The 57,671-nt window shown below is 67.7% G+C and carries 46 protein-coding genes and 1 tRNA gene (1 of these 47 running past the window's edge); 24 read left to right on the top strand and 23 right to left on the bottom strand.

Features of this window, described 5'->3' with window-relative positions; translation table 11 throughout:
• On the bottom strand, positions 1-1,167 hold the 5' portion of the coding sequence (gorA, locus tag NED98_RS20485) for a glutathione-disulfide reductase (protein ID WP_179512631.1). 183 nt of this gene lie to the left of the window's left edge; 1,167 of the gene's 1,350 nt are visible here — the first part of the coding sequence; its start codon is at positions 1,165-1,167; the stop codon falls past the left edge of the window.
• Positions 1,168-1,379: 212 nt separating this feature from the next.
• Positions 1,380-2,873: a glucose-6-phosphate isomerase gene (gene pgi / locus NED98_RS20480; protein WP_179512632.1), complete on the bottom strand. Its 1,494-nt coding sequence runs from the start codon at positions 2,871-2,873 to the stop codon at positions 1,380-1,382.
• Between the two features lie 101 nt (positions 2,874-2,974).
• Here pgi and lepB point away from each other — a divergent pair, with 101 nt between their 5' ends.
• From lepB to era, 4 genes are all read left to right on the top strand, one after another.
• Positions 2,975-3,832 (top strand): signal peptidase I, encoded by an 858-nt coding sequence (gene lepB, locus NED98_RS20475; protein WP_265271342.1) that lies wholly within the window; start codon positions 2,975-2,977, stop codon positions 3,830-3,832.
• Positions 3,787-4,500, top strand: coding sequence for a ribonuclease III (rnc, locus tag NED98_RS20470; RefSeq protein WP_179513747.1), 714 nt, complete (start codon positions 3,787-3,789; stop codon positions 4,498-4,500). Before lepB ends, rnc begins: the two co-directional genes overlap by 46 nt.
• 118 nt (positions 4,501-4,618) lie before the next feature.
• Complete coding sequence (locus NED98_RS20465) at positions 4,619-4,981, top strand: GIY-YIG nuclease family protein (RefSeq protein WP_265314265.1); 363 nt, start codon at positions 4,619-4,621, stop codon at positions 4,979-4,981.
• Positions 4,978-5,871 carry a GTPase Era gene (gene era, locus NED98_RS20460; RefSeq protein WP_265314263.1) on the top strand — a complete coding sequence of 298 codons (894 nt, stop codon included), beginning with the start codon at positions 4,978-4,980 and terminating at the stop codon, positions 5,869-5,871. The genes NED98_RS20465 and era overlap by 4 nt, the downstream gene beginning before the upstream one ends.
• Here the strand turns inward: era and NED98_RS20455 are convergent.
• On the bottom strand, positions 5,868-6,569 hold the full coding sequence (locus NED98_RS20455) for an NAD-dependent deacylase (RefSeq protein ID WP_265314262.1): 702 nt from the start codon (positions 6,567-6,569) through the stop codon (positions 5,868-5,870). The genes era and NED98_RS20455 overlap by 4 nt on opposite strands.
• Before the next feature lie 83 nt (positions 6,570-6,652).
• Here NED98_RS20455 and NED98_RS20450 point away from each other — a divergent pair, with 83 nt between their 5' ends.
• Positions 6,653-8,626: an alpha/beta hydrolase family protein gene (locus tag NED98_RS20450; protein WP_265314260.1), complete on the top strand. Its 1,974-nt coding sequence runs from the start codon at positions 6,653-6,655 to the stop codon at positions 8,624-8,626.
• A 60-nt stretch (positions 8,627-8,686) separates the two neighbouring features.
• On the opposite strand, the gene rpsD is transcribed toward NED98_RS20450, so the two are convergent.
• Positions 8,687-9,301, bottom strand: coding sequence for a 30S ribosomal protein S4 (gene rpsD, locus NED98_RS20445; protein WP_179512637.1), 615 nt, complete (start codon positions 9,299-9,301; stop codon positions 8,687-8,689).
• Between the two features lie 159 nt (positions 9,302-9,460).
• Entirely contained in the window at positions 9,461-9,688 is a 228-nt protein-coding gene (locus NED98_RS20440) for a hypothetical protein (RefSeq protein ID WP_179512638.1), read from the bottom strand.
• A 114-nt stretch (positions 9,689-9,802) separates the two neighbouring features.
• Here NED98_RS20440 and NED98_RS20435 point away from each other — a divergent pair, with 114 nt between their 5' ends.
• From NED98_RS20435 to NED98_RS20425, 3 genes are all read left to right on the top strand, one after another.
• Positions 9,803-10,102: a chorismate mutase gene (locus NED98_RS20435; protein WP_179512639.1), complete on the top strand. Its 300-nt coding sequence runs from the start codon at positions 9,803-9,805 to the stop codon at positions 10,100-10,102.
• Between the two features lie 217 nt (positions 10,103-10,319).
• Positions 10,320-12,785, top strand: coding sequence for a DegT/DnrJ/EryC1/StrS family aminotransferase (locus tag NED98_RS20430; RefSeq protein WP_265314258.1), 2,466 nt, complete (start codon positions 10,320-10,322; stop codon positions 12,783-12,785).
• Positions 12,782-13,882, top strand: coding sequence for a glycosyltransferase family 2 protein (locus NED98_RS20425; RefSeq protein ID WP_265314257.1), 1,101 nt, complete (start codon positions 12,782-12,784; stop codon positions 13,880-13,882). Before NED98_RS20430 ends, NED98_RS20425 begins: the two co-directional genes overlap by 4 nt.
• Here the strand turns inward: NED98_RS20425 and NED98_RS20420 are convergent.
• The 5 genes from NED98_RS20420 to NED98_RS20400 all read right to left on the bottom strand — a co-directional run bounded on the left by NED98_RS20420 (position 13,846) and on the right by NED98_RS20400 (position 19,129).
• Positions 13,846-14,418, bottom strand: coding sequence for a NifU family protein (locus NED98_RS20420; RefSeq protein ID WP_265314297.1), 573 nt, complete (start codon positions 14,416-14,418; stop codon positions 13,846-13,848). The two genes, NED98_RS20425 and NED98_RS20420, sit on opposite strands and share 37 nt — an antisense overlap.
• A gap of 58 nt (positions 14,419-14,476) precedes the next feature.
• Positions 14,477-15,880, bottom strand: a complete 1,404-nt coding sequence (locus tag NED98_RS20415) for an efflux transporter outer membrane subunit (protein WP_265314295.1) — start codon at positions 15,878-15,880, stop codon at positions 14,477-14,479.
• 116 nt (positions 15,881-15,996) lie between these two features.
• Positions 15,997-16,878, bottom strand: a complete 882-nt coding sequence (locus NED98_RS20410) for an efflux RND transporter periplasmic adaptor subunit (protein WP_265314256.1) — start codon at positions 16,876-16,878, stop codon at positions 15,997-15,999.
• A complete protein-coding gene (locus NED98_RS20405) occupies positions 16,875-17,090 on the bottom strand; it encodes a DUF1656 domain-containing protein (RefSeq protein ID WP_179512642.1) in 216 nt (71 codons plus the stop codon). Before NED98_RS20405 ends, NED98_RS20410 begins: the two co-directional genes overlap by 4 nt.
• Positions 17,087-19,129, bottom strand: a complete 2,043-nt coding sequence (locus NED98_RS20400) for an FUSC family protein (RefSeq protein WP_265271355.1) — start codon at positions 19,127-19,129, stop codon at positions 17,087-17,089. Before NED98_RS20400 ends, NED98_RS20405 begins: the two co-directional genes overlap by 4 nt.
• A 404-nt stretch (positions 19,130-19,533) precedes the next feature.
• Between NED98_RS20400 and dcp the strand changes: the two genes are divergently transcribed.
• The 10 genes from dcp to NED98_RS20350 all read left to right on the top strand — a co-directional run bounded on the left by dcp (position 19,534) and on the right by NED98_RS20350 (position 33,604).
• Positions 19,534-21,672 carry a peptidyl-dipeptidase Dcp gene (gene dcp, locus NED98_RS20395; RefSeq protein WP_265314255.1) on the top strand — a complete coding sequence of 713 codons (2,139 nt, stop codon included), beginning with the start codon at positions 19,534-19,536 and terminating at the stop codon, positions 21,670-21,672.
• 358 nt (positions 21,673-22,030) lie between these two features.
• Positions 22,031-24,277 carry a TonB-dependent receptor gene (locus tag NED98_RS20390; protein ID WP_265314253.1) on the top strand — a complete coding sequence of 749 codons (2,247 nt, stop codon included), beginning with the start codon at positions 22,031-22,033 and terminating at the stop codon, positions 24,275-24,277.
• Positions 24,278-24,461: 184 nt separating this feature from the next.
• The gene (locus tag NED98_RS20385; RefSeq protein ID WP_179512645.1) at positions 24,462-25,640 is read left to right on the top strand and encodes an MFS transporter; all 1,179 of its coding nucleotides are present in this window, start codon (positions 24,462-24,464) and stop codon (positions 25,638-25,640) included.
• Positions 25,637-26,308, top strand: a complete 672-nt coding sequence (locus NED98_RS20380) for a TetR/AcrR family transcriptional regulator (protein WP_265314252.1) — start codon at positions 25,637-25,639, stop codon at positions 26,306-26,308. The genes NED98_RS20385 and NED98_RS20380 overlap by 4 nt, the downstream gene beginning before the upstream one ends.
• Before the next feature lie 25 nt (positions 26,309-26,333).
• The gene (locus NED98_RS20375) at positions 26,334-27,605 is read left to right on the top strand and encodes a D-arabinono-1,4-lactone oxidase (RefSeq protein ID WP_265314251.1); all 1,272 of its coding nucleotides are present in this window, start codon (positions 26,334-26,336) and stop codon (positions 27,603-27,605) included.
• Between the two features lie 4 nt (positions 27,606-27,609).
• A complete protein-coding gene (locus tag NED98_RS20370) occupies positions 27,610-28,755 on the top strand; it encodes a DSD1 family PLP-dependent enzyme (RefSeq protein WP_265314250.1) in 1,146 nt (381 codons plus the stop codon).
• A 202-nt stretch (positions 28,756-28,957) separates the two neighbouring features.
• Complete coding sequence (locus NED98_RS20365; RefSeq protein WP_265314249.1) at positions 28,958-30,322, top strand: TolC family protein; 1,365 nt, start codon at positions 28,958-28,960, stop codon at positions 30,320-30,322.
• Positions 30,319-31,332: an HlyD family secretion protein gene (locus tag NED98_RS20360; protein ID WP_179512650.1), complete on the top strand. Its 1,014-nt coding sequence runs from the start codon at positions 30,319-30,321 to the stop codon at positions 31,330-31,332. The genes NED98_RS20365 and NED98_RS20360 overlap by 4 nt, the downstream gene beginning before the upstream one ends.
• A gap of 5 nt (positions 31,333-31,337) precedes the next feature.
• Positions 31,338-32,504 (top strand): ABC transporter permease, encoded by a 1,167-nt coding sequence (locus NED98_RS20355; RefSeq protein ID WP_265314248.1) that lies wholly within the window; start codon positions 31,338-31,340, stop codon positions 32,502-32,504.
• Positions 32,501-33,604 carry an ABC transporter permease gene (locus NED98_RS20350; protein ID WP_265314247.1) on the top strand — a complete coding sequence of 368 codons (1,104 nt, stop codon included), beginning with the start codon at positions 32,501-32,503 and terminating at the stop codon, positions 33,602-33,604. Before NED98_RS20355 ends, NED98_RS20350 begins: the two co-directional genes overlap by 4 nt.
• Position 33,605: 1 nt before the next feature.
• On the opposite strand, the gene NED98_RS20345 is transcribed toward NED98_RS20350, so the two are convergent.
• From NED98_RS20345 to NED98_RS20315, 7 genes are all read right to left on the bottom strand, one after another.
• Entirely contained in the window at positions 33,606-34,886 is a 1,281-nt protein-coding gene (locus NED98_RS20345; protein ID WP_265314246.1) for a M20/M25/M40 family metallo-hydrolase, read from the bottom strand.
• 141 nt (positions 34,887-35,027) lie between these two features.
• The gene (locus NED98_RS20340) at positions 35,028-36,434 is read right to left on the bottom strand and encodes a CapA family protein (protein ID WP_265314245.1); all 1,407 of its coding nucleotides are present in this window, start codon (positions 36,432-36,434) and stop codon (positions 35,028-35,030) included.
• A 170-nt stretch (positions 36,435-36,604) separates the two neighbouring features.
• A complete protein-coding gene (locus NED98_RS20335; RefSeq protein WP_265271377.1) occupies positions 36,605-38,119 on the bottom strand; it encodes an ATP-binding protein in 1,515 nt (504 codons plus the stop codon).
• 3 nt (positions 38,120-38,122) lie between these two features.
• Positions 38,123-38,788: a response regulator gene (locus NED98_RS20330; RefSeq protein WP_179512655.1), complete on the bottom strand. Its 666-nt coding sequence runs from the start codon at positions 38,786-38,788 to the stop codon at positions 38,123-38,125.
• Between the two features lie 306 nt (positions 38,789-39,094).
• Positions 39,095-41,800: a TonB-dependent receptor domain-containing protein gene (locus NED98_RS20325; protein WP_265314244.1), complete on the bottom strand. Its 2,706-nt coding sequence runs from the start codon at positions 41,798-41,800 to the stop codon at positions 39,095-39,097.
• Between the two features lie 89 nt (positions 41,801-41,889).
• Positions 41,890-43,479, bottom strand: coding sequence for a serine hydrolase domain-containing protein (locus tag NED98_RS20320; protein ID WP_265314243.1), 1,590 nt, complete (start codon positions 43,477-43,479; stop codon positions 41,890-41,892).
• 234 nt (positions 43,480-43,713) lie between these two features.
• The gene (locus NED98_RS20315) at positions 43,714-44,133 is read right to left on the bottom strand and encodes a hypothetical protein (RefSeq protein ID WP_179512658.1); all 420 of its coding nucleotides are present in this window, start codon (positions 44,131-44,133) and stop codon (positions 43,714-43,716) included.
• Between the two features lie 380 nt (positions 44,134-44,513).
• On the opposite strand from NED98_RS20315, the gene NED98_RS20310 reads away from it, so the two are divergent.
• Entirely contained in the window at positions 44,514-45,716 is a 1,203-nt protein-coding gene (locus NED98_RS20310; RefSeq protein WP_265314242.1) for a M24 family metallopeptidase, read from the top strand.
• Positions 45,717-45,834: 118 nt separating this feature from the next.
• Here the strand turns inward: NED98_RS20310 and NED98_RS20305 are convergent, their stop codons facing one another.
• The 3 genes from NED98_RS20305 to NED98_RS20295 are packed head-to-tail and all read right to left on the bottom strand — an operon-like array spanning position 45,835 to position 48,444.
• A complete protein-coding gene (locus tag NED98_RS20305) occupies positions 45,835-46,488 on the bottom strand; it encodes a GntR family transcriptional regulator (protein ID WP_179512660.1) in 654 nt (217 codons plus the stop codon).
• A gap of 36 nt (positions 46,489-46,524) precedes the next feature.
• Positions 46,525-47,523: a 4-hydroxyproline epimerase gene (locus tag NED98_RS20300; protein WP_265314240.1), complete on the bottom strand. Its 999-nt coding sequence runs from the start codon at positions 47,521-47,523 to the stop codon at positions 46,525-46,527.
• Between the two features lie 6 nt (positions 47,524-47,529).
• Positions 47,530-48,444, bottom strand: a complete 915-nt coding sequence (locus tag NED98_RS20295) for a dihydrodipicolinate synthase family protein (RefSeq protein ID WP_265314239.1) — start codon at positions 48,442-48,444, stop codon at positions 47,530-47,532.
• A gap of 141 nt (positions 48,445-48,585) precedes the next feature.
• On the opposite strand from NED98_RS20295, the gene NED98_RS20290 reads away from it, so the two are divergent.
• Complete coding sequence (locus NED98_RS20290) at positions 48,586-49,620, top strand: proline racemase family protein (protein WP_265314238.1); 1,035 nt, start codon at positions 48,586-48,588, stop codon at positions 49,618-49,620.
• Here the strand turns inward: NED98_RS20290 and NED98_RS20285 are convergent.
• Positions 49,583-51,073, bottom strand: coding sequence for a peptide MFS transporter (locus NED98_RS20285; RefSeq protein ID WP_265314237.1), 1,491 nt, complete (start codon positions 51,071-51,073; stop codon positions 49,583-49,585). The genes NED98_RS20290 and NED98_RS20285 overlap by 38 nt on opposite strands.
• A 78-nt stretch (positions 51,074-51,151) precedes the next feature.
• On the opposite strand from NED98_RS20285, the gene NED98_RS20280 reads away from it, so the two are divergent.
• Positions 51,152-52,165 carry an Ldh family oxidoreductase gene (locus tag NED98_RS20280; RefSeq protein WP_265314235.1) on the top strand — a complete coding sequence of 338 codons (1,014 nt, stop codon included), beginning with the start codon at positions 51,152-51,154 and terminating at the stop codon, positions 52,163-52,165.
• Between the two features lie 132 nt (positions 52,166-52,297).
• Here NED98_RS20280 and NED98_RS20275 read toward each other — a convergent pair whose 3' ends face one another.
• Entirely contained in the window at positions 52,298-53,560 is a 1,263-nt protein-coding gene (locus tag NED98_RS20275) for an NAD(P)/FAD-dependent oxidoreductase (protein ID WP_179512665.1), read from the bottom strand.
• A 61-nt stretch (positions 53,561-53,621) separates the two neighbouring features.
• Between NED98_RS20275 and NED98_RS20270 the strand changes: the two genes are divergently transcribed.
• From NED98_RS20270 to NED98_RS20260, 3 genes are all read left to right on the top strand, one after another.
• On the top strand, positions 53,622-55,055 hold the full coding sequence (locus tag NED98_RS20270) for an amino acid permease (RefSeq protein ID WP_265314234.1): 1,434 nt from the start codon (positions 53,622-53,624) through the stop codon (positions 55,053-55,055).
• A gap of 112 nt (positions 55,056-55,167) precedes the next feature.
• Positions 55,168-56,859, top strand: coding sequence for an amidohydrolase family protein (locus NED98_RS20265; protein WP_265314233.1), 1,692 nt, complete (start codon positions 55,168-55,170; stop codon positions 56,857-56,859).
• A 40-nt stretch (positions 56,860-56,899) separates the two neighbouring features.
• On the top strand, positions 56,900-57,532 hold the full coding sequence (locus NED98_RS20260) for a glutathione S-transferase family protein (protein ID WP_265314232.1): 633 nt from the start codon (positions 56,900-56,902) through the stop codon (positions 57,530-57,532).
• Positions 57,533-57,593: 61 nt separating this feature from the next.
• Here NED98_RS20260 and NED98_RS20255 read toward each other — a convergent pair.
• Positions 57,594-57,670 (bottom strand) — tRNA-Met (locus tag NED98_RS20255).
• Position 57,671: the final 1 nt, after the last annotated feature.

Below are 57,671 nucleotides of genomic sequence, written 5' to 3'. Positions count from 1 at the left end.
TAGCGCCCGCTCGTCGCGCCCGGCGAGGACGTTCTTCATCGGGCGGAAATCGGACGAATAGACCTTCACCGACCCGAGCTTCTGCCGCGCCTCCGACTCGGTCATCCCGACCCCCGCGATCGGCGGGTGGCTGAAACAGGCGTTGGGGACATTGTCGTAATCGACCGTCACATTGCCGCCGCCGAACATATTCTCGGCGAACGCCTGCCCTTCGCGGATCGCGACCGGGGTGAGCTGGATGCGGTTGGTGACGTCGCCCACCGCATAGATCGACGGACAGGTGGTGCGATTGTGCGCGTCGACCTTCACCGCGCCCTTCTCGTCGAGCTCGACCCCGGCATTCTCCAGCCCCAGCCCCTTGGTATTGGGCAGGCGGCCGGTGGCGTACATCACGCAATCGACCGTCGCGGGCTCGTGCCCCGACATATGGACGGTGAGCGAGCCGTCGTCGTTCCTGTCGATCTTCTCGAAAGTCGCGTCGAAGCGGAATTCGAGCCCCTTCATCATGCTGATCTGGAGCAGCCGGTCGCGGATCTGCAGATCGTAGCCGCGCAGGATTTCCTTGGTGCGGTTCATCACGATGACGTGCGCGCCGAGCTGGTGGAAGATGCCGGCGAATTCGTTGGCGATATAGCCCGCGCCGGCGATCAGCACGCGCTTCGGGATCGCCTCGAGATGGAACGCCTCGTTGGAGGTGATGCCATGTTCGTGCCCAGGGAATTGCGGGATGTGCGGATGCGCGCCGGTCGCGACAAGGATCGTCTTGGCGGTCTTCTTGGTCCCGTCGGCGAGCGTCAGCTCGTTGGGGCCGGTGACCGTGACGCGCTGGTGGATGATCTCCGCGCCGTTGGTTTCGAGCGTATGCGTATAAGCGAGGTTGATCCGGTCGACCTCGGCCAGCACATTGGCCTGGAGCGTCTTCCAGTCGAACGCGCATTCGTCGGGCACCTGCCAGCCGAAGCGCTTGGCGTCTTTCAGATCCTCGGCGAAATGCGCGCCATAGACGAGCAGTTTCTTGGGCACGCAGCCGCGGATGACGCAGGTGCCGCCGACGCGATATTCCTCCGCGACCGCCACCCGCGCGCCATGCGCCGCCGCCACCCGGCTCGCACGCGTCCCGCCCGAGCCGGCGCCGATGGTGAACAGGTCATAATCGTATTCGGCCATTCAACTGTCTCCGCGAGCGCTGTCGAGCGCAGATATGAGCCCGAGGTGCTCGACGAAAGGATCAAAATCCCGATCACTGTAAAGGAGTGTTCAGAAACCGCGCCCACCGCCGTCATTCCCGCGAAGGCGGGAATCCATTCTGGCTGGCGGGGCGGCTCTTTCCCTGACCTGCGAGAATGGATTCCCGCCTTCGCGGGAATGACGGTGATTGCTTACGCCAGCCCGGCGCGCCGGATCAGGTCGTCGGTCGAGGGATCGAAGCTCCCCCCGCCCTTCGCCGCCGCCTTGGCCATTTCCTTGCCCAGCTCGACCCCGAACTGGTCGAAGGAATTGATCCCCAAGAGCACGCCGTTCACGAACACGCGATGCTCGTAGAAAGCGATCAGCGCGCCCAATGTCCGCGCGTCGAGCTGGTCGAGCAGCAAGGTCGACGAGGGGCGGTCGCCGGGATAGGCGCGCGCCGGATCGTCGGGGTTTTCGCGCCCCTTCATCAGCGCCGCGCCCTGCGCAAAGGCGTTGAGCAGCAACTGGCGGTGATGCTCCTCGGGCAGCGTATCGCCTTGTTCGATCACCGCGAGGAATTCGACCGGGACGAGATGCGTCCCCTGATGCAGCAGCTGGAACACCGCATGCTGCGCATCGGTGCCGACCCCGCCCCAGGTGATCGCGGCGGTGGGATAGGTCACCGGCTTGCCATCGATCGTCACGCCCTTGCCGTTCGATTCCATCTCGAGCTGCTGGAGGTAGCTGGGCAGCAGCCGCAGCCTTTCGTCATAGGCGAAGGGCGCGCGCGTCTCGGCGCGGCGGACCTGGGTGTAATAAAGATCGGCGAAGGCGGCGAGCACCGGGGCATTCTCGTGCAGCGCGGCAAGGCGGAAATGACGATCCATCTCCGCCGCGCCCTCGAGCAATTCCTCGAACTGGTCCCACCCCAATTTGATCGCGGCGGGAAAGCCGATCGACGACCATAAGGAATAGCGCCCGCCGACGCCCTCACTGAACGGCAGCACGCGGGTTTCGTCGACACCCCATTCGATCGCCTTGTCGGGGCTGGCGGTCAGCGCGACGACGCGGCCATAGGGGTCCTCGACCCCGTGCTCGGTCATCCACGCGATCGCGCTCTCGGCGTTCATCATCGTTTCGGTGGTGGTGAAGGTCTTGGACGCGACCACCAGCAGCGTCGCGGCCGGATCGAACAGGTTGAACACATCCTCCAGCGCCATGCCGTCGACATTGGAGACGACCGCGACGTCGTAGCGATCCGAATCGCGCCCGAGCGCATCGACCAGCAGATGCGGCCCCAGCGCCGATCCGCCGATCCCGATGTGGAGGATATGCCGCACCGGCCCGAACGCATCGGCCTCGATCGCGTCGACCAGCGCGCGCATCCGCGCGTGATAGCCGCGCGCGCGGCGCACGCTTTCGGGATTGCCCTCGCCGCGCTCGGCGGTGTGCTCGACCGGGCGATCCTCGGTGACGTTGACATGCGCGCCGCCGAACATCGCCTCGCGCTTGCCGGCAAGATCGCTCGCCCGCGCCAGTGCATCGAATGCCGCGATCATCTCGGCGGTGAGATGCGTCTTGGAAAAATCGAAATGGATCCCCGCGACATCGAGCGACAGGCGTTCGAGCCGCCCGGCATCCGCGTCGAACAATTGGGTGAGCTTCTGCTGCGGCAATGCCGCGATCGTCGACCAGTCCGCCATGATCCGCCTTCCTGTACTCAACTTGGAACAGCAGTTACCGATACGCGGTTCCACACGCCAGCGGCTTGACGCGCGCGCGTGCTTGGGCAACGCCGGGCCGCATGGCCGAACAGGACACCCCGCCCGACGATATCCCGCAGCCGATCGGCAAGGCGACCGCCGCCGCCGCGGCGCCCAAAAAATCGGAAATGCGCGATACGCTGCGCTTTCTCGTCAAGCTGGCGATCATCGTCTGGCTGTTCCGCAGCTTCGTCTTCGCGCCTTTCTCGATTCCGTCCGAATCGATGTTGCCGCGGCTGCTGATCGGCGACTATCTGTTCGTTTCGAAATGGAATTACGGCTATTCGCGCTGGTCGCTCCCGTTCGGCTTCCCGCCGATTCCGGGGCGGCTGTTCGGCGGCACGCCGACGCGCGGCGATACCGTGGTGTTCCGCGGCCCCCCGGCCAACGATCATGACGTGATCAAGCGCGTGATCGGGTTGCCCGGCGATACGGTGCAGATGAAAGGCGGCGTGCTGATCCTCAACGGCCAGCCGGTGCCCAAGCAGCGGATCGACGATTTCATCGTCCCGCTCACCCCCAATTACGGCCCCGACAAATGCATGCCGCAATTCCAGGACGTGCAAGGCGGCAAGCAGGTGTGCCGCTATCCGCGCTTCCGCGAGACGCTGCCCGGAGGGCGCTCCTATGAAGTGCTCGACATGGGGCAGACGGTGGCCGACGATACCGAGCTGTTCACCGTCCCCGCCGGTCATGTCTTCATGATGGGCGACAATCGCGACAATTCGGAAGACAGCCGTTTCAGCCAGGCATCGGGCGGGTTCGGCTATGTCCCGATGGAGAATATCGAGGGCAAGGCGGTGATCCTGTTCTGGTCGACCGACGGCTCGGCGAACTGGGTCCTGCCGTGGACCTGGATCACCGCCGCGCGCTGGAACCGGATCGGGGGCGGCTTCTGAGCGAGCCCGCCGATCTCGCCGGCTGGCTGGGCGAGGCGCTCGGCCGCCCGCCCGGCGCGCTGGCCGATTACGAGCGCGCGCTGACCCACGGCAGCCGCTCCGACGCCAATTACGAGCGGCTGGAGTTTCTCGGCGATCGCGTGCTCGGGCTGGTGATCGCCGAATGGCTTTACGAGCGTTTCCCGGCCGATCCGGAAGGCGCGCTGTCGAAGCGGTTCAACGCGCTCGTCACCGGCGCGGTCTGCGCCGAGGTGGCGCGCGGACTGGGGGTGCCGGCGCATCTGCGGCTCGGCAAGCAGGCGCGCGACGACGGGGCGAGCGACAGCGACAATGTGCTCGGCGATGTGATGGAGGCATTGCTCGGCGCGCTCTATCGCGATGCCGGGCTGGCGGCGGCGCGCGATGCGATCCGCCGTTTGTGGGGGGATCGCATCGCCACCGGATCGGCGGCGCCGCAGCATCCCAAATCGGCGCTGCAGGAATGGGCCGCGGCGCATCAGCGCAAGCCCCCGGTCTATGAAGTGATCGACCGCGCCGGGCCGGGCCACGCGCCGCGCTTCACGGTGAAGGCGGCGATCCCCAAGCTGGCCGAGGCGACCGCCGAGGGCGGGAGCAAGCAGGAGGCGGAGACCGCGGCGGCCAAAGCGTTGCTGGAGAAGGTGCGGTGATCGTGCGCGGGGGAGAACGCCCGAACCTCCCGCACCCCGTTCGCCCTGAGCTTGTCGAAGGGCGTCCCCGACTCTCGGGCGGCGGGACGCCCTTCGACAGGCTCAGGGCGAACGGATCATGGTCGGCGCGCCCATGACCTTCTGGGCTTATCTTCTCCGCTGCGCAGACAACTCCTTCTATTGCGGTCACACAGACAATCTCGAAATGCGAATGAACCAACATCAAGCAGGACAAATCGAGGGCCATACCCGGCATCGCCGACCGGTGGCACTCGTCTGGAGTCAGGAATTTCCGACTAGGCTGGAGGCATTGGAGGCCGAACGCCGCATCAAGGGGTGGACGCGCGCCAAAAAGGAAGCGCTGGTTTGCGGCGACTGGCAGGAGATGTCACGACTGGCGCGCAACCGGCAGGTGGCAGGCCGCCCTTCGACAAGCTCAGGGCGAACGGATGTGGGTACCCGCGCAGAGGATCACGCATGACCCAATCCTGCGGCCTGATCGCGGTGGTCGGCGCGCCCAACGCCGGCAAGTCCACCCTCGTCAACGCGCTCGTCGGGCAGAAGGTGGCGATCGTCAGCCCCAAGGCGCAGACGACGCGCACCCGGCTGATGGGGGTCGCGATCAGCGGCGAGACGCAATTGCTGCTCGTCGACACCCCCGGCATCTTCGATCCCAAGCGCCGGCTCGATCGCGCGATGGTCGCCGCGGCATGGGGCGGCGCGGAGGGGGCGGATCTGCTCGCCTTCGTCGTCGACGCCAAGGGCGGGCTCGCCCCCAAGGTGGTGGAGATCGCCGAGCGCCTCGCCGAGCGCCGCGAGCCGCGCTACCTGATCCTCAACAAGGTCGATGTCGCGGACAAGCCGCGGCTGCTCGCGCATGCCGAGCGGCTCAACGCGATCGCGCCCTTCGCCGAAACCTTCTTCGTCAGCGCGACGACGGGAGACGGGGTGCCCGAACTCAAGGCGGCGCTGGCGCGTGCGATGCCCGAAGGGCCGTGGCATTATCCCGAGGACCAGGTGTCCGACGCGACCGAGCGCGCGCTCGCCGCGGAGGTGACGCGCGAGCAGCTCTACCTCCAGCTCCACGCCGAACTGCCCTATTCGAGCACGATCGAGACCGAGAAGTTCGTCGATCGCGAGGACGGCTCGGCCGAGATCCACCAGCAGATCCTCGTCGAGCGCCCGACCCAGCGCGCGATCATCCTCGGCAAGGGCGGCAGCCGCATCCGCGAGATCGGCGCCCGCGCGCGCGCCGAGCTGGCGGTGCTGCTCGACCGGCCGGTGCATCTCTACCTGCACGTCAAGGTCAAGCCGGGCTGGGACGAGGATCGCGGGGTCTATCGCGATATCGGGCTCGACTGGGTCGATTAGGCGCCGAGCATCTGGTCGACCCAGCCGGGCACCAGTTCGGATGCCGGGCCGAGCCGCGTTTCGCCGAACCAGCCGCTCCCGGCGGAGGGCTCGAGGTTGAGTTCGAGCGTCGCCGCGCCGTGATAGCGCGCGGTCTGGACGAAGCCCGCGGCCGGATAGACCGCGCCCGAGGTGCCGATCGAGACGAACAGGTCGCATGTCGCCAGCGCGCGGTCGATCGTGTCCATTTGATAGGGCATCTCGCCGAAGAACACGATGTCGGGGCGGAGCACGGGTGCGCCGCAACCGTCGCATGACGTGCCCGGCGGGAGGCTGCCGGTCCACGGCCGGCGCGCATCGCACGCCGCGCAGAGCGCCGAGTTGAGCTCGCCGTGCATATGGAGCATCCGCCGCGCCCCGGCGCGCTCGTGGAGGTCGTCGACATTCTGGGTGACGATCAGCAATTCGCCCGGCCAGTCGCGATCAAGCCGCGCCAGCGCGTCATGCGCGGCATTGGGGACGACGCCGCCCAGCGCCGCGCGCCGCGCATCGTAGAAGCGATGCACCAGCGCCGCGTCGCGCGCCAGCGCCTCGGGGGTGCAGACATCCTCGACGCGATGCCCCTCCCACAGCCCGCCGGGACCGCGGAAAGTGGCAAGTCCGCTCTCGGCGGAAATGCCGGCGCCGGTAAGTACAACGATATTGGTGATATCTTTCACGAATTTCTCATCCGCCGATCATTCGGTCGCTTGCGCCGGTCACGAGGCGCGATAGCATGACGCGAGGGGAAGAGGGGGCAAAGATGCACAAAGCAGTATTTCTCGCCGGCGTCGCTCTCGCGGCGACCGCGGCGCACGCCGAGCCGTCGCGCGAGGCCAAGGCGTTCGGCGCGCGCGAATCGATCCAGGGCATCAGCCTGTCGCCGGACGGCAAGAAGGTGGCGGTCCTCCTGGCCGACGGCGCGCGCGGCCAGATGCTGACCGTCAGCGATTTCAGCAACAATCCGCTGAAGGCGATATTGCGCAACGCCGCGGGCACCGAGCAGCTCGATTATTGCCGCTGGACCACGCCGTCGCGGCTGATCTGCCATGTGTCGATGCAGGTCAACGACGCGGGCACGCTGATCGGCTTCACGCGGATGTTCGCGATCAACGACGACGGCAGCGGGCTCAAGCGGCTGTCGCAGGAACCGAACAGCTTTCGTGCATTGAACATCATGCAATCCGGCGGCGCGGTGGTCGACTGGACGGGTGACGGCAGCGGCGGCTCGGTGCTGATGACGCACACTTATGTGCCCGAGAACACGATCGGCACGCGCCTCGCCAACGACAAGAGCGGGGTCGGCATCGATCTGGTCAACACCGTGTCGCTGTCGCGCCGGCCGGTCGAACAGCCGCGGACCCACGCCGCCGATTATATCAGCGACGGCATCGGCACGATACGCATCATGGGCAATCAGGGGGAAACCGCCGGCGGCTATAGCAGCGACACGATCTCCTACAGCTATCGCAAGCGCGGCGAGCGGAGCTGGCAGACGCTCGGCCAATATCGCGTCGGGATGGATGCCGGCCGGGGGTTCAACCCGATCGCGGTCGATCCCACGCTCGACGCGGTCTATGGTTTCGACGATGCCGACGGGCGGCGCGCGGTGTTCCGCATCTCGCTCGACGGCAATCTCACCAAGCAATTGGTCGTCGCGCACCCCGAGGTCGACGTCGACGATCTGATCCGCATCGGGCGCCAGCAGCGCGTCGTCGGCGCATCCTGGGTGACCGACAAGCGCCGCGCGCAATTCTTCGATCCCGAGCTGGCGAAACTCTCCGCCGCGCTGGGCAAGGCGATCCCTAACCTGCCGCAGATCCGCTTCGTCGATGCCAGCGCCGACGAAAAGGATCTGCTGCTCAGCGCCAGCAGCGACGACGATCCCGGCCGCTATTATCTGTTCCACAAGGATACGCGGAAGATGGAGGAGGTGCTCGCCGCGCGCCCCGAGCTCGCCAATATCAAGCTCGCGACAATGAAGCCGATCAGCTACCGCGCGGCGGACGGGACGATGATCCCCGGCTATCTCACGCTGCCGGTGGGGACCGACGGGAAGAACCTGCCGACGATCGTGATGCCGCACGGCGGCCCGGGTGCGCGCGACGAATGGGGCTTCGACTGGCTGGCGCAATTCTTCGCCGCGCGCGGCTTCGCGGTGCTCCAGCCCAATTTCCGCGGGTCGAGCGGCTATGGCGAGGCGTGGTTCCAGAAGAACGGCTTCCAATCGTGGCGCACCGCGATCGGCGACGTCAACGACGCCGGCCGCTGGCTGACCCAGCAAGGCATCGCCAATCCCGGCAAGCTGGCGATCGTCGGCTGGTCCTATGGCGGCTATGCCGCGCTGCAATCGGCGGCGCTCGATGCCGATCTGTTCAAGGCGATCGTCGCGATCGCGCCGGTCACCGATCTGGAAACGTTGCGCACCGAAGCGCGCGCCTACATGAGCTTTTCGATCGTCGATCGCTACATCGGCAACGGCCCGCACGTTCGCGAAGGATCGCCCGCGCGCAATGCGGCGGCGATCAAGGCACCGGTGCTGCTGTTCCACGGCGACGAGGATTCGAACGTGCGCGTCAACGAATCGCGGCTGATGCGCGATAAGCTGCGCGATGCGGGCAAGAAGGTGGAACTGGTCGAATTCAAGGGGCTGGATCACCAGCTCGACGATTCTGCCGCACGCGCCGAGATGCTCGACAAGGCGGACACCTTCTTGCGCGCCTCGCTCGGGATGTAGATACGAAAAGGGCGGCTCCGTCGCCGGAGCCGCCCCTTCGCTGGCCGGATGGCCGATCGATCAGCGCGAATAGAATTCGACGACCAGATTCGGTTCCATCTTCACCGGATAGGGCACTTCGTCCAGCGTCGGCACGCGGATGAAGGTGACCTTGGCGGTGCCGTCCGGCGCGACATAATCGGGGATCTCGCGCTCGGCGAGGCCCTGCGCTTCGAGCACCAGCGCCATTTCCTGCGCCTTCTTGCCCAGCGTGATCTCGTCGTTCACCGACACGCGGCGCGACGCGATGTTGCACTTCACGCCGTTGACGTAGACGTGACCGTGGCTGACGAGCTGACGCGCGGCGAAAATCGTCGGCGCGAACTTGGCGCGATAGACGATCATGTCGAGGCGGCGCTCGAGCAGGCCGATCAGGTTCTGCGAGGTATCGCCCTTCATCCGGGCGGCCTCGTCATAGCAGTGGCGGAACTGCTTTTCGGTCACATCGCCATAATAGCCCTTGAGCTTCTGCTTGGCGCGCAGCTGGATGCCGAAATCCGACATCTTGCCCTTGCGGCGCTGGCCGTGCTGGCCGGGGCCATATTCACGCTTGTTGACCGGGCTCTTCGGGCGACCCCAGATGTTTTCGCCCATCCGGCGGTCGAGTTTGTACTTGGCGCTCGAGCGCTTCGACATGATCTTTCCTTCAATCTGCGAACGACGGTTCGTCCCGGTATCGCTCTGACGCTTCGCTTATGGAAACGCAGGGCCACCGCTTCACCGGGGATACGGGGCCGATTGCGAAGGCGCGCGCCTAGCGGGCGGGGGCGCCGGAGTCAAGACGAGGGGGCGCTGCTATCTGGGACTGTTGGCCGCGCCGCTCTGCTGAAACGTATCCACCGCGCGCTGCGTTTCGCGCTCCTGCGCCTTCCATTGCGACGGCGTCAGACATACGCGCTTGGTCGCGACGAGGCTGCCGGTTTCCTGATAGGTCCGGCACCTGACCTTCTCCGCCGGCTTTTCCGGTGCAGGGGCGGCCGGCGCGGGCGCGGCCTGTAGCAGCAGGAGGACGCTGAAGATCATGATTCCCCTCGATTATCCGTGAACCCGCAATGAGTGTGTTGTGACAGCGCGTCGCGGTCAAGATCCGGTCGCGGCGACTGGACAGCGCGGCCCTGGCTCGCCACAGCACGCGGCATGACAATCCTTCCCGGATCGCAATGCACCACGATGGCGGAGGTCCGCACCGGCGTCGATCAGCTCGACCGCGAGCTGGTCGCGCTGCTCCGCCGCCGTTTCGACTATATGGACGCCGCCGCGCGGATAAAGCCCGAGCGCGGCGCCGTCCGCGACGAGGCGCGCAAGGCGCAGGTGATCGCCAACGCCCGTGCCGCCGCGGAAGCGGCTGGCCTGCCGGGCGCGGCGATCGCCGATTTGTGGGACCGGCTGGTCGAGGCGTCGATCGCTTACGAATTCGAGGCGTTCGACCGGCGGTAGCGTCCAGATCCTCCGTCACTCCGGCCTTGTGCCGGGGTCCACCGGGAGGCATCGGCTGAACAAGAGGGTCCTGCGGTAAGGCCTGTGGCTCCGTGGACTCCGGCACAAGGTCGGAGTGACGATAGTTGCGCCGCTGGCTGTTGCATAAAAAATCCGGCGCTAACCGGTCCTTAGGAGGCTTGCGTGCATCAGCGTGGCGGAAAGGAACCGCCCGACGATGCAGCGCCTGCCACTGATCGCCCCCAATCCGCCGCGCCTTGCGGACTATCGCGACGCGCTGGAGCGGATCGAACGATCCGGGATCTACAGCAATTTCGGCCCCGAGGCGCGCCGCTTCGAGGAGGCCGCGACCGCGCGGCTGTTCGGCGGCCGCGGCGCGAGCCTGACGGTCGCCAATGCGACGCTCGGGCTGATGATCGCGCTCAAGGACGCCGTCGGCCAAGGAGGCGGGCGCCTCGCCGTGATGCCCGCGCTGACCTTCGCCGCGACCGCCGAGGCGGCGTGGTGGGCCGGGCTGACCCCTTTGGTGTGCGATGTCGACCCCGACGACTGGACCACGAGCGCGCTCGCCGAGGAGCAATTGCTGCTGCGCCACGGCGAGAAGATCGCCGCGCTGGTGCCCTATGCGACCTTCGGGCGCGCGATCGATCTCGATCGTTATGCCTGGCTGGCGCGGCGCCACGGGGTGAAGGTGGTGATCGACGCCGCCGCCTCGCTCGGCACGACCGACGCGGATGGCCTGGGCTTCGGCGCCGGCGCGCCCTTCCCGGTGGTCTTCTCGATGCACGCGACCAAGCCGTTCGCGGTCGCCGAAGGCGCGCTGATCCATTGCGGCGACCGCGATACGATCGAGCGGCTCCGCGCGATGGCCAATTTCGGTTTCGCCGGCGCGCGCAGCGCCACGCTGCCGGGGCTCAACGCCAAGCTGCCCGAGGTGCTGGCGGCGATCGCCAATGCCCAGCTCGACCGGTTCGACGCGGTCTGCGCCGCGCGCGAACAAGTCGCCGCGGCCTATCGCACCGCGATCGCCGGCCATTATGCGATCCAGCCCGCCCCGATCGGGCGGCAGGCGCTCGGCTTCTTCCCGCTGATGCTGCCCGAAGGGGTCGATCGCGAGCAGGTGATCGCCGCGCTCGACGCCGCGGGGATCGGCTGCGGCAAATATTTTAGCCCGCATCTCGGCGAACAGCCGTGGGTGCGCGAGGTCGCGACGATCGAGCCGACCCCGGTCGCGGACGCATTGGGCGCGCGGATCATCTCGCTGCCGCTGAGCGACCGGATGACCGCGGCCGATGCCGAGCGGGTGATCGCCGCGCTCGACGCCGCCTGCGCCACCCCGCGGATCGCGCGGGTCCACGCCGGCCAGCCGCGCATCGCCGAGACGCTGATCGTCGGGGGCGGCCCCGCCGGCACCGCGCTGCTGACCGCCGCGAGCAAGCACGGGCTGCTCCCCGCGCTCGCGCCGGGGCTGGTGGTGGTCGAACGCGACGCGACGATCGGCGGCGGCCAGCTCGGCCGCTATGCGATCACCTCGGATTCGACCGCGCAGACTTTCCTCACCGCGGTCAACGGCAACCCCTGCCCCGAAATTTCCGCGCTCACCGAACATCCCAGCGCGCGCGCGGTGGCGCGCTATCAGGATGCTCTGGGAGTGCCGCTGGTCGAGGTCGGCCCGCTGCTCCGCGTGACCGGGGACCGGCTGCACCGCATCGTCACCGATCACGGCGGCAGCGTGCTGACCGGGCATGAGGTGGTCGCGATCCGCCGCGACGACGACGGCCTGTGGCGCGTGCGCATCCGCGATCTGGCGACCGACGCCGAGCATGAGCAGATCGCGCGCAACGTGGTGGTCGCGACCGGCGGGCACCAGCCGCTCGACCGGCTCGTCGCGCAGCGCGTCGCGGGCGCGCCGCTGACCGAGCTCGCCCCCGATCGGCTGATGCAGTCGGACGATGTGCTGACCGTCGGCGGATTCGAGAACGTCGCCGATCTGCTGCGCGCGATCCGTTCGCCGCGGATCGCGGTGATCGGCGGATCGACCAGCGCGCTGACCACGATCGCGCTGCTGCTCAAGGGGCAGCCGGCGCTGCCGCTGGGGGTCGGCGCGATCACCCTGCTCCACCGCCGCCCGCTGCGCCCCTTCTATCATTCGGTCGAGGCGGCGCAGGCGGAAGGGTTCGACGATTTCGGGCCGGACGATATCTGCCCGGTCTCGGGGTTCGTCTATCGCCTCGCGGGTTTCCGGCTGGAGGCGCGCGAACTGGTGCTGCGGATGTTGCGGGTCGATGCGCGCGAGCCCGATCCGCGCGTCGCGCTCCACCGCATCGGCGACGACGAGGCGCGCGCGCGGGAGATCATTGCCGGTGCCGATCTGGTGATCGCCGCGCTCGGCTATCGCCCGCGCGCGGTGCCGGTCGAGCGCGTCGACGGCGCCCCGCTAAGGCTCGCGGCGGATGAGGGCGGCGCGCTGGTCGATCGTCACTGCCGCGTGCTCGACGCGTCGGGCGCGGCGGTGCCGGGGCTCTACGGCATCGGGCTCGCCGCCGGGTTCGTGCCGTGGGGCAAATTGGGTGGCGAAGCGAGCTTCGTCGGGCAGGCCAACGGGCTGTGGCTGTGGCAGAATGACGTCGGCATGATGATCGTCGATCAGTTGCTCGCGTCGCGGGGACGGCAGGCGGCGTGACGTCGCCCGGCGCCAGCCCCCCCACCGCCAGCCCCCCCACCGTCAGCGTGATCATGGCGGCGTATAACGGCGCCGCGCTGATCGGCGAGACACTCGACAGCCTCGCCGCGCAGACGCTCAGCGATTTCGAGGCGATCGTGGTCGACGATCGCTCGACCGACGATACGCTGGCGTTGCTCCGCGCGTGGCCCGACCCGCGCGTCCGCGTCATCGCTTTGGACGAGAATGGCGGCCCGGTCCGCGCGCGCAACCGCGCCTTCGCCGAGGCGCGCGGGCGCTATATCGCCGCGCTCGACCAGGACGATCTGTGCCGCCCCGAGCGGTTCGCGCGGCAGGTGGCGTGGCTCGACGCCAACCCCGATGTCGCGCTGGTCGGCAGCGATACCGGGATGCTGTCGAACGGGGTGATCCGCCCCGCGACGCGCCACGCCGCGCACAGCACCCCGCGGCTGGTGGAATGGCTGCTCAGGATCGAGAATCCGCTGGTGTGGTCGTCGGTGATGATCCGCGCCGATGTCGCGCGGCGGCTGGAGCCGTTCACCCGCCCCGAATTGCTCTATGCCGAGGATTTCGACCTTTATCACCGCATCGTGCGCATCGGCGGGCGGGTCGCGCGGATCGACGCCGATCTGCTGGTCTATCGCCAGCACGAAGGCGGTGCCTCGCAACGCTATACGACGACGATGGAGGCCAGCGCCGGGCGCGTGCTGGCGGAAAGCTATGCCGATGTGCTGGGGGATGCCGCGCCCGAAGCGGCGGCCCTGGTGGTGCGCCACCTGATGGCACGCGCCGCCCCGCCCGATCGCGCGACATTGCACCGACTGGGCGAGATATTGGTGACGCTACAGGCGGATTTCCTCGCGCGACACGCGTGCGACCCGCATGATCGCCGGCTGATCCGCTGGGAAACCGCGCGGCGCTGGGCGGGGGTGGCGCGCGCCGGGCTCCGCGCCGGCAGCCTGTCGCTCAGCGACGCGCTGCGCACCCGCCCGCAGCATCTCGGGCTGGGCTATGCCGGGTTCGAGGAACTGATCGTCTCGCGGCTGATCGGCTTCGGCCGTCAGACCGCGCGCACCTCGGTCACCTCGGGGACGTAATAGCGCAGCAGCTGCTCGATCCCGTTCTTGAGCGTCGCGGTCGAGGAGGGGCAGCCCGAGCAGGCGCCCTGCATCTTCAGATACACCTTCCCCTTGTCGAACCCGCGATAGATGATGTCGCCGCCGTCATTGGCCACCGCGGGGCGGACGCGGGTGTCGATCAGATCCTTGATCTGCGCGACGATTTCGGCGTCGGCGGGATCGTCGGCGATCTCCTCCTCGGCGGGGGGCACCGCGAAATCGGCCGAGCCGCCGCGGAACAACGGCATCTGCGCGGTGAAATGATCGAGCAGGATCGCGAGCACATCGGGCTTGAGCGCGTGCCACTCGACCCCCGGCGCGGCGGTGACCGACACGAAATCGCGCCCGAAGAACACCCCGGTGACGTCGCCGAGCCCGAACAGCGCCGCGGCGAGCGGCGAGGCTTCGGCTTCCTCGGGCGAGGCGAAGTCGCGCGTCCCCTGCTCCATGACGGTGCGGGCGGGCAGGAACTTCAGCGTGGCCGGGTTCGGGGTGGCTTCGGTTTCGATCAACATGCCGCCCATGTGGCGACCCGACCGCGTCGGATCAAGCGGCGATCGCACGCCCTTATCGTCAGGGTTGACCCGCCGGCGCCGGCGCCTCGGCCTCCCACCCGCCGCCGAGCGCGAGGAACAATTGCGCCTCGCTGTCCGCCACCCCCGCCTGCGCCGCGGCCAGCGACACTTCGGCATTGGCGAGCGTCGCCTGCGCGCTGAGCAGATCGAGGAAGCCGCCGCGGCCGAAGCGGAACAATTTGCCGGCCTGCCCCGTCGCGGTCGCCGCGCTGTCGCGCGCGCGGCGCAGCGCGGCGACCTGTTCGCGGCCGCGCGCATAGGCGGCGAGCGCGGTCTCGGTCTCGCGCAGCGCCCCCAGGACGCTACCGTCGAACGACGCCAGCGCAGCATCCGCCGCCGCACCGGCCTGCGCGATCTGCGCGCGGGCGACGCGGCGATTGGGGAAGCTCCAGCTCATCAGCGGGCCGAGGTTGAGGTTGAAATCGCTCCCCTCGCCGAACCCCTTGAGCGGGCCGATGAAGCCGAGCGACCCGGCGAAGCTGACCTGCGGATAGAGATTGGCGGTGGCGACCCCGATCCGCGCGGTCGCCGCGGCGAGCCGGCGCTCGGCGGCGCGGACATCGGGGCGGCGGCGGAGCAAGGCGGCGCCGTCCCCCACCGGCAGCGGCCCGGCGATCGCGGGGAGCGCGGCACACGCCTCCACCGCGCGCGGATAATCCGCCGGGGGCCGCCCGAGCAGGGTCGCGAGCTGGTAGAGCGCCGCCTGCCGCGCGGCGACCAGCGCCGGCACCTGCGCCGCGCTCTGCTCGACCGCGGTGCGCGCGCGCGTCGTATCGAAGGCGGTGCCGCGCCCGCCCTTTTCGAGCCGCCGGGTCGCGTCATAGGTCTGCTGCTGGATATGGATTACGCGCTGCGCCGCGGCGATGCGCAGATTGGCGGCGCAGGCGGCGAGATAGGCGCGGGTCGTCGTCGCGGCGACCGTCACGCGCACCTCGTCGCGCACCGCCGCCACCGCCGCGGCATCGGCCTGTGACGCCTCGATCGCACGGCGGATGCGCCCGGCCAGATCGATCGGCAGCGTGCCGTTGACCGTCGCGTCATAGGTCACCTGCCCCGGCAGCGGCAGCCCGGTGGCATAGGGCCGCGCCAGCGCCACCCCGCCCTCGACCGAGGTCTGCACGGTGCGCTGCGCCTCCGCCTGGAGCACCACCGCGGTCGCGGCGCGCAGATTGGCGTCGGCGGCACGCAGATCAGTATTGGCGGCGAGCGCCTCGCCGATCAGCCCGTCGAGCGTCGCATCGTTATAGAGCCGCCACCAGCGAGCGGGCAGATCGGCGCCGCTGAACGACGTGTCGTTCGCTGCATCGAACTTGCCCTGCGCCGCCGGGGCATTGATCGCCGCGCGCTCGGGGAGGTGATAGTCCGGCCCGGCGGTGCACCCCGCCAGCCCGGCGGCCAACATCAGCACACCAACCCCCGCGCTACCGCCCCGGCAAAGGCCGGGGTCCAGTCGCGGCCGGCCCGTTGCTGGACCCCGGCCTTCGCCGGGGTGGCGGAAACCGGGAGAGAAACGGCTTCTCACTTCTTCGGCTCCGCATGCGGCACGATCGTCACCGTCGCGGTGCGGCCCGAGACGAGGCGCAGGTCGGCGGGCACCTTGTCGAGCTTGATCCGCACCGGGATGCGCTGCGCCAGCCGCACCCAGTTGAAGGTCGGATTCACATTGGGCAGCAGATTGCCGGTGTTGGTCAGTTCGCTGTCGCTGATCCCGGCGGCGATGCTTTCGACATGCCCCTCGACCGTGCGGCCGTCGCCCATCAGGTGGATATGCGCCTTGTCGCCGATACGGATCGCGCCAAGCTTGGTTTCCTCGAAATAGGCCTCGACGCGCAGGCTGTCGCGATCGACCAGCGCCATCGCCTGCTGCCCCGCGCCGACGAAATCGCCCGGGTGGAGATCGAGGTTGGTCACCGTGCCGTCGACCGACGCCTTGATATTGGTGCGCGCAAGATTGAGCCGCGCGCCGTCCGCCTGCGCCTCGGCCTGCGCCAGCGCGGCTTCGGCGGTGGTGACGCGCGCGACATTCTGCTCATGCGCCTCGGCCGCGACGAGATTGCCGAGCGCGAGATCGCGCTGCGCCTCGCGCCGCGCCTGATTGAGCGTCGCGCGGGCGGACTGGATCGCGGCCTGGGCCTGTTCCAGCGCGAGCGCGTAGCGCGGGCGATCGACCACGAACAGCACGTCGCCGACCTTGACCTCTTGGTTGTCGCGCACCTTCACCTCGGTGACGAGCCCGCCGACATCGGGGGTCACGCGCACCACATCGGCGCGCACGCGGCCGTCGCGCGTCCAGGGATCGACCTCGTAGCGGCGCCACAGCCAGAGCGCGATGAGCACCGCGATCGCGACCAGCAGCAAGGTCGCCGCGATGCGGCCGAGGGGGGCGAGATAGCGGTTCATGGCAGCGGCGCGTCCGGAACGAAAAGGAGAACGAGCCCGCCGAGCACGATCACATAGAGCGCGACATCGACGAGCGGGCGATAGGCGATCAGGCGATAGACGCCGACGACGCCGAACAGGCGGGTGAGCACGCCGGTGACGACCAGCGCGACGATCGCCAGCACGAGCAACCCCGGCATATAGACCCCGGCGATGCTGACCTCGCCCCTCATGCCGCCACCCCATAAGCCGGCGCGGCGGGGAACAGGTTGCGGCGCAACCCGGTCAGCGCGAGCACGGCACGGCGGCGCACAACGGTGTCGGTATCATGCGAAAAGGCCTCCATCGCGCGGTCTATCCCTTCCAGCAGCGCCGGATCGTCGGGCGGCGGTCGATCGAGCCGGCGCGCGCCATAATAACGCCCCACCCCGCCGAGCACCGGCGTGATCAACTCCCCCGCCTCGCTGCCGGCATCGAGGCGCAGGTCACGCAGTTCGGCGACCGTCACCCCGACGCGCAGATCCTGCAACGCATCGAGCATCGGCCGCCCGGGATCGTCGCCGGTCGCGGCGAGCCGCGGCGCGAGCAGCCCGATCCTGTCGAGCATCTTGCTGACCCAGCCGGTGACGTCCGATCGGCTGGGGAGGTTGCTGCGCCGCGCGAGATCGCGCCAGCCGGCGGTGATGATCCGCGCGGCGCTGCGCTCCGCGCCGATCACCTGAAACAGCCCGACCGTCACCACCGCGAAACCGGTCCCGACGATCTGCGCCAGCGATCCGTTGACGAAGGCGGCGAAATCGGCGGAATAACGCGCATTGAGCCCGACGATGTTGATGAATCCCATCACCGTGCCGAGCGCGATCAGCGAGGCGGTGGGGACGGTGAGGAAATAGCCGAGAAGCAGCAGCATCGGCGACAGCACCGCGACCAAAGTGACGAAATCGGTGACGCGCGGCAGGATCACGTAACCGTAGAGCGCCGCGAGCACGACGCCGATGATCGTCCCCCACAAAAAGGACAGGATCATCGGGCGCGGATCGTCGCTCGCGCCGAACAGGGCGCAGGCGACCCCGGAGATCAGCACCGCCCCCGCGCCATCGGCCCAGCCGGTGCCGATCCAGAAAGCCGAGCCGAGCAGGATCGTCGCCAGCGTGCCGAGTGCGGCGCGCAACGCCGCCGGGCGATCGCGGTGGAAGGTGCGGCGCGAGCTTTGCGCCAGCGCCGCCGCGACCACCGGGCTGACCGCGCGGCGCGAGGGCGAGCGCATCTGCGCGTAGAGATCGCGCACCGCGCGATGCGCCGCGACCAGATCGGCGAGCCGCGCGGCGAGGCTGAGCAGCAAGGCATCGCGCCACGCCAGCGGCGCCGCGGCGGCGGGCTCCAGCGCATGCGCGTCGGCGATCAGCGCGTCGGTGAGCTCGGCGCGCTCGTCGACCCCGAGCAGCGGCATCGCCAGCCATTCGCGGATGCGCAGGATCAGCGCGTCGGCCGCCGGGGGAAAGGCGTCGAGCGCGCGCAACTGGCCGATGCGATCCTCCACCGCGCTCGCCAGCGGCAGGATCAGCGACAATTGATCCTGAAACGCGCGCACCGTGCGGACCCGCGGCAGGAAGCGCGCGGTGTCGAACGGCAGATGCGTCGACAGGACGTGCAATTCGTTGATGTCGAGCGCGAGCCGGCGGCGATCGCGGTCGAGCCGCTCGTCGCGCGCCTCGCCGAGCGCGTCGCGCGACCAGCGCTCGCCGTCGGCGAGGATCACCTCGATCCGCGCGAGCAGCTGCTTGGTCACGGTCTGCGGCAGGATCAGCGCCTGGACCAGACTGCCGCAGACGATCCCGAGCGAAATCTCCTGCACGCGCAGGATCGAGGTGGTGAAGATCGCGCCCGGCGCCTCGACGCTGGGGAAGCCGATGATGCTCGCGGTATAGCCGGCGAGCAGGAAGACATAGCTGCGCGGGGTGCGATCCTGCAGCGAGATATAGAGGCACAAGGCGAGCCACAGCCCCAAAGCAAGCGACAGCAATTCGGGCGCGTTGACCAGATTGGGCACCAGTGCAATCGCCGCCGCCGCGCCGAGCACGGTGCCGACCAGCCGATAGACCGCCTTGGATACCGCCGCCCCGGCCAGTGGCTGGGCGACGATATAGGCGGTGGTCACCGCCCAATAAGGCCGCTGCAGCCCGATGCGCAGCGCGATCCAGTAAGCCAGCATCGCGCCGATCAGGCATTTCAGCGAGAACAACGCCTTGCCGATGCCCCAGCGCTCGATCAACGCACCGCCCCCGCCGGCATGACGATCACGGTTTCGAACTCGACGGACACGCGCACCCTCGGACGGCAAACGACAACGACTCTGTCGTATCCGCGACTAATCAAAAGCAGCGGGGCTGGCGAGCCTGTTTTTTTGCACTGCACAAAATCAGGGGTTTGCCGCAGGCGCTCCGTCGCCGCCCCGGCCTTGTGCCGGGGTCCACTGCGCCTCAGGCTCGATGGCAAGAACCTCTTGTTCAGCCTTCGCCTCCCGGTGGACCCCGGCACAAGGCCGGGGTGACGATGGGTCGGACACCGTAACCGTTGCGAGGCCCGGACGACAGCCCTCTTGCGTCGCGCGCCGCAAAGTCCCACCCCTGCCGCCATGCCCGCCGCGCGGGCGACTCCCCAGTGAGGAATGATTGAATGGCTTATCGTTTTTCGATCGCAACTTTGTTGCTTGCCGGCGCGACCTGCCTCGCCGCCCCGGCGTCGGCCGGGCAGGCGGGCGCGCCGCGCGCCAACCCGTTCACCGCGCCGAGCACGCTGCCGTTCCAGGCGCCGCGCTTCGACCTGATCACCGATGCCGATTATCAGCCGGCGTTCGAGACGGCGATGCAACAGCATCTCGCCGAAGTGGCCCGGATCGCCGACAATCCGGCCCCGCCGACCTTCGACAATACGATCACCGCGCTCGAAAAGTCCGGCCGGATGCTCGAACGGGTCAGCCTCGCCTTCTTCGGCGTGGTGCAGGCCAATACCAACGACACGCTCGACAAGGTGCAGGAAGCGGTCGCGCCGAAACTGTCGCAGCATCAGGACGCGATCAACCTCAACCCCAAATTGTTCGCCCGCGTGAAGACGCTGTGGGAAAAGCGCGCCGCGCTCAAGCTCGACGCCGAGCAGGCACAGGTGCTCAAAATCTATTATGACGGCTTCGTCCACGCCGGCGCGCAATTGTCCGCCGCCGACCAGACCAGGCTCAAGGCGCTCAACACCCAGCTCGCCAGCCTCGAGACGAGCTTCCAGCAGAAATTGCTCGCCGCGGCCAAGGCCGGCGCTTTGGTGGTCGACGACAAGGCCAAGCTCGCCGGGCTCGACGACGGCAAGATCGCCGCGGCGGCGGCCGCCGCCAAGGATCGCAAGCTCGACGGCAAATGGGTCATCCCGCTGCAGAATACGACCCAGCAGCCCGATCTGGAGGACATGACCGACCGCGCGACGCGCGAGGCGCTGTTCAACAACGGCTGGACCCGCGCCGAAAAGGGCGATGCCAACGATACCCGCCCCGCGATCCAGCAGATCGCGCAGCTCCGCGCGGAAAAGGCCAAATTGCTCGGCTATCCCAATTGGGCGGCCTATACGCTCTACGACCAGATGGCGCGCACCCCGGAAACCGCCTCCTCGTTCATGCGCCAGCTCGCCGCCGCCACCGCGCCGGCGCAGAAGCGCGACGCCGCCGAGCTGCAGGCGCAGATCGATTCGACCGGGGGCAAGTTCCAGCTCAAGCCGTGGGACTGGGATCATTATGCCGCGCAGGTGCGCAAGGCGAAATACGACCTCGATCAGAGCGAGGTGAAGCCCTATTTCGAATTGAAGACGGTACTCGAACAGGGCGTCTTCTATGCCGCCAACCAGCTTTACGGCATCAGCTTCAAGCCGCGCACCGACATCCCGGTCTATCAGCCCGACGTGACGGTCTATACCGTCTACGACAAGGACGGGGCCGAGCTCGGGCTGATGTATTTCGATTATTTCAAGCGCGACAACAAGAATGGCGGCGCGTGGATGTCGAACTTCGTCAACCAGTCGAAGCTGCTCGGCACCAAGCCGGTGGTCTATAACGTCGCCAATTTCACCAAGCCCGCCGCCGGCCAGCCCGCGCTGATCAGCTCGGACGACGTGACGACGATGTTCCACGAATTCGGCCACGCACTCCACGGGCTGTTCGCGAGCCAGACCTATCCCACCGTCTCGGGCACCAATGTCGCGCGCGATTTCGTGGAATTCCCGTCGCAGTTCAACGAACATTGGGCGTGGGATCCCAAGGTGCTGGCGCATTATGCCAAGGATTACCGCACCGGCGCGCCGATGCCCGCGGCGCTGGTCGACAAGATCAAGAAGGCGGCCAAGTTCAACCAGGGCTATGCCTTGGGCGAGGTGATCGCCGCGGCGATGCTCGACATGGACTGGCATTCGCTGCCGGCCGACGCCCCCAAGCAGGATGTCGACCAGTTCGAGGCCAAGGCGCTCGCCGCGACCGGGCTCGACGTGACCGACGTCCCGCCGCGCTATCGTTCGAGCTATTTCCTCCACATCTGGGCCAACGGCTATTCGGCCGGCTATTACGCCTATCTGTGGACGCAGATGCTCGAGCATGACGCCTATCACTGGTTCGTCGACCACGGCGGGCTGACCCGCGAGAACGGCCAGCGCTTCCGCGACATGATCCTCAGCAAGGGGCATACCGAGGATTATGCGCCGATGTTCAAGGCCTTCTACGGCAAGGACCCGGATGTCGGCCCGATGCTGGAGGAGCACGGCCTGACCCCGCCGGCGAAATAAGGCGCAGCCGAGATATTGCGCGCGCCCTCTCGCCGTTCGCCCTGAGCTTGTCGACGGGCTGCCCTTCTTCCTCGGAAGGAAGTGCAGGGCTTCGACAGGCTCAGCCCGAACGGCGAGAGGTGCTCGCGCGATAAACAATCAACCGCCGGTGCGACGCCCTCACGCCGGCGGTTTCCTTTTTGTCCGCCGACTCGCCAGGCACGGCCGCGCAGACAAGATAGGTTTTACTATCGATTATCCGATTTCATGCTCGGTTAATCTGTATATTTCGTCCTATTTCAATGAATTATGCGAGATTGCCAAAACGATATTTTTTGCTATCGTTCACACATAAACATCGCTTCGGGGAGAGGCGCTCGTGAACAAGCAGCTATTGAGCATCGCCATTTCAGGGATGGCGCTCGCCATCGCGCAATCCGCCGCCGCCGAACAGGCCGCGCCGGAACCCGCCGCCGCCACTGCGCCGCAGGTGCAGGACGTGATCGTCACCGCGCAGAAGCGCAGCGAGAAATTGCAGGACGTGCCGATCGCGATCACCGCGATCACCGCCGAGGCGATCCAGAACCGCCGCACGCTCGATCTGGTCGATCTGTCCAATCAGGCGCCGGGGCTGCAGATCAAGTCCGACGACAATGGCGCCAACCCGCGCATCTTCATCCGCGGCATCGGGGTCAATGATTTCAACCCCGCGACCAACAGCGCGGTCGGCATCTACGCCGACGGGGTCTACGTCGCCTCACCGCTGGCGCAACGCCTCGCCTTCTTCGATCTGCAGCAGGTCGAGGTGCTGCGCGGGCCGCAGGGGACGCTTTACGGCCGCAACACCACCGGGGGCGCGATCAACGTCGCGAGCCGGCTGCCGGGCGACGTGCCCGAGGCGGATATCTCGGCCGAATATGGCCGGTTCAATTCGGTCAACGTGCAGGGCGGGGTCAGCGTCCCGCTGATCGCCGACAAGCTCTCGGTCCGCGTCGCCGGGCTCTACCAGCGCGACGACGGCTATACGCTCAACCGCGTCACCGGCAATCACGGCAACAATACCGATCGCTGGGCGGTCCGCGGCACGATCCATTTCACCCCCACCAGCAACGTCACCGACAATCTGGTGATCAGCACCGGGCGATCGCGCGGCGGGTCGATCTGGGCGTATAATCGCGCCCTGCTCCCCCAGACCCCGGCGGCGACCGGGCCCGACGGGCTATGCCTCCCGGCCTTCTACACCTCGGGGCAGTGCACCACGGTGATGGGCTATGCCAACACCAGCAAGAACCTCTATCAGGGCGATTACGGCTTCGAGGGGAAGGACAAGGTCGACCTCTTCACCGTGGCGAACACGCTGACGATCGATCTCGGCCCGGCATCGATCGTCTCGGTCACCGGCTATCAGCACGCCAAGCGCAACGATCAGGAAGACACCGACGCCAGCCCGATCCCCACGATCACCGCCAGCTATATCGCGCGGCAGAACACCTTCAGCCAGGAATTGCGGCTGCAGTCGAACGGCCATACCCCATTGCGCTACGTGATCGGCGGCTATTACGCGCACGATTATCTCAACAACAATTCGTCATACAACGTGCTGCCGCTGCTCCAGGCGGGCGATCCGGCGTCCGAGGTGCCGCAGGGCATCGGGGTGTTCAGCTGGCCGCTGACGCAGAAGGTCGACAGCTATGCCGCATTCGGCCAGCTCGATTACGACCTCACCAGCCGGCTGACGGTGACCGGCGGGCTGCGCTATTCGGCCGATCGCAAGACCTATCATTATGTCAGCGACGCCGCCGGGCTGCCCGCGCCGATCTTCACCTACGACAGTGAAAAGACGTTCGAATCCGTCACGGGCAAGGTCGGGCTGCAATATCGCGTCTCCGCCGACGCCAATATCTATGCCAGCTACAATCGCGGCGCGAAGAGCGGCGGTTTCTTCAGCGGGCAGGCGACCGATCCGGTGTTCATCGGCCCGTATAAGGACGAGACGGTCAACGCCTATGAGATCGGCGCCAAGACCGAGTGGCTCAACCGCACGTTGCGCGCCAACATCACGGCCTTCTACTACGACTACAAGAACTTGCAGGTCTATACCACGGTCGAGGAAGGCGCGCTGACGATCCAGCTGTTCACCAACGCCTCGGCCGCGCGGGTCTATGGCGGCGAGCTGGAGCTGCAGGCAACCCCGACCCGCGGGCTGACCGTGTCGCTCAACACCGCTTATCTCAACGCCACCTATCGCAACTTCAAATCGGCCGGGAACGATTATTCGGGCAACACCCTGCCCTCCGCCCCCAAGATCAGCGTGCAGGGCGCGATCGACTGGCAGCATGAGACACCGCTCGGCACGATCGTCGCCAACACCAGCATGTCGTTCCGCAGCAAGGTGTTCTTCGACACCTCCAACGCCGCGCGGCTCGCCGATCAGGCGCGCGCCTTCGTCGATGCCCGGCTTGGGCTGCGCGTCGCGCACGACCGGCTGGAGATCGGCGTGTGGGGCAAGAACATCTTCAACGAGACCAATATCTCCGACATGACCCCGATCCCGACGCTGGGCTTCGACGTATTCAGCGTCGGCCCGCCGCGCACCTACGGGCTGTATCTCAAGGCGCATTATTGAAGGCGGCTGAGGATGCGCGCGTTCCTCGCCTCGACACATCGTTCCTCCCCTCCCGGGAACAGGGGAGGGGTCGAGGGTGGGTTGGCCTGCGAGGCAACGAACCACTGCCCCCCACACCAACCCACCCCCAGCCCCTCCCTTGTTCAAGGGAGGAGAGACACTGCCGCCAATCGAGACGCGCACCATGACCGCGGCTGAAACCGGCGTGTGGCTCGGGCCGGCGCCGTCGGTGCGCGAGCGGGCGGCGACCTTGTTCGCCGGGGTCGCGGGGATCATGTTCGCCGGGGTCGGCCCGCTGCTGCTCGGCGCGCTCGAACATGCCGGGCGGCTGAGCGCGGCGCAGATCGGGCAGGCCGGGACGGTCGAGTTGCTGACGATGGGGCTCGCCGCCGGGCTGACCGGCGCATTGGTGGGGGCGCAGCGGCTGCGGCTGCTGACGATCTTGTGCGGCGCGCTGATGGCGCTGCTCAATGCCGCGACGATCTATTGCGACGGCTGGGTGCTGGTCGCGGTGCGCGGCGTCAACGGCGTGCCGAGCGGGGCGCTGATCTGGCTGATGACCGCGATGATCGTCCGCGCCCCGCGCCCCGAGCGCTGGGCGGCGATCTATCTGACGGTGCAGACGCTGGCGCAATTCCTCGTCGTCGCGACGCTCGGGCCGTGGGTGGTGCGCCCCTATGGCGCCGACGGCGGCTTTGCGGTGCTCGCCGCGCTGGGCGTGCTGACCGTCTTTGCCGGCTTCGCGGTGCCGCGCGGCTTCGCGCCGCTGCCGGTCGCGGCGGACGAGCCGAGCGGGCTCCCCGCCCCGCGCGGGCTCGCCGCGCTCGGCGGCGCCTTTTGCTTCAACGCCGCGATCCTTGCGGTGTGGATCTATGTCGAGCCGCTGTCGCGACAGGCCGGACATCCCGCCGGAACCGCCGATACCGCGCTGTCGCTGTCGCTCGCCGCGCAGGTGACCGGCGGGTTGCTCGCCACCTTGCTCGCCGGGCGGATGCGCTGGCTGCCCGCGCTGCTCGCATCGCAGGTCGTGATGGCCGGGCTGATGCTGGTGTTCGCGCAATTGCCCGGCACCGGCATGTTCCTCGCCGCCTCGGCGTTGTTCGGCGGGCTGTGGATGTTCGCCGCCCCGCTGATGACCCCGTTCGTGATCGAGGCCGACCCCACCCGACGCGCCGCGGTGCTCGGCTCGGGCGCGGCGCTGCTCGGCTGCAGCAGCGGGCCGCTGCTCGCCTCGCTCGCGGTGACCGACAGCGACGTGCGCGGCTGCGCGTTGCTCGGCGGCGGGGTGATGGCGGCGGCGATCGCGATCGTCCTCGCGGTCCATTTGACTCGCCGCAGCGTAATCCTCACCGCGGCGTCATGACGACATCCGCCACCACCGATCGCGCGCGCAAGCCGCGCACCCGCAAGCCGCCGCTTGCCACCAAGCTGCGCCCGCGCCAGGCACGCTCGCAGGATACGTTCGAACTGATCCTCGAAACCGCCGGGCAATTGCTCGAGCGCGTCGGGTTCGAGCAGCTCACCACCAATCTGATCTGCGAGGCGGCGGGGCTCTCGCCGCCCGCGCTCTATCGCTATTTCCCCAACAAATACGCCGTGCTCAAGGAATTGGGCGACCGGCTGATGCGCGCGCAGGATGACGAGGTGATCGCCTGGGCCGACGCCGGCGGACTGACCGGCGACACCTTCGAGGAACGGCTGGCCAAGACGCTGGCGATCCATGAGCGGATGGTGGCGATCCAGCGCGAATTTCCCGGCGGCTCGGCAATCGGCCGCGCGTTGCGCGCGGTGCCGGTGCTGCAGGACCTGCGCTTCCGCTCGCGCGACATGGTGGCGGGACATTTCTTCCGCCACATGCGCGAAATCTACCCCAATACCGATCCGCGTCGGCTCGAAGTGGTGACGCGGATGACGGTCGAGCTGAGCTACGCGGCGATGGAAATGGTGGTCGAGGAACCCGATCGCGACGCCGATATCATCAACAGAGAAGTGTGCCTGCTGTTCGCGCATTATTTCGCGAGCTTCAGCTAGGCGCCGCAACGAAAGAGACGGGCGGATGGAATGGCATAATTGGTCGGGCAGCGTTTCCGCACAGCCGCGCGCGATCGCGCGGCCGCGGAACGAAAGCGAATTGCGCGCCGCGATCCTCGCCACCCCGCGCGTCCGCGTGCGTGGCGCCGGCCATTCGTTCATGCCCTTGTGCGAGACCGACGGCACGCTGATCGACATGAGCGACTATGATGCGCCGATCGAGATCGCCGCCGATCGCGCCAGCGCCTGGGTGCCCGCCGGTTGGAGCCTCGCGCGGCTCACCGAAACATTGTGGAAAGAGGGCGTGTCGCTGATCAATCAGGGCGACGTGAACCCGCAATCGCTCGCCGGCGCCACCGCCACCGGGACACACGGCACCGGCAAGGATCTCGGCAGCCTTTCGACCCAGGTCATTGCGTTCGAACTGATGCTCGCCGACGGCTCGCTCGTCGTCTGCGATGCGGAGCATCACCCCGATCTGTTTCAGGCGCAGCGGCTGTCGCTCGGGCTGTTCGGGGTCGCGACCCGCATCCGCATCAACGTGCTGCCCGCTTATTATCTCGAGGAACGCGTCGAGGCGCGGCCGCTGGGCGAGATGGCGGAGCGCTGGCAGGAGCTCGCCGCCGCGACGCGCCATTTCGAATTCTTCGTCTTTCCCTATGCCGATACGGTGATCTTCAAGAGCCTTCACCCGATCGCGGGCGAGGGCGAGATGCCGCACTCGACCGATATCGACGAACGCCCGTTCCGCGTCGCGTGCGAATTGGGCCGCAAAGCCAATTTCCTCATCCCACCGCTCCAGCGGCTGATGATGCGGCTGAGCAGCAAGCCCTCGCGCCGCGTCGGCCCGGCGTGGCAGATCTTCCCCGGCGAGCGCACGATCCGTTTCGAGGAAATGGAATATGAACTGCCCCGCGCCGACGGGATCCCGACGCTGTTCGAAGCGATCGGCTATATCCGGCGCAAGAAGCTCCCCGTCGCCTTCCCGTTCGAATTCCGGCTGGTCGCGGGGGACGATATCTGGATGTCGCCGTTCAACCGCGGCGTGGGATCGTCGATCTCCTTCCACCAATATGCACGGATGCCGTGGCGCGCGCTGTTCGCCGAGATCGAGCCGGTGCTGCGCGGCGCCAACGGGCGGCCGCATTGGGCCAAGCGCCACACGCTCGGCCCCGATCAGGTCCACGCGCTTTATCCGAAGACCGGCGATTTCCTGAAGGTCCGCGCCGAGGTCGATCCGGCGGGCAAGTTCGTCAACGCCGACCTCGCGCGGCTGTTCGGCATCGAGAGGAAGTGACGTCATGACCGACGAGGAACTCCACCGCCATCTGGTCGGCCGACAGGGATCGCGGCGCGATCTCAACACCCCGGTGCTGGTGATCGACCGCGACGCGCTCGATCGCAACATCGCGCGGATGGCCGGGTTCGCCGCCGCCAACGGGCTGAAATTGCGCCCCCATTCCAAGACCCACAAGAGCGCCGACGTCGCGCGGCGCCAGATCGCCGCCGGCGCGGTCGGGCAATGCTGCGCCAAATTGGGCGAGGCCGAGGCGCTGGCCGATGCCGGGATCGCCGGGCTGCTGATCACCTCTCCGGTGATATCGACTCCCGCGATCGAGCGGCTCGTCGCGCTCAACGAACGCGCCGAAGGGCTGATGTGCGTCGCGGACAACCCGCACGGCGCGCGCGCGATCGCTGCGGCGGTGGCGGCGCGAGGGGGGCGCCCGCTGACCTTACTGATCGATGTCGATCCCGGAATCCACCGCACCGGGGTCGCCTCACCCGAGGCGGCGGTCGAGCTGTATCGCACGATCGCTGCCGAGCCGATGCTGCGCTACGCCGGGGTGCAATATTATTGCGGGTCGCAGCAGCATATCGAGAGCTTCGCCGAGCGCGCGGCGGCGATGCACGATCGCGCCGCCTATCTCCGCAGCGTCATTGCCGCGCTCGAGGCGGCGGGGGGCAAGCCGCCGATCGTCTCGGGCGGCGGCACCGGCACCCACCGGATCGACGCGACGCTCGATCTGTTCACCGAGCTTCAGGTCGGCTCGTACATCTTCATGGACGATCAATATCGCGTCTGCGCGCTGACCGCGGAGGAAGGCGAGATCCCCTATGAGACCGCCTTGCTGGTCGACACCCGCGTGATCAGCGCCAATTCGCCGGGGCTGGTGACGGTCGATGCCGGGATCAAATCGCTCGCCACCGACGCCAAGCCGCCGCTGGTCAACGCCGGCGCGGCGGAAGGGACGGTCTATTTCTTCATGGGCGACGAACAGGGGGCGTTGGTCCACCCCGCGGGGGATCTGCCGGCGCTCGACGCGATCGTCTCGCTCAACGCGCCGCATTGCGACCCGACGGTCAACCTCTATGATACCTATCATGTCGTGAGCGGGAATACGCTGGTCGATCTCTGGCCGGTGACGGCGCGCGGGCGATCGCGCTGACTTTTCCCTGTTACTCCCCTCCCTTGAACAAGGGAGGGGGCGGTGGTGGGTTGGCCGGCGAGGAAGCGGACCGATAACCCCCACACCCACTCACCCCAAGCCCCTCCCTTCGCCAGGGAGGGGAGTGGAAGGACGAAATCGCCCTTTACACGCGCGAAGCGATCGGGCTCACTTCGCCCCGCAATAGCGGGGGATGCGGTTGATGCGCCTGTTGCGATGGTCGTTGCTGTGCGCCGCCACCTTCGCCGCGCCCGCCGTCGCCCAGACCAACGCCCCGCTGACGCTCGATTTCAACGCCGCGCAGCAACGCCTGCTCCAGCGTTCCGACGCGATCGAAGCCTCCGCCGCCGCGCTGCGCGGCAAACAGGCGCAGGAAGGCGCCACCCGCACGCTCGGCCGCCCCGATGTCGATCTCGAGGCGCAATTGCTCGAATATCAGAAGACGCTCTACCTCCCGCTCGGCTCGCTCGCGCCGGTGGCGGAATCGTTCGGCATCCGCGATCCGCTCCGCTTCCGGCAGGAGCGCACCAGCAGTCGCCCGATCGTCACCGCGACCCTCCCGCTCTACGCCGGCGGGCAGATTTCCGGCACGCAGGCCGGCGCGCGGGCGCAGGTCGCGCAGGCCAAGGCCGATCGCGACATTGCGGTCGACAATGCGCTCGTCCAGCTCGTCCAGGCCTATTACGGCCAGCAGCTCGCCGAACGCGCGCTCGGCATCCGCCGCGACGTGCTCGACGGACTCAACCGCCATGTCGCCGATGCCGCCAAGCTGCAGCAGGAGCGCTTCATCAGCCGCGCGCAATATCTCCAGGCGGAGGTCGCGCGCGACGATGCGGCGCGTGAATATGAGAAAGCGATCTCCGATCTCGCCACCGCCAATGCCGCGCTCGCCGGGATGCTGCGCGCGCCCGACGGGGTCCACCCGCTGAGCCCGCTCGGGGTCAATTCGCGCCCGCTCGAACCGCTCGACACGTTCAAGGCCGCCGCGCTCGATGCCCACCCCCAGCTCGCGCGGCTCAAGGCGCTGGAGGATCAGGCGCGCGCCGGGGTGACGATCCAGCAATCGAAGCTGCGCCCGACGATCTACGGCTTCGGCCAGTATAATTTCGATACGCGCAATTCCTTGCTCACCGATCCCGACTGGTCGGTGGGGGTCGGCGTCAAATACAAATTGATGTCGGGCGCCGGCCGCCGCCAGCAGATCGATGCCGCGCGCGAAACGGTGGCGCAGACCGAAGCGGGGCTGCGCGAGGCGCGCACCCAGCTCGAAATCGGCGTGACCAAGGCATGGGGCGAGGTGGAGGCAGCGCGCAAACGCTTCAAACTGCTCGACAGCGCGCAAGCCTCGGCGGCGGAGAATCTCAAGCTCCAGACGCTCTCCTATCGCGAGCAGCAGGCGACCTCGCTCGATGTCGTCGACGCCCAGCTCGGGCTCGGCCGCGCACGGATCCAGCGCGCGCAGGCGGCCAACGATTATGTCCAGGCGCTCGCGCAATTGCTCAGCATGAGCGGCCAGATGGACCGCATGCCCGATTATCTCGCGCGGATGGATGAGGTGATTCCATGACCGATACCGCGATCGACGAAACCCCGCCCCCCGCCCGGCGCACGCTGGCGCGGCCGATCGCGGCGATCGTGGTCGTCGCCTTGCTCGCGCTGGGGCTGTGGCTCGCCTATCGCCCCGCACCGGGGCAGATTCAGGGGATGGTCGATGCGCGCGAGATGCGCATCACGAGCAAGGTCACCGCGCGGATCGCGGCTTTCCATGTCGAGGAGGGCCAGCAGGTCAAGGCCGGGCAATTGCTCTATACGCTCGACAGCCCCGAAGTCGCCGCCAAGTCCGAGCAGGCCGGCGGCGCGCTGGCGGCGGCGCAGGCGGTGGAGAGCAAGGCCGACGAAGGCGCGCGGCCCGAGGATATCCGCGCCGCCGAGGCGCAATGGCGCCGCGCCCAGGCCGCCGCCGATCTCGCGCAGACCACCGCCGCGCGCACCGATCGGCTGTTTCGGCAGGGGGTAATCGCCGGGCAGAAGGCGGACGAGGCGCGGACCAATGCCGTCGCCTCGGTCGAACAGGCCAAGGCGGCGCGCGCGCAATATGATCTCGCGCTGGCCGGCGCGCGGCGGCAGGACAAGGCCGCGGCGAGCGGGCAGGTGCAGCAGGCGCGCGGCGCGGTCGCGGAGGTCAAGGCCGCCGCTGACGAGACCCGCGTGGTCGCCCCGGCCGACGGGGAGGTCGGCAAGCGCCTCGCCCAGCCCGGCGAATTGGTGCCGCAGGGCTTTCCGGTGTTCATGCTCACCGATACCGCGCATCCCTGGGTGACGCTCAACGTGCGCGAGGATCAGCTCCACGGGCTTGCGCGCGGCAAGGAGCTGGAGGGGACGGTCCCCGCGCTCGCCAACCGCCGCGTGCGGTTTCGCGTGATCTACACGGCGCCGGCGGGCGATTTCGCCACCTGGCGCGCGACGCGGCAATCGAGCGGGTTCGATATCAAGAGCTTCGAGGTGCGCGTCATCCCGGTCGCGCCGGTCGAGGGGCTGCGGCCGGGGATGACCGTGCTGTTCGACTGGCCGGCGTAGCCCGCGTGGCAAGCGCCTTCGCCAGCGCATTGCGCCGCGAAGCGCGCTTCCTCGCGACGCATTTCTGGGATCTCGCGCTGGTGACCTGGGTGCCGCTGGCGCTGATGGCGCTGGTGGCGGTCCAGCTTTCGGCGGGGGTGATGCGCGAGCTGCCGATCGTGGTGGTCGACCACGACGGCACGGCGATATCGCGCGAGCTGACGCGGCGGCTCGATGCCGCGCCGGGGGTCAGCGTCGTCGCGCGCCCGGGGGAAATGGGCGCGGCGGAGCGGCTGGTGCGATCCGGCAAGGCCTATGCGGTGGTGCTGATCCCGGTCGATACCGAGCGCGCGGTGCTGCGCGGCACGACCGCCAGCATCACCACCTTCTACAATGCGAGCTATTCGACCCCCGCGGGCGCGGCGCTGCGCGAGGTGGGCAATGTCGTGCAGGGCTATGCCGCGGCCTTGGCGCCGACGCAGACCGCCGCGGTCGCCGGGCCCGGCAAGGTGCGCCGCCCGCCGATCGCGGCGCAGAGCGCCGTGCTGTTCAACCCGCAGGGCAGTTACGAATTGCAGCTTGTCGCGCTGATCCACCCGGCGTTGCTGCATCTGATCTTCATGGTCGCGGCGGCGAGCGCGCTCGGCCGCGAATTGCGCGACGGGACGATCGGGGCGTGGATCGGCGATGAGCCGCCCGCGCGCGCCGCGGCGGCGGTGGCGGGGAAGCTCGCGCTCTATCTCGCGATCTTCACCGGCTGGGGGCTGCTGGCGATCGGCTATGTCGCGGGGTTGCGCGGCTGGCCCGTCGCCGGGAGCGTCGCGATGCTGATCGCGGGCTATGCCGCGATGTATCTTGCCTATATCGGGGTGACCCTGCTCGTCGTCGGGCTGACGCTGACGATGGGCAAGGCGCTGTCGGTCGCCGGCCTCTATGCCGGCGCGTCCTTCGCCTTTGCCGGGGCGATCTTCCCGATCGAATCCGCCTCCGCCTTCGCGCGGCTGTGGAGCGCGCTGCTGCCTTATTCGGCCTTTGCCAAATTGCTCGCCGAACAATGGATCATGGCCGCGCCGGTCACCCAGTCCGCACGGCAGCTTCTGGCGATGCTCGCCTTCCTGCTCGTCGGCGGCGCGATCGGGTTGCCGCGTTATCTGTCGGCGGCGCAGCGGCCCGAAACCTGGGGGCGGCGATGATCGGGCGCGCCTTTCTCGCCACCTTTCGCGCGATCCTGTCCGACAGTTCGGCGATGATGCTGCTGATCGGATCGTGCATCCTCTACGCCTTTTTCTACCCATCGGCCTATTCGGGCGAGGTGGCGGAGCGGATGCCGGTCGCGGTGGTCGATATGGATCACAGCGGCACCAGCCGCGCGCTCGAAATACGGCTGCGCGCGGTGCAACAGGCCGAGGTGACCGCGCGCCCGCCCTCCCCCGCCGCGGCGTTGCGCTTGCTCAAGGCACGGCAGGTCGGCGCGATCGTGGTGATCCCGGAGGGGTTCGAGCGGCGCATCCTCTCCGGCGGGCAGGGCGTGGTCGCGCTCTACGGCAACGGCGCCTATCTGCTGCGCACCAGCACCGCGCTCGCCGGGGTCGGCGCGGCGCTCGGCGCGGTCGGGCGCGAGGCGGCGGTCGATCAGGCGATGGCGCAGGGCGCGCCCGCCCCGCCTGCGCTGGCGATGATCCAGCGCCCGCTGTTCAACACCCGCGAAGGCTATGGCGCGACGATCTTCCCGGGGGTCGCCTTCCTCATCATCCAGCAGACGCTCCTGATGGGTCTCGCCCTGCTGGCCGCGACGATGCGCGAGCAGCAGGGCGCGCTGAGCTTCGCGCCGCGCACATTGCTGGGGATCGCGCTGGCGTTCTTCGTCATCGGCTGCGCCAATGTCGCGTGGTTCACCGGCTTCGTCTTCTGGTTCCAGGATTATCCGCGCGCGCAAGCCGATCCGGTGGCGCTGCTCGCCTCCGCGGCCCTGTTCGTCGCCGCGACCGTTGCGGGGGCGCTCGCGCTCGGCAGCTTCTTCCGCACGCGCGAGCGGCCGATCCAATTGTGGATCGTCACCTCGGTGCCGATCTTCTTCCTCTCGGGCCTGTCATGGCCGAAGGAAGCGACCCCGCACTGGCTGACGCTCGCCGCGAAACTGCTGCCCACCACCCCCGGGATCCGGCTGATGGTCGGGGTCAACCAGATGGGCGCGTCGCTCAGCGAACAGCGCGGCGAGCTGATCAATCTCGCCGCGCTGATCCTGCTCTACGGCGCAATCGCGCTATGGCGGTATCGCCCGCGCACCGCCTGACTTATTTCGCGATGCCCGCCGCGCCGATCACGGTCGCGAGGCTCATCGTCATGTAACGCACGGTCTCGTCGCGATCGAGCAGCAGCCGCTCGTCGGGCGCGTGCGAGCGTTCGGTGTGGAAGCCCGAACCGATCGTCACCGCCGGGATGCCGAGGCTCATCGGCAGGTTGGAATCGGTCGAGCTGCTCTCGAGTTCGGGCTTGCCGCCGCCGATCGCGATCGCCGCCATCGCGGTCTTGACCAACGCCACATCGGGCGCGGTGTGGCCGACCGGGCGATCACCGATCAGTTCGAGCTTATACTCGATCTTGCCCTTGGCGGTGGAGCGCGCCGCATTCTCGCGCGCGACCGCGGGGTCGAGGATCGATTTCAGATAGGCGTCTTCCTTCGCCAGCTCGCCGGCATCGACCGAGCGCATGTCGACCGTCATCGCGGTTTCGAACGGGATCGAATTGACCGAGGTGCCGCCCTCGACCACGCCGACATTATAGGTCGTCTTGGGGTTCGCCGGCACCTTCATCTTGCCGAATTCGACCATCGCATCGGCCATCGCATAGGCCGGGTTGACCAGCCCGAACGCGCCGAAGCTGTGCCCGCCGGGCCCCTTGAAGGTGATCTTATAGCGCTTCGAGCCGACCCCGCCGTTGGTCACGCGGTCGCGCCCCGGCTCGACCGAGATGAACTGCGCGATGCGGCCCTTATACTTCCCCTTGTTGAACAGATGCCGCATCCCGCGCAGATCGCCCGGCCCTTCCTCGCCGACGTCGCCCATGAACAGGATGTCGCTCCTGGTGCGGATCCCCGCCTTGTCGAGCGCGCGGATGAAGGCGAGCAGCACCGGCAGGCTCGAGGTATCGTCGCCGACGCCGGGGGCGTTGAGATAATTGCCCTCGCGGCGCACCTTGGTGTCGGTGCCCTCGGGGAAGACGGTGTCGAGATGCGCCGCGACGACCAGTAGCGTGCCGCCGCCGGTCCCCTTGCGCAGCCCCATCACATTGCCTTCTTCATCCGCCTCGACATCGGTGAGCCCGGCAGCGCGCAGCATCTCCAGATAGGCGGCGGCGCGCTTGGCTTCCTTGAATGGCGGCGCGGGGATTTCGGTCAGCGTGGTGATCTCGCTGACGATGCGATCGTAGTCCGCCGCAAGCGACTGGCGCGCGACGTTGAACGCGCGGCTGCCGTAAAGCGCGCGCATCATCGCCTCGGTATCGCCGGCCGGCTTGGCGGCGGCGGGCGTCGCGAGCACGGCCGCAACGGAAAGCAACATCGAAAAACGCTTCATCAGATCCCCTCTTTTATCTTCACGACACCATTCACCGTCATGCCGGGCTCGACCCGGCAATCAGAGTCGCGAACTCCTTCGCCCGTTGCTCTGGATGCCGGATCAAGTCCGGCATGACGATAAAATGTCGATTGGCTCAACCTATTTCGCCGCGCCCGCAAGCCGGATCACGCCGACGCCCTTGTCGATCGCGATCTTCGTCCCGAACGGCTGCGACAGCCGCGCGAGCCGCTCGAGGATGCGCGCGCCGGTCGCAGGATCGGCGAGGTGCGGCACGCCGCGGTCGGCGCCCTTGGCGGTTACCCCCAAATCGACCGGATAGAGCCGGATTTCCGCGACATTGCCGTCGACATAGCGGCTCTCCGCGATCACCGTTTCATAAAGATTGGGATCGCCGAAGATCGCCGAGCCGCGCGCCTGGAGGAATTCGGGCGCGGTAACCTTCGCCGGATCGACGCCGAACTGCTCGTACATATCGGCCGGCAGATGATCGAGCGAGTTGTTCATCATCGCGAAGTTGCCGAGCGAATAGAAGATCGGCCGCCCCTTGTAGATCTCGATCCCGCGCAATTGGTGCGGGCCGTGAGTGATGAAGGCATCGGCGCCCGCGTCGATCGCGCGATGCGCGAAATCGACAGTGAATGCCGGCGGCTGCTGAACCGCCTCGCTCGGCTCGTGATTGTGGAGCGAGAAGATCACGAAATTGCCGTTCTGCTTGGCCTGACGGATCGAACGCAGATTGCCTTCAACGTCGCGCCCATTCGCATCATAGTCGAGCGTCATCGGTGACTGCGGCGACGGGGTGGCGCGATAGACGCGCTCGCCGAGCTTGACCGCCGCATCGGGCTTGGTCCCCGCGATCCGCGCCAGCGTGGCGAGATCGGCGTCGGACACCAGCCCGATCTCCTGCGTGCGGATGACATTGGCGCCCGGCCGCCCCGGCACCATCCCGAGCGGATCGGCCGCGGGGGTCATCGGGGTGAAGGTCGAGGTGGCGGCGACCAGCCCGACGCGGCCGTGCGGCGCATCGAGGTAACGCGGGCTGCGCGCCTCGGCCATCGTCCGCCCGGTGCCGGCATGGACCAGCTTGGCCGCATCGAGCCGCTTGATCGTTTCAAGCAGCCCTTCGGCGCCCCAGTCGGTCGCGTGATTGTTGGCGGTGCTGACGACGTCGAACCCCATCGCGACGAGATCGTCGACCACCTTGGGATCGCCGAGCATCCAGGTGCCGCCGGACTCCGCCTGCGGCGCGCCTTTGAAGGTCGGGAGATCGAACACCACCTCCTCGAAATTGCCGAAGGTTACATCGGCGCGGCGCAGGATGCGCAGCATCTCGGGCGACTTGCGTTCGATCGTCGCGAGCATCGGGCGGAGATAGATCAGGTCACCGACCGCGGTGAGCGTGAACGCGCCGGAGATCGGCGCGCTCGGCACCGGGGTGATGGTCAGCGCATTGCGCTCCTTCGCCGTCGCATTGGTGCCCATGAGGCAGCACAGCGCCACCGCCGTCGCCAATGCTGCGATCCGCCCGAAACGCCGTGCCGCCATCCGTCTTTCTCCCTGTTCAGACGCAAAATGACCCGCTCGCCTGAGCCTGTCGAAGGGCTGCACTTCTTTCGGGGGAAGAAAGTACAGGGCGTCGACTGGCTCAGCCCGAACGGGTTTGGGTAATCCCCATTCAACGACGCGACCTAGCTCAAGAGGCTGTCGGCAACCTGTCACGCCGCCACGGGCGACGCATCCTCCGGCACCCGGAAATCGACCGTCACGCGCAGCCCGCTCCCGTCTGCGCAATCGCCCAGCGCGACCCTCGCGCCGATCCGCTCGGCAAGCGCGCGGACGATCGGCAGCCCGAGCCCGCTGCCAAGCGGCGCATCCTCGCGCGCGATGCGGTAGAAACGCTCCCACACCTTTTCGCGCTCGCTTTCGGGGATGCCGGGGCCGTCATCCTCGATCGTCAGCCGCGCCGCGCCATCTTCGCGCGCCACCGTCACGCGCACCCCGCCGCCGGGGCGATTGTAGCGGATCGCATTATCGATCAGATTGCCCGCCAGCTCGCCCGCCAGCGCCGGATCGCCGAGCGCCGCCACCGGCCCCCTGGCGGCGAAGGAAATGTCGATCTCGTCATCCTCGCCCTGTGCCGCGCGATCGGCGGTGACGCGCCCGGCGAGCGCGGTAAGGTCGAACGGCTGGAGCGGCTGGATCGATTGCTCGTCGGTCCGCGCCAGCGCGATCAGCTGGAGCAGCAGCCGCTCGAGCGATTCGACCGCATGGGTGATATCGCCGATCGCATCGCGCGCCGCCGGCGCATGCGGCCCGGCGCGGCGCAGCACGTCGAGATGCACCCGCGCCACCGCCAGCGGGGTGCGCATCTGGTGCGAGGCGCTGGAGGTGAACTGACGCAGCGAGCGATCGGCCTTTTCCAGCCGGGTCATCAGCCCGTTGAACGAATCGACGAACGGCATCGTCTCGCGCGGCATATCGGGCTGTGGCCGAAGACGGAATTGCAGCGAGGGATCGTTCTGCGCGTCGCGCACCTGGCGGGTCAGCGCGGCAAACGGGCGCAGCCCCCAGCCGATCGCCAGCCAGATCAACAGCGCCGCCACCGCGAGCACCGCGAGCCCCTCGCCCGCGATCTGCACCGCATAGCCGCGCGTATAGGCGGTCTGGTCGTCGACATAATCGGCGATCTGGATCGCGACGAGATCGGGGCCGCCGTCCAGCCGGCGGATTTCGGTCGCGATCCGCACCGGGCGGCCGTGGAGCATCCCGTCGCGCAGATAGGCCGCCTGGGTCACGCTGTCGGCATCGCCCGGATCGATATAGCCGCGCACCATCTGGGTGTCGCGCGCCTGTTTCTTGAATTGCGCCGGCGGGTGGCGATCGATCGGGCCGTCGTCGCGCACGCGATAGTCGGCGGGCGGCGTGAGCCCCGGATCGCCCATCAGCACCTCGCTGCCGCGATAGACGCTGAAATTGACCACCGGCCGCGCGCGTCGCTTGAGCAGATGGATGACGAGCGGCGCGATCCGCTGGCGCACATCGGGGGGCTGATCGAAGGCGAGGCTCAAGGTGCGCACCGATCCCACCAGCACGCGATCGAGCGTGTCGGCATCGGTCGCCCCGACGACCCAGCCGGTGATCCCGGTGAGCAGCGCGACGAGCAGCGCCAGCGGCAGCATCACTGCCGCGATCAGCCGCGCCTGCAACGATTTGTAGCGCCGCACCGCCACCGGTCAGGCGGCCTCGATCATATAGCCGAGCCCGCGCACCGTGCGGATCGCCGGCCCGTTGTCGCCGAGCTTGCGGCGCAGCCGGCCGACATAGACCTCCAGCGCGTTGATCCCGACATTGTCGTCGAAGCTGAACACCTCCGCCGAAAGCTGCTCCTTGCCGACCAGCCGGCCGGGGCGCGTCATCAGCGTTTCGAGCACCGCCAGCTCGCGCGGGCGGAGCGGCACGACCACCCCGTCGAGAAACACGGTGCGGCTCGACCGATCGAATTCGAGCGTGCCGAGCCGCAGCACCGGCGCCGGGGTGCCGTGCGCGCGGCGCATCAGCGCGCGGACCCGCGAATGCAGCTCGCGCGGGTCGAACGGCTTGACCATATAATCGTCGGCGCCGCCGTCGAGCCCGAGGATGCGATCGTCGACGCGATCGCGTGCGGTGAGGATCAGGATCGGGGTCGCCACCCCCGCATGGCGCAGCCGGCGGAGCAGATCGATCCCGTCCATCCCCGGCAGCCCGAGATCGAGCACGATCGCGGCATAAGGCTCGCTCGGCGCGATCATCAGCGCATCCTCGCCGGTGCCGAAGATGTCGACCGACAGCCCCTCCGACGCGAGCGACGAGGCGATGCCACGCGCGAGCGCCGCGTCGTCCTCCACCAGCATGATACGCATGACAGCCTCCTTGGGACGCGATTGCGTCCGAAACGGGATCACCTAGCCCCGTTCGGGCTGAGCTTGTCGAAGCCCTGCCCTTTTCTTCCGAAGAAGAGGTGCAGCCCTGCGACGGGTCCCATGAAAATATTACTTTCATGGGTGCCCTCACAAGCTCGGGGCGAACGGATGTGTCTCGTGCGCGATCCCTAGGGTCCAAAGCTGTTCCGGGCAACGCAACGGTCATCCGGTGCGCCCGATACGAAAAAGGGGAGCGACCGCTTCGGCGATCGCTCCCCCGATTTTCGCATCAGCTGCGCCGGCGCCTCAGAAGTGAACCTTCGCGCCGACGTTGATGTAGCGACCGATCGAATCGTAGAAGATCGAGCCATAAGTGGTCAGCGGCGGCTTGCGATCGAACAAATTGTTGACGCTGGCGAACCAGGTCAGCCCGCCGATCGTCGCCTGCCCGCCGAGATCGAAATAGGTGCGGCTGTTGATCTTGTTGTTGGCCAGATCGAGCGTGTGGTCATAGACCCCGCCGCCGACATAACGCACCCGCGCGTCGATCGAGAAATCGCTGTTCGAATAGCTGATCGAGCCGGTCCCGCGCCACTTCGGCGTGCCGAAGCTGACGCCGTCGCCGACGTCGCCCGCGCGCTGGATCACCGCCACGCCGTTGTTGATCTCGACCTTGGGGACATAGGTCGCCAGCACGCGGAAGCGCAGCGACCCGGGCAGGCTACTGATGCGGTTCATCGGCAGCACATAGGATGCCTCCATATCGAGCCCGCGCGTCTTATATTGCGCGAGGTTGATGTAGGTCGACCGGATCGTTGTCGGCGCGCCGTTGGCGTCGCGCTCGATTTGCGCGCAGGCGGCGTTGTTGCCCAGCCCGCAGCTCGTGATGATGTCCTGCGCACCGAGCGAGACGATCGCGTCCTGGATGTCGATCTTATAATAATCGACCGAGAGGTTGAGGCCACGGATCGCCGTCGGCGTGAACACCGCGCCGAGCGTCAGCGTGCTGCCGATTTCCGGGCGCAGTCGCGGATTGCCGCCGGCATAGCGGGTCACCGTATAGGTATTGCCGTTCTCCGCGACGGAGAAGAAGCTGGTCGCCACGGTCGTGTACAGCTCGGTCAGGCTGCCCGAGCGGATGTCGCGCGAGCGCGAGAAACGCAGGAGCAGGTTGTCGAAGATACGATCGGTCGCGCCGACCTTCCACGACCAGATGCCGCCCGAGGTGCTATAGTGGCTGTACCGCGCCGCGCCGTTGATATCGAGCTTGCTGAACGGCTGGTCGAGCAGCGGGATGGCGACTTCGCCGAAGCCTTCCTGGACGTTGAACCCGCCGTTGAGCGGCGAGAAGTTGAAGCGGCTGAACCCGCCCGCGGCCGAGGTCGGATCGAGCGAGTTGGTGGTGATGCTCTCCCACCGCGCCTCGCCGCCGACCGCGACCGAGACCGGGCCAGCCCAGGTGTTGAAGGCGTCGCCACGCAACGAGAAGCCGGTGGTGTCGAGCTTGGTGGTGTAGACCACGCTCGCCTGGTTGCCGAACACATAGCGCACCGCGGCCGGATCGGCGCGGCCCGCGCCGAGGATGTTGAGCGGGCGGCAGGCGGTGTTGGGGTTGGTCAGCGCATCGCGGCAGACGATATTGCCGCTGCCGTCACGCACCGCGTCGAGCGCGTTCTTGAGGTTCGCGCCGGTGATCTGATTGTCATAGCTCTGCGCGTTGCGCAGTTCGCCGTGCGCATAATAAGCGCTGTACTTCCACTTGCCGTCGCCGATCGTGCCGTCGACCCCGATCGCGCCCTCGATGTTGCGGCGGCTGAACCCGAAGGTGCGCATGCCGTAATCCTCGAACACGCGCCCGACCGTGATGTCGGTCGCCGCGGCGCCCAGCGCCTGCTGGACATAGGGGTTGGTCGCCTTCAGCGCATAGCTGCCGGTTTCGGCATAGAAGGGATATTTCGCCCAGATGCGGCTGAACGTTGCATCGGCCCAGAAATTGGCCTGGCCGACTTCATAGCTGACGCGGGCGTAGCTGTTGTAGCGCTGATAGGGGTTGGTCAGCGTATGTTCGCTGTTCGACGAGACGCCCTCGCCGCCGACCATCGTGGTGCCGCCGACCCCGACCTGGCCGAATTGGAACGGGCGCAGCGACCCGTCGGCGTTGAAGGTCTGGCCCTTGAGCGCCCCGGCACTGGTGATCAGGCCGTTGGTGCCGTAATTGGCGTAGAACACGTCGCGCGACAGGATGAGCTTATGTCCGTTCGCGCCGCCGACCGGCGAGAACAGATCGGTGCTGCCGACATTGGGCCGCGAGAAGCGGTTCGAAATGCCCATATCCTGCTGATATTCGCCGCCGATCATGAAATGACCGCGGCCGCCGGCGAAGCTGGTGCCGAACGAGCCGTTGAAGCTGTAGCGGTGGCCGTCGCCGCGCGAGGAAATGCCGTTCTGCGCGCCGACCGTCAGGCCCTGCAATTTATCGTCGAGGATCAGATTGACCACGCCGCCGACTGCGCCCGAGCCCCAGGCCGCGCTGGCGCCGCCGGTGACGACCTCGACCCGCTTGAGCATGTTCTGCGGGATCGTGTTCAAATCGGCCGAGCCGGTGAAGCGGCGGTTGTTGAGCAAGGTCAGCGTGCGCGTCACGCCCAGCCCGCGCAAATCCATCGCCGAGGAGGAGGAATTGGTGTTGGCGACGGTGCTGGTCGGGGTCTGCGTCGCGCGGAACTGCGGCAGATCGTTGAGCGCCTGCGCGATGCTCGGACGCGCGCCGATGCGCAGATCGGCCTCGCCGACCACGGTGGTCGGGGTCGGCGCGTCGAAGCCCGCCTTGTCGATGCGCGAACCGGTGACGACGATATCAGTCTGCGCCTCGGCGGCGGTCGATTCCCCGGCGGCGGGCGCCGGCGCGGTCTGCGCGATCGCCGCGCCGGCGGCGAGCGAGGTCAGCAGGATGGCGGTGCCGGCGGTGCCGCGGAGCAGCGCGCCGCGCAGGCGGTCACAACGGTTCGACATGATAACTTCCCTTTTGATCGAGCCAGTTCGCCGGGAATTCGGGTCTGGCGTTTTGTGGTTTTTCCTCTCCGGGGGATGTTTCGCCCGGTTCACTCGGCGCGTTTGAACAGCATGTTGAAGGCCCGCGTCTCGCCGAGGCGCAGCGCGTCGACGCGCCCCGCGGCATCGCGCTGGAATTTCAGCACCAGCTCGGGCGCGACCGGCTTGGCATCGCCGGTGAAGACGTCGCGATACGCGGCTTCGAGCGGCTGGCCGTGCCAGCGCGGACCGCTGAACGTCAGCCGCGCGCCCTCCGCGGTCACGGTGACGCACGCGTCATTGTCGACGCTGCAGTAACGCCCGGCGTAAGCCGCAAGATCGCTCACCGGCGGCGCCGCGCGATCGGCGGGAAGCCGCTCGCCCTCGCGCGTTTCGCGGATCAGCGCATCGCCGGCAAAGGCGAACACCGTCTCGCGTTGCCGCCAGCGCCCTGCGCCCACCGGCACCAGCACGGCGCCGTTGACGGTCAGCCCGCCTTTGCTGTCGGCCGCGACGCGATAGGGGAAGCCGGTCAGCCGATCAGCCCACACGCCCCGGGGCAACGGCCCGCGCGGGGCATAGGGCTTCTCCGCCTTCACCGGCAGATAGAGGTCGGCCACCGCACGCCCGAGCGTCACCGTATCGGCATCGCCGGTGTTGCACAGCAGCGAGACCGCGATCTTTTGCGCCGGATAGCGCGCCATCCACGCGCGATAGCCACCGGTCGAGCCCGAATGGCTCACCTCGAACACACCCTTGTGATCGCCCGACATCAGCGCGAGGCCATAAGCGATCCTGGTGCCGTCCTTGAGCAAGGCCGGCTGCTGCATCTCGGCAACGAAGCCCTTGCCGAAGAAATCGCTGTCGAGCGCCGCCTGCCATTTGACGAGATCGCCCACCGTGGTGAGCAGCCCGCCATTGCCATAAGCGTCCTCGATCACCTGCTCGTTGCGATAGCCCTGCGGCGACGCCTCATAGGCGCCGGTGCGGCCGAGGACGAGGCGGTGGTGATCGTCGCGCCAGCTGGTGTGGGTCATGCCGAGCGGCACGAAAATCCGCTCGCGGGTGAAATCGGCCAGCGACTTGCCCGAGACGCGTGCGACGACGATCGCGGCGAGGTTATAATTGCTGTTGCTGTAGAGATAATGCGTGCGCGGCGCGAAGTTGAGTTCCTTCTGCCGCGCGACCAGCGCGAGCACGTCGTCATTGTCGGCGGTGCGGCTGTTGCGCGGCCAGCCCTCGATCCCCGCGACCGATCCCCAGTCGCGCAGCCCGCTGACGTGGTGGAGCATGTCGCGCAGGGTGATGACCGCGCCGTAATCGGGCAGCTCGGGCAGGTACTTGCGCACATCGTCGTCGAGCGACAATTTCCCCTCGCGCGCGAGGATCAGCAGCGCGGCGGCGGTGAATTGCTTCGAATCCGATCCCGCTTCGTAGATCGAATCGACCGTCGCCGACACGCCCTGCTCGAGATCGGCCATGCCATAAGCGCGCGACACGATCGCCTGCCCGTCGCGCGACACCGCGACCGCGCAGCCCGGCGTATCCTTGCTCGCCCAGCGCGCGAAGATCGCGTCGAGCCGCGCAGTCGCCGCGTCGTCGGCCGCCCGCGCGGGCGCGCTGCCCAGCGCCGCGACGCCGAGCGCTGCAACGACCGGCATCATCTTTATTCCCCGAGCAGCACCCCGCACCCGCTTCCTCCGATTCGCGTCTCACCGTCCCCCCTGGGGACAATCCGATCGGAGCCCGATAATCGGGGTCGCTGTCATCAACCTGTCATCAACGGTGTAAATTTTGCAGGTTTATGTCGCGCGCAGCCCCGAAGGCGGCAGATCATCATCCGCAGCGGGGTTCCTCGGGTCGATCGGGGGAGCCGTGCCAGCGCGCCGAAGCCGTTACGGATAGCAGCCCTGGCTCTCATCCGGGTGCGTCGCGAAATATTGCTTCCGCGCCATTTCGTCGGCCTTGCGATGAGTCCGGCCGGCGAGGAAAAAATGCCGCTTGATCGTGCCCTGCTCTGCCGGCGTGTTAATCGCCTTGGGGTTCTCAGTATATTCGCGCATGAGCGTGCGGCACATCATCGCCTGCATGTCGACACTGACATTGTTCTTGCCGATCCGGCAATTGTCCGCCCGGCCCCTTTCATCGATGTCGAGATAGACGTCGGCCCATTGATCGCCCGTCATGATCTCGCTGGTCTGCCAAGGATAAAGCGCGCCCGGCTTGAGATCGGGGCACGCGGCATATGCAGGCTGGAAAGCAAAGATCAGGCTGAAGCACGCAAGACGAACCGTCGACATCGATCGAGGTTTCATATCCCGCCTCCTCGATTATGCGGACGAAGGCTATCATCTGCGCAATCTCGACGCCAAGCGGCAAGCGGTGCCATTATGGAGATGACCGGCTTCGAGCGATCGCCGCGCCGGACAAGGCGGCGCCCCCGTTGGCGCGACCGGCTCGTCCCACATCGAGCCAGCCGCGCCTCCCTCCGGGGTTCAAGGAAGGGGTCAGGCGCCCCCCGACGCCTGACTTCATAACCTTGCAACGCCGCGCCGCGCCGCGCTTTGATCTGCGTCAAACGAAACGCGATCTTAAAAAAATTGGTTACATTTGCGGCAACGATCGCCCGAACGGTTGAACAGATTCTGCATGTATCGTATTCGGTATACTATAGTTCCTGCTTCGGAGCATCGACATGACCAACGGCATCGGCGGCTCGACCGCCGCTCGCGAACTGGAGACTCTGTCGCTCTGGGCCGATGCGGCCCCGTCGATCAGCGGCGCGGAGCGTGAACAGCGGCTGGAAAAGGCGCGGCGGCTGATGCGCGAGAACCGCGCCGACGCGCTGCTGATCGGGGCGGGCGCGTCGCTGCGCTATTTCGCCGGCGTCCCCTGGGGGGCGAGCGAGCGGCTGGTGGCGATGCTGTTGCCGCAAACCGGGCGACCGATCGTGATCGCGCCGCGCTTCGAGCAGGGCACGCTGGAGGCCGATCTGTCGATCGACGCCGATCTGCGCTTGTGGGAGGAGGACGAGAGCCCGTCGGCGCTGGTCGCCGCCGCGCTGCACGAGACCGGCGCGACGCGGCTCGCGGTCGATCCGGCGATGGCGCTGCTGTTCGTCGAGCGACTGCGCGCCGTGGCGCCGTCGCTCGACCTCGTCGAGGCGAGCGCGATCGTCGACGGCTGCCGCATGTACAAATCGGCCGCCGAACTGGCGCTGATGCAGCAAGCCAAGTCGATGACGCTCGAGGTGCAACGCCGCGCCGCGCGCATCCTCCACCCCGGCATCCGCGCGAGCGAGGTGGCGCGCTTTCTGGATCAGGCGCATCGTGCGATCGGCGCGCCGGGCGGCAACGGCTTCGTCATCGTCCAGTTCGGCCGCGCCAGCGCCTTTCCGCACGGTCTGCCCGGCGACGCGGAGTTACGCGAAGGCGATGTCGTGCTGATCGATACCGGCTGCGTGATCGAGGGCTATCATTCCGACATCACCCGCACTTATGTCTTCGGCGAGCCGAGCGCCGAGCAACGCCGCATCTGGGCGCTGGAGCAGGAGGCGCAGGCCGCGGCATTCAACGCCGCGCGGATCGACGTGCCGTGCGAGACGGTCGATCATGCCGCGCGCGCGGTGCTGGAGCGCGCCGGGCTCGGCCCTGATTACCGGTTGCCCGGCCTGCCGCACCGCACCGGCCACGGGATCGGGCTGTCGATCCACGAACCCGCCTATCTGGTGCGCGGCGACAAGACCCCGCTCGCCCCGGGGATGTGCTTTTCCAACGAGCCGATGATCGTCGTCCCCGACAGCTTCGGCGTGCGGCTGGAGGATCATTTCTACATGACCGAAGCCGGCCCGCGCTGGTTTACCCAGCCGTCGCCGTCGATCGATCGCCCGTTCGGTTAGGGCACAGCGGGCACGATAAGACCGTTCGCCCTAAGCCTGTCGAAGGGCGTCCTGTCATTCGAGAGCGGGGGCCGCCCTTCGACAGGCTCAGGGCGAACGGGATGATTGTGGCGGGGAGTTACGCCGCTTGCGCGGCGAACTGCACCTTGAGATCGTCGAGCGTCGCCTGGATATGCTGGCGCAGCAGCGCTTCGAGCTTGTCCCCCTGCCCGGCCAGAAAGGCATCGAGCAGCATACGATGCTCCTTGTGCGCGCGCGATTCGCGCCCCGCCGGCTCGAGATGCGCGACGACATAGCGTTCGGCGATCACCGACAGCCGCTCGACCAATTGCGTCGTCAGCAATCGCCCGCCGGGGCGCACCAGCGCGACATGGAAATCGCGGTTGCACACCGCGACCTCGGCGAGCTTGCTGTTCGCGGCATTGTCGAGCGCCTCGAACGCCTCCACCGCCGCGGCGCGCGCCGCATCGTCGGCGCGCGACGCGGCATAAGCCGCCGCCGCCGGCTCGACCGCGAGGCGCAGCGCGTAGATTTCGTCGACTTCCTCCATCGACATCGGACGGACGAAATAGCCGCGATTGGCGTGGCTGGAGAGCAGCCCCTCCTGTTCGAGCCGCGCCAGCGCCTCGCGCAGCGGGATCTTGCTCACCCCCAGTTCGGCGGCAAGCGCATCCTGCCGGATCGGCAACCCGGTGGGCAGGGTGCCGTCCACGATCCGCTCGCGCACCACTTCGAAGACGCGCTCCGAAAGCGTGCGGACGACGATGCTCATCCCAATTTCCTCCGGGAAGGTGACGCGACTAGCGCGTCACTTGACCTGAAAGCCATTCCAGAAACGATCATCGCGATCAATCCAGATCGTATTGAATCCGGTGGCGATCGCGCTTCCCTCGATCGAGGGGATGATCGCCGGCCGGTCGTCCAATATGATCGCGGCCTCAACCCGGCCGATGAAGCGGCTGCCGATATAGCTTTCGTGGACGAAGCGATCGCCGACCTTGAGCCGCCCGCGATCGGCGAGATGTGCCAGCCGCGCCGAGGTGCCGGTGCCGCACGGGCTGCGATCGATCGCCTTGTCGCCGTAGAACACCGCGTTGCGCCCGTCGGCGCCGTCGCTTTTGGGCTTGTCCGCCCACAACATATGGCTGACCCCGCGGATCGTGGGGTCGAGCGGGTGGACCGGTTCGACCTTGGCGCGCACCGCCTCGCGAACGCGGCCGCTCAGCTCGATCAGCCGCGCGGCGCCGAGATCGTCGAGCCCGGTATAATTCCCCTGCGGCTCGACGATCGCATAATAATTGCCGCCATAAGCGACATCGATCGTCAGCGTGCCGATCCCGTCGACCTCGACCGTCACGTCGCGCGCGGCGACATAAGAGGGAACGTTGGTGATCTTCACCGACGTCACCCGGTCGCCCGCGGTCTCGTAAGCGATGTCGATCACCCCCGCCGGCACCTCGACCCTGAGCCGCCCGGCAACCGCCGGCTGGATCAGCCCGTGTTCGAGCCCGAAGGTGACGATCCCGATCGTGCCGTGCCCGCACATCGGCAGGCAGCCCGAGGTTTCGATGAACAGGATGCCGATATCGGCATCCTCGCGCGTCGGCGGATAGAGGAACCCGCCCGACATCATGTCATGCCCCCGCGGCTCGAAACACAGCCCGGTGCGGATCCAGTCGAAACGGTTGAGGAAATCCTGCCGCCGTTCGGACATCGAACCGCCCTTGAGCAACGGCGCCCCGCCCGCAACGAGGCGGACGGGGTTGCCGGCGGTATGGCCGTCGATGCAGAAGAAGGTGTGGCGCATGGCCCCTCAGGCGGCGTTGGCGATGCCGAGCGACGGGCGGGTCGCCGCCGCCTTCTCGACCATCGCGATCACCTCCGCACGGCGCGCGCCTTCGAGCACGTAACGCGGCGGGAGGACGCGTTCCGAGCCACGGCCCATCACCTGCTCGGCCAGCTTGATCGACTGGACCAGATCATGCTCGGCATCGAGGTGGAGCAACGGCATGAACCAGCGATAGATTTCCATCGCCTTGGCATGATCGCCGCGCTCGAACGCGCGCACCAGCTCGACCGATTCCTTGGGGAAGGCATTGGTGAGGCCCGACACCCAGCCGCGCGCGCCGAGATACAGTCCCTCAAGCGCGACATCGTCGAGCCCGGCGAACAGCACGAAGCGATCGCCGAAAATATTGCGGAAATCGGTGAAGCGCCGCGTATCAGGCGCCGATTCCTTCACCGCGACGATATTAGGCACGTCGACCAGCGCCGACAGCACATCGCGATCGATCACGGTGCGATAGGCGGGCGGGTTGTTGTAGAGCATGATCGGCAGCCGCGTGCTCGCCGCGACGCCGCGGAAATGCGCGACCAGTTCGTTGGGCTTGGTGACATAGACCATCGGCGGCAACAGCATCAGCCCGTCGGCACCGGCCTTTTCGGCGGCCTGGGCATAGCGCACCGCGCGGCGCAGATCATATTCCGACACCCCGGTGATCACCGGCACACGCCCCGCGACGACCTCGACGATCGCCGAGAGCACCGAGACCTTCTCGTCATATTCGAGCGAATTATTCTCACCGACGGTGCCGAGCGCGATCACCCCGGTCACCCCGTCGCGGATCAGATCGTCCACCACGCGCTGCGTTTCGGGAAGATCGATCGACAGATCTTCGCGAATCTGGGTCGTCACCGCGGGGAATACGCCGCTCCATCCAATCGACATCGCAATCAAACCTCTTTTCAATAATTGGATATCGTATACGATAGTCCTGCCGCTTGTGCAACAGCTTTCGTCGCGCGTCTGGCCGTTCCAATTGGAATCGGGACGATAATGCGATGAAACCGAACGAGAAGGGGAGAGCGAATGGCCGGCGAGACGATCACCCAGCTAAGCGTCGTCGACATGCATACGGCGGGGGAGCCGGTGCGGATCGTGGTGGCGGGCTATCCCGCGCTCGCCGGCGCGACGATCCTCGACAAGCGCCGCGCGGCGCAGGCGCAGCACGATGCGTTGCGCCGCGCGCTGATGTTCGAACCGCGCGGCCATGCCGATATGTACGGCGTCATCCCGGTCGCCCCGACTCATCCCGAGGCGGTATTCGGCGCGCTGTTCACGCACCACGAAGGCTATAGCACGATGTGCGGCCACGCGACGATCGCGCTCGGCAAGTGGCTGGTGGAAAGCGGGCGGGTGGCGGCGACCGAGCCCGAGACGCGCTTCGCGATCGAGCTGCCGTGCGGGTTGGTGCGATTGTGCTGCACAGTGCAGGACGGGCGCGTCGTGCGCACCGCGTTCGACAGCGTCCCCGCCTTTCTCGCGCAGCGCGACGCGGTGATCGAGGTGGCGGGATTCGGCGCAATCACCTGCGACCTTGCCTATGGCGGGGCCTTTTACGCGTTGCTTCCCGCCTCGCGCCTCGGGCTCGATTTCTTCGATACGCCGCTCGACCGGCTGGTCGCGGCGGGCAAGGCGATCACCGAGGCGGGGCGGCGAACGCTCAACATCGTCCACCCCGACGCCGCCGATCTCGGCTTTCTCTACGGGACGATCCTCACCGACGACGCGCCGCCGCCCGCGCCGAGCTACAATCTCTGCGTCTTCGCCGACGGCCAGGTCGATCGCAGCCCGACCGGCAGCGGGGTCACCGCGCGGATGGCCGCGGATCATGCGCGCGGGCTGATCGCGGCGGGGGTCGAACGGTCCTTCTCCGGCCCGACCGGCATCCCCTTCACCGCGACGGCGATCGGCGAGACCAAGGCCGGCACGATCCCCGCGGTGCAGGTGCGCGTCGCCGGGCATGCCAGCTTCACCGGCACCGCGACCTTCACGATCGACCCGGCAGACGCGCTCGGCTTCGGCTTCACGCTCCCCGCAAGCTACGGCGCGCTACGACGCTGATCGCGACGACGGCGGCGCCGGCGATCACCGCGGTCCAGCCGACCGTCGCGAAGGTCTCGACCGCCGTCCCCCCGGCGCTGGCGCGCGCGATCAGCCCGGCGGTGAAATTCCCCGCCGCGGTGGCGAGGAACCAGGTGCCCATCAGCAGCCCCGCCATCTGCGGCGGCGCGAGCCGGGTCATCGCCGCCAGCCCGATCGGCGACAGGCACAATTCGCCCAGGGTGTGAAACAGATAGAGCAGCACGATGAAGATCAGCGGGGTCGGCGCCCCGCCCGCGCCGCGCGCGCCCGCGACGAGGATAAGGAAGCCGAGCCCCAGCAAAGCCAGACCGAGACCGAACTTGGTCAGCACCGAAGGCTCGCGCCCGAGCCGCGCGAGGCGCAGCCACAGCCACGCCATCACCGGGCCGAAGATGATGATATGGATCGCGGTGAGCGACTGGAACACCGCCGCAGGCATCGCGATGCCGAACAGCCGCCGGTCGACGTGCCGCTCGGTATAGACGTTGAGCGACGATCCGGCCTGTTCGTAAAAGGCCCAGAACAGGATCGACAGCAGGATCAGCACGAGCGCAAGGAAGATGCCGTTGCGCTCGGCCCTGGGTAGCCGGACCACCGCGGTGAACAGGATATAGCCGACGACGATCGCGCCCCCGGCACCGAGCGCGAGGCCGACGAGCTGCTGATATTGGATCAGCCACCACACCCCCGCCACCCCGACGAGCCCGGCAAGATAGACGCGATATTCGCGGGTGATGCCCCAGCGCCGCTCGCCGAGCCGTGCCCCGGCCGGCGGCCCGCCGCGCCCCATCAGCCAGCGCCGTCCCCACAGGAACACCGCGAGCCCGGCGAGCATCGCCACCCCCGCCGCGCCGAAACCCCAGCGCCACCCGATCGCCTGCCCGAGATAGCCCGCGACGATCGCCCCCAGCGCCGCGCCGCTGTTGATCCCGATATAGAAGATCGTGAACCCCGGATCGCGCCGCACGTCGGCGCGGTCGTAGAGATCGCCGACCAGCACCGAGATATTCGCCTTGAGGAAACCGGTGCCAGTGACGATCAGCGCCAGCGCCGCCCAGAACCAGCCGATCCCGCCCTGCGCGCCCTCCCCCTCGATCGCCAGCAGGATATGGCCGCATGCCAGAAGCACCCCGCCGTAAGCGACCGCCCTGCTCGCCCCGATATAGCGATCGGCAAGATAGCCGCCGATCGCCGGCGCCAGGAATACCAAAGCGGTATAGGAACCGTAGACGACATAGGCGCGGTCTTCGCCGAACCCCCAATGGCCGATCAGATAGAAGATCAGCAGCGCGCGCATCCCGTAATAGGAAAAGCGCTCCCACATCTCGGTGAAGAACAGCACGAACAGCCCGGCGGGGTGGCCGAGCAGCGTCGGTCCGTCCACAGCGGGGACCGCGCCCGGATCCGTCGCGCTCGGGGCTGCTACCGTCATTCTTTCCCTTCCCTCGAATTACGTATACGATATACACATCGATCGCCGGAGCAATCCCGTAACCGACAGGAAGTGTGAATGGACGAGACGATCACCCTCTCGCTCGACGAGGTTCGCGATTTCGCCCGCCGCGTGCTCGCGCGGCTTGGGCTATCGGCGCGCCAGATCGGGCCGGTCGCCGAAACGATCGTCGCGGGGGAACGCGACGAATGCGGCGCCCACGGCATCTATCGCCTGCTCAGCTGCGCGCAGACCATCAGCGCGGGCAAGGTCGCGCTCGATGCCGCACCGATGCTCCATGATACCGCCCCGGCGCTCGCGCGGGTCGACGGGAACCGCGGCTATGCCCAGCTCGCCTTCGAGATCGGGCGCCCGGTGCTGATCGAAAAGGCGCGCGCATGCGGCATCGCCGCGCTGGGGCTCAACAATTGCGTCCATTTCGCCGCTTTATGGCCCGAGGTGGAAGCATTGGCGCGCGCCGGGCTGGTCGCGTTCGCCTTCACCCCCAGCCACGCCTGGGTCGCACCCGCAGGGGGCGCCCGCCCCCTGTTCGGGACCAACCCGATCGCCTTCGCCTGGCCGCGCCCCGCCGCCGACCCCTTCGTGTTCGATTTCGCGACCAGCGCGGTGGCGCGCGGCGAGATCGAGCTTCATCGTCGCGCCGGCAAGCCGATCCCGCTCGGCTGGGGCGTCGACCCCGAGGGCCAGCCGACCACCGATGCCGCGGCGGCGCTGGCGGGCGCGATGCTGACGTTCGGCGGACACAAGGGATCGGCGCTGGCGGCGATGGTCGAGCTGATCGCCGGCCCGCTGATCGGCGACATGACAAGCGCGGAATCGCTCGCCGACGATGAAGGCACGCGCTCCTCGCCGCGCGGCGGCGAACTGATCATCGCGATCGACCCCGCCGGGTTCCTCGGTGCGGCGACGGCCGAGCATCTCGCGCGCGCCGAGCGGATCTTCGACGGTATTCTCGGGCAAGGCGCGCGGTTGCCGTCTCGGCGACGCTATGAAGCGCGGGCGCGGAGTCTGGCGAACGGGGTGACGGTCTCGCGAAAGCTGTACGAGGATATCGCGGCCTATCTCGACTAGCGCCCCGTCCGCGAAGTAGCGACCCATTCGCCCTGAGCTTGTCGAAGGGGCTGCCCTTCTTCCTTGCGAAGAAAAGTGCAGGGCTTCGACAAGCTCAGCCCGAATGGGGAGAGGGCAAATGCATCCCCCGGATCAACCGAAACGCCGCAGATCGAACGGCGCCAAATCCAGCCCCGGCGTCTCCCCCGCGATCAGCGCGGCGATCGCCTCGCCCGTCACCGGCCCGAGCGTCAGCCCGAGATGCTGATGCCCGAAGGCATAGAAGAGATTGGCCGCGCGCGTGCTCGCGCCGATCGCGGGTAGGTAATCCGGCAGCGTCGGGCGCGCGCCGATCCATTCCTCCCCAGGCAGCGCGAAGGGCAGCCCGAGCGCCGCAACATGATCGCGCAGCCGCGCCCATTTGCGCGGGTCCGCCGGGCGCGACACGCGGGAGAATTCGACGATGCTCGCCGCGCGCACATGGCCGCGGAACCGCGTGACGATCATCGAGCGATCCTCGAACACCAACGGCGGCATCTCCGCCGGCCATGTCGTCTCGGCGCTGCGGATATGATAGCCGCGCTCGGCGATCAGCGGCACGTGCAAGCCGAGCGGCGCCAGCAATTCGCCGGCACGCGCGCCGGTCGCGACCAGCACGGCATCGGCGCGCAGCAATGTGCCGTCGGCGAGCCTCACCGCCACCCCCGCGCCCTCGCGCTCCAGCGCAGTTGCAGCCTGAACCCGATGCACCCCGCCCAACGCCGTGAAGCGCCGGTCGAGCGCCGTCGCCAGCTCGCCCAGATCGGCGACCTGCCCGCTGCCGAGGAAGCGGATCGCCCCCGCGGGCCGCAATTTGGTCAGCGCGGCGATCTGCGCCATTTCCGCAGGAGTCACGTCGCGGAAGCGCGCCGCGCCGATATCGGTCGCCGCCCAGGCGGCGCGCCCCGCCGCCGCACTCTGCGGGGTTTCCCAGACGATGAAATGGCCATCCTCGACCAGCAGGTCGGCCGCGCCGGCGTTCGCCACCAGCCGCCGCCACGCCGGCAGCGCCGCCGCGAGCAGCGCGGCCAGCGCCGCCTTCCCGGCATCGAACCGCTTCGGCCGCGCCGCCGCCAGCAGCCGCAGCGAAAAGGGCAGCCACGCCGCAATATCGCGCGCCGGCAGTGCCACCGCCCCGCCCCGGCTGAACAAGCGTCGCGGCAGGCTGCGCACCGTCCGCATGGACGCGAGCGGCTCGACCTGCTCGATCGCGATATGCCCGGCATTGCCCCACGATGCGCCGCGCCGCTCGGTCGCCGGATCGATCAGCGTGCAGGCCATGCCGCGCTCGAGCAACGCGATCGCGCTGCTCATCCCGACGATGCCGCCGCCGATCACCACCGCGCTCCGCGCTGCCGGCCGATTTTTATTTTGCATGGCTAAATATATAACGTATACGATTCATGTACAACGAACGATTGTATCGAGAGAGGCTGGATTGGCACAATTTCTACTTGGCCCGCGAAAGCCTTTTGCCGCGGCCGCCGCGCACCGCGAGGGGGAGCAGCTCCGCAAGACGTTGAGCTGGCCGCATCTGATCGCGCTCGGCGTCGGGGCGATCGTCGGCACCGGTATCTACACGCTCACCGGGGTCGGCGCTGACCGCGCCGGCCCCGCGGTGATCCTCGCCTTCGTCATCGCCGGCGCGGTGTGCGCCTGCGCCGCGCTCGCTTATGCCGAGCTGGCAACGCTGATTCCCACCGCCGGCAGTGCCTATACCTATTCCTATTCGGTGATGGGCGAGACGGTCGCATGGATCGTCGGCTGGAGCCTGATCCTCGAATATTCGCTCGCGTGCAGCACCGTCGCTGTCGGCTGGTCGGGCTATCTCGTCGGCTGGATCGAGTCCGCCGGAATCCATCTCCCCCCGATCATCCTCGGCGGCCCGCATGCCGGCGGCCTCATCAACCTGCCCGCCGCGCTCGTCGCGCTGGCGGTCGCCGGGCTGCTGATGGCGGGGACGCGCGAGAGCGCGACGCTCAATATCGTGCTGGTGGTGATCAAGCTCAGCGCGCTGGCGGCATTCGTCCTGCTCGCGCTGCCGGCGTTCAACGCGGGCAATATGGAGCCGTTCATGCCCTATGGTTTCGCCAGCGGGGTCGATGCCGCGGGCAAGACGCGCGGGGTGATGGCGGCGGCGGCGATCGTGTTCTTCGCCTTCTACGGCTTCGATGCGGTGGCCACGTCGGCGGAGGAGGCCAAGAATCCGTCGCGCGATCTGAAGATCGGGATCATCGGGTCGATGGCGGTGTGCACCCTGATCTACATCCTCGTCGCGGTCGCCGCGGTCGGCGCGGTCAATCATGCCGCGGTCGGCGCCTCGTCGGAGCCGCTGGCCTTCGTGCTGCGCACGCTCCACCACCCGTTCGCCGCCTGGGCGATCGCGCTTGCCGCGCTGGTCGCTCTCCCATCGGTCATCCTGGTGATGATGTACGGCCAGAGCCGGATCTTCTTCGTCATGGCGCGCGACGGCCTGCTCCCGCGCAAGCTCAGCCTCGTCTCGGCGCGCACCGGATCGCCGATGCTGATCACCGGGCTGACCGGATTGTTCGTCGCCGGGGTGGCGGGCTTCTTCAAGCTCGACGAGATCGCCGAGCTGGCCAATGCCGGCACGCTCCTCGCGTTCATCTCGGTCGCCGCCTGCATGATGATCCTGCGCAAGCGCGCGCCCGAGCTGCCGCGGGTGTTCGCCTGCCCCCAGCCCTATGTCGTCGGCACGCTCGCGATCCTCGGCTGCGCCTATCTCATCACCAGCCTGCCGACGCATACGATCACGCGCTTCATCGGCTGGAACGTGATCGGAATCCTGATCTATTTCGTTTATGGTCGCCAGCGCAGCACCGCCGGGCAGGCGACGCGCGCAAGCTCGTGACGCGGCATCCGGCAGTCGATTTAAGTTTACGCCGGCCCTTCCGCTGAGGCGATGCCCGAGCCATGCTTATCCGGCGAAGGATTTTTTCCGAACCGGGGCAAGGAAACAGGGCATGAAGCGATTCTTTCTCTCCACCACGATGCTGATCGCGGGCATCGCGGCGCTGGGCAGCGCCTCGATCGCGCAGGATCACGACGAATGGGTGGCGGGGGGCGCGACCGGCGCGACGCCGGGGCCGGCCGGGCAATATGTGCCGGCGCCGGCGCGCAGCCCCGCGGAAAGCGTCGGGCCGTTTCGCAAATTGGTGATCCGCGGCGTCACGCTGATCGACGGCACCGGCGCCCCGCCGCGCGGGCCGATGGATATTGTGATCGAGGGCAATCGCATCACCGCCGTGATCCAGGCGGGCTGGCCCGGGCTGCCGATGAAAGCACAGCGCGAGCCGCGCGATGCCGATTACGAGCTCGACGCGACCGGCATGTACGCGCTGCCCGGGTTCGTCGACACCCATGTCCACGCCCCCGCCGCGGACAAGGCGCCCGACATGAGCTACGCCTATAAATTGTGGCTCGCGCACGGCGTCACCACGGTGCGCGGGGTGCCGCTGGCGCCTCCCGACATCGCCGGTTCGGAGAAGGATCGCTCGGCGGCGAACCAGATCGCGGCGCCGCGCATCTTCAATTATCAGACGCTCGGTGCGGGCTGGGCCGGCGGGGCGGTCGATTCACCCGACAAGGCGCGCGCCTGGGTGCGCTGGGCCGCGACGCACAACATCGACGGAATCAAATTCTTCAACCGGCCCGAGGAAACCCCCGCGATCATCGCCGCGGCGATCGACGAAGCGCATAAGAACAAGATGGGCACGCTGGCGCATCTCTCGCAGACCGGGGTCGCCAATTTCAACGCGCGCGACGCGGGCGACGCGCATCTCGACACCGTGACGCATTTCTACGGGCATCACGAAGCACTGCTGAGGGGCGCGACGATCCAGCAATTTCCGCTCGATTACAATTACAACAACGAACAGCATCGCTTCGGCGACATCGCCGAGATCTGGAACGAGGTCTATCCGCCCGAATCGCCCGAGTGGATGGACTATCTCCACCACCAGAAGGACAATGGCGTCATCTTCAACCCGACGTTCAATATCTATGCTGCGTCGCGCGATCTGATGCGCGCGCGCAATGCGGATTGGCACAACCGTTATACCACGCCGCAGCTGTGGAATTACTTCCAGTCGACGCGCGACAACCACGGCTCCTATTTCTACGACTGGACGACCGAGAATGAATTCGCCTGGAAGCGCTTCTATGCGAATTTCTTCAAGCTAATGAACGATTACAAGAATATCGGCGGTCGGGTCACGGTGGGCACCGATTCCGGGTTCATCTTCAAGACCTATGGCTTCGCTTATGTCGAGGAGCTCGAGCTGTTCCGCGAGGCGGGCTTCACCCCGCTCGAGATCGTGCGCTCGGCGACGATGTGGAGCGCCGACGAATTGTGGCGCCACAAGGGCGTGCCCGCGCCGGTCGGCGTGGTGCGGCCCGGGATGCTGGCGGATCTGGTGATCGTGAAGGAAAATCCGCTCGCCAATCTGAAGACGCTCTACGGCACCGGGCATTGGCGGCTGAACCCCGCGACCAACAAGCAGGAGCTGGTCGGCGGGGTCAGTTATACCGTGAAGGACGGGATCGTCTTCGACGCGCGCAAGCTGCTCGCCGAGGTCGCCGATATGGTGGCGGCGGAAAAGACGCGGCTCGGCCAGCCGGGCGCGGCGCCCCCCAATCCGGGCACCGGGCAATGATGATGCGCTCGACCGGCGCTTGGTCTTGACGGGGACGGCGATGATCGAACTCTATCATTGCGTCGATGCGCGGTCGTTCCGCGCCTTATGGGCGTTGGAGGAAATGGGGTTGGCCTATCGCCTCCACCTCCTCCCCTTCCCGCCCCGCCTGTTTCAGCCGGACTATCTCGAGGTGAACCCGCTCGGGACGATCCCGCTGATGATCGACGGCGCGGTGCGGATGACCGAATCGGCGGCGATTCCCCAGTATCTGGCGACGCGATACGGGCCCACGGCGCTCGCGGTTCGCCCGGACGAGGCAGATTACGGGCTATGGCTGGACTGGCTGCACCGCAGCGAGGCGACGCTGACCTTCCCGCAGACGATCGTCCTCCGCTACACCCGGCTGGAACCCAAAGAGCGGCGAGTGGCGCAGGCGGCGGACGATTATACGCAATGGTTTCTGTCACGGCTGCGCCACCTCACCCGCACGCTGGCGGATCGTGAATGGCTATGCGCGGGGCGGTTCACGATGGCGGATCTGTGCGTGGGGTACGCGCTGCTGCTGGCGCGCGCGCTCGACCTCGGGCACAAATTCAGTCCGGAGATTGCGGCTTATTGGGAACGGCTGTCGGCGAGGCCGGCGTTCCTGGCGGCACAGGCCGCGCAAGGTTCCGCTGGTCGCGGCTTTTGAGTGGCGCCCAAGAACGCAACAACCCCCGCCGTGGGTACGGCGGGGGTAGTTATGGGATCGATGGTTGCGGGGACAGGATTTGAACCTGTGACCTTCAGGTTATGAGCCTGACGAGCTACCGGGCTGCTCCACCCCGCGT

It is taken from the genome of Sphingomonas lycopersici, from assembly GCF_026130605.1.
GTDB lineage: Bacteria > Pseudomonadota > Alphaproteobacteria > Sphingomonadales > Sphingomonadaceae > Sphingomonas > Sphingomonas lycopersici.
This window is presented reverse-complemented; position numbering and strand designations above follow the sequence as displayed.

Bases quoted from the DNA above. Each gene is read 5' to 3' on its own strand.
- NED98_RS20275 (WP_179512665.1), bottom strand. From the start codon at position 53,560: ATGCAAAATAAAAATCGGCCGGCAGCGCGGAGCGCGGTGGTGATCGGC.
- dcp (WP_265314255.1), top strand. From the start codon at position 19,534: ATGGCTTATCGTTTTTCGATCGCAACTTTGTTGCTTGCCGGCGCGACC.
- NED98_RS20315 (WP_179512658.1), bottom strand. From the start codon at position 44,133: ATGAAACCTCGATCGATGTCGACGGTTCGTCTTGCGTGCTTCAGCCTG.
- NED98_RS20300 (WP_265314240.1), bottom strand. From the start codon at position 47,523: ATGCGCCACACCTTCTTCTGCATCGACGGCCATACCGCCGGCAACCCC.
- NED98_RS20340 (WP_265314245.1), bottom strand. From the start codon at position 36,434: ATGGCGGCACGGCGTTTCGGGCGGATCGCAGCATTGGCGACGGCGGTG.
- NED98_RS20405 (WP_179512642.1), bottom strand. From the start codon at position 17,090: ATGAGGGGCGAGGTCAGCATCGCCGGGGTCTATATGCCGGGGTTGCTC.
- pgi (WP_179512632.1), bottom strand. From the start codon at position 2,873: ATGGCGGACTGGTCGACGATCGCGGCATTGCCGCAGCAGAAGCTCACC.
- NED98_RS20305 (WP_179512660.1), bottom strand. From the start codon at position 46,488: ATGAGCATCGTCGTCCGCACGCTTTCGGAGCGCGTCTTCGAAGTGGTG.
- NED98_RS20440 (WP_179512638.1), bottom strand. From the start codon at position 9,688: ATGATCTTCAGCGTCCTCCTGCTGCTACAGGCCGCGCCCGCGCCGGCC.
- NED98_RS20420 (WP_265314297.1), bottom strand. From the start codon at position 14,418: ATGTTGATCGAAACCGAAGCCACCCCGAACCCGGCCACGCTGAAGTTC.
- NED98_RS20385 (WP_179512645.1), top strand. From the start codon at position 24,462: ATGACCGCGGCTGAAACCGGCGTGTGGCTCGGGCCGGCGCCGTCGGTG.
- NED98_RS20330 (WP_179512655.1), bottom strand. From the start codon at position 38,788: ATGCGTATCATGCTGGTGGAGGACGACGCGGCGCTCGCGCGTGGCATC.
- NED98_RS20325 (WP_265314244.1), bottom strand. From the start codon at position 41,800: ATGTCGAACCGTTGTGACCGCCTGCGCGGCGCGCTGCTCCGCGGCACC.
- NED98_RS20370 (WP_265314250.1), top strand. From the start codon at position 27,610: ATGACCGACGAGGAACTCCACCGCCATCTGGTCGGCCGACAGGGATCG.
- NED98_RS20350 (WP_265314247.1), top strand. From the start codon at position 32,501: ATGATCGGGCGCGCCTTTCTCGCCACCTTTCGCGCGATCCTGTCCGAC.
- NED98_RS20410 (WP_265314256.1), bottom strand. From the start codon at position 16,878: ATGAACCGCTATCTCGCCCCCCTCGGCCGCATCGCGGCGACCTTGCTG.
- NED98_RS20280 (WP_265314235.1), top strand. From the start codon at position 51,152: ATGGACGAGACGATCACCCTCTCGCTCGACGAGGTTCGCGATTTCGCC.
- NED98_RS20365 (WP_265314249.1), top strand. From the start codon at position 28,958: ATGCGCCTGTTGCGATGGTCGTTGCTGTGCGCCGCCACCTTCGCCGCG.
- NED98_RS20290 (WP_265314238.1), top strand. From the start codon at position 48,586: ATGGCCGGCGAGACGATCACCCAGCTAAGCGTCGTCGACATGCATACG.
- NED98_RS20320 (WP_265314243.1), bottom strand. From the start codon at position 43,479: ATGCCGGTCGTTGCAGCGCTCGGCGTCGCGGCGCTGGGCAGCGCGCCC.
- NED98_RS20375 (WP_265314251.1), top strand. From the start codon at position 26,334: ATGGAATGGCATAATTGGTCGGGCAGCGTTTCCGCACAGCCGCGCGCG.
- NED98_RS20310 (WP_265314242.1), top strand. From the start codon at position 44,514: ATGACCAACGGCATCGGCGGCTCGACCGCCGCTCGCGAACTGGAGACT.
- lepB (WP_265271342.1), top strand. From the start codon at position 2,975: ATGGCCGAACAGGACACCCCGCCCGACGATATCCCGCAGCCGATCGGC.
- NED98_RS20435 (WP_179512639.1), top strand. From the start codon at position 9,803: ATGACAATCCTTCCCGGATCGCAATGCACCACGATGGCGGAGGTCCGC.
- NED98_RS20450 (WP_265314260.1), top strand. From the start codon at position 6,653: ATGCACAAAGCAGTATTTCTCGCCGGCGTCGCTCTCGCGGCGACCGCG.
- rpsD (WP_179512637.1), bottom strand. From the start codon at position 9,301: ATGTCGAAGCGCTCGAGCGCCAAGTACAAACTCGACCGCCGGATGGGC.
- era (WP_265314263.1), top strand. From the start codon at position 4,978: ATGACCCAATCCTGCGGCCTGATCGCGGTGGTCGGCGCGCCCAACGCC.
- NED98_RS20360 (WP_179512650.1), top strand. From the start codon at position 30,319: ATGACCGATACCGCGATCGACGAAACCCCGCCCCCCGCCCGGCGCACG.
- NED98_RS20265 (WP_265314233.1), top strand. From the start codon at position 55,168: ATGAAGCGATTCTTTCTCTCCACCACGATGCTGATCGCGGGCATCGCG.
- NED98_RS20415 (WP_265314295.1), bottom strand. From the start codon at position 15,880: ATGTTGGCCGCCGGGCTGGCGGGGTGCACCGCCGGGCCGGACTATCAC.
- NED98_RS20285 (WP_265314237.1), bottom strand. From the start codon at position 51,073: ATGACGGTAGCAGCCCCGAGCGCGACGGATCCGGGCGCGGTCCCCGCT.
- NED98_RS20260 (WP_265314232.1), top strand. From the start codon at position 56,900: ATGATCGAACTCTATCATTGCGTCGATGCGCGGTCGTTCCGCGCCTTA.
- NED98_RS20345 (WP_265314246.1), bottom strand. From the start codon at position 34,886: ATGAAGCGTTTTTCGATGTTGCTTTCCGTTGCGGCCGTGCTCGCGACG.
- NED98_RS20465 (WP_265314265.1), top strand. From the start codon at position 4,619: ATGGTCGGCGCGCCCATGACCTTCTGGGCTTATCTTCTCCGCTGCGCA.
- NED98_RS20380 (WP_265314252.1), top strand. From the start codon at position 25,637: ATGACGACATCCGCCACCACCGATCGCGCGCGCAAGCCGCGCACCCGC.
- NED98_RS20430 (WP_265314258.1), top strand. From the start codon at position 10,320: ATGCAGCGCCTGCCACTGATCGCCCCCAATCCGCCGCGCCTTGCGGAC.
- NED98_RS20295 (WP_265314239.1), bottom strand. From the start codon at position 48,444: ATGTCGATTGGATGGAGCGGCGTATTCCCCGCGGTGACGACCCAGATT.